The following is a 56,725-nucleotide window of genomic DNA, read 5'->3' on the forward strand; positions in this document are numbered from 1 at the left end:
TCTTTAGCGCGCGTCATTGCTCAGCGCAATTGCACTGATTTCCACCTCTGCACCGTAGTGGAGATGTCCACACGGCACGACCGTTCGCGCGGGCGCAGGGTCACCGATGAATTCCCGGTAAAGCTCGTTCACGCGCGGCCAGACTTCAATGTCGGAAATGAACACCTGTACGCTCAGCAGCTGGCTGAGGTCGCTTCCCGCCGCCACCAGCACTTCTCGCACGTTTGAAAGTGCCTGAAGAACCTGCGCGTCGAGACCTTCGACGAGCGTGGAGTTGGCGCCGGCTGTCAGTGGCAGTTGGCCCGAAACGAATATCAACCCGTTTACTTTGGTCGCTTGTGCGTAGTGCCCGCGCGGCAACGGTGCTTTGTCAGTCAGGATGTGTTCTATCAAAACGCTCACCATCAAGTAGAGATACCGGTTAATCGCGAATCACGCTGTCAGCAAGAGTGGAGTTACGTGGCATTTGTCTGCGGCCGTCGCGCGTCTGCAGTTCTTGTCACGCTTCTCGGCCGCACGAGGCGGCCTCATAAAAAACTGATGTACCGCCCACTGCGGGTAACAGGGACCGAACTTATGATCGCCGTTGGCACTTTTTTTCGAAAACGATTTCGAGACAAAGATAGCAGCGTCATACTCAATTTGCAAGCGTCGTATAAGTATTACGAAATCGTTTTCGACCCTCCGAAGGCCGACGTGTTTGCCTCAACCCGTGCCCCGCAGGGCTTTTGAGCGGAAACGAATGGCACCACCAGACGGTGCATTTCGCGCGGCCGCCACGGGTAAACACTGATGACGAGCGATGCCTGTGGGCATGTCGTCGTGGATTGCAAGCCTGTTAATACTCACCTGCCCAGGAAGTACGAAAATCGCCTCGCAAAATTCGTAGCAGGAATCGAAATCGTTTTTTGGAGTGATTTGCCGCGGCTGGTTCTCAATGATTGACCGGAACGAGTAGAATTCAGGAATCGTTTTCGATGTGTCGACGATGCCCACTTGAGGAGAACAACCGGGATGAACATCCAAGAATTTGCGGCCATGCTCAAGCTGTCCACCAGCACGGTTTCGAAGGCACTGAACGGCCGCGACGACGTGAGCCCGGCAACTCGCAAGCGCGTACTCGCAGCTGCCGAACTGCACGGGTTTTCTCCGGATCCGTCCGCACGTCGCTTGCGCCGGCAAACGGCTGACACCATCGCGTTCGTTCTGTCGCCCCCGCAAACGTCGTTCGCTCACCCGTTCTTTCTCGACATGCTGATGGGGGTGAACGATGCGATGGACAATACCGGCTATCAGGTGATCGTCGCGTCCGCGCGAAGCGTGGATACCGAACTGGATGTGTTCAAGCGTCTGATAGAACGCCAGCGCGTCGACGCACTGCTCTTCGGGCGCACGCGCCGGCAAGACGAGCGCATTGCCTACCTTCTCGAGCAGGAGATTCCGTTCGTCGCGTTTGGCAGAAGCGAAACGTCCAACGATTTTCCTTACGTCGATATCGATCATCATGTCGTGGGGCGGGCCGGATGTGCGCGATTCATTTCGCTGGGGCATCGGCGGATTGCCCTCGTCCATGCACCGGAGTACCTGATGTTCAGCCACCTCGAGCGTGGCGGATATGTCGAAGCGCTGCGGGCCGCCGGAATCAAATACGACAAGACACTTTGCATCGAAACGGCGATATCGGAAGAAGGCGGTGCGGACGCAGCACGCCAGTTGCTGGCACTTCCAGAGCCGCCGACGGCCATCGTCTGTGGGCATGACCTGGTAGCCCTGGGGGTGCTGCGCGGGATCTCGGAAACCGGCAAAGTCCCAGGGCGTGATATCGGCGTGATCGGCGGAGACAATCATCCAATCGGACGCTATGTGCAGCCAGCGCTGACGACTTTTTCCGCGGAGACGCATCGTGCTGGAAAGCGGATGGCGGAAATGCTGCTTGAGCGGCTTGCCGGCAGGTCGCCGCATGAGCTACAGGAGGTGTGGACTCCGGAATTGATAATTCGCGCGTCAGACGGTCCCCACCGCATGTTTGAATCCGCCCAAGTTAGCCAAACCTCTACGCGCATCCGGGGCGGCCGTCGAGCACAAGATCAACAATCTGTTACTTGAGGCAGGTTCCAGATTGGGAAGATCCTTGATCGGATTGCGCGTCCATCCTTCGTGCATGGCGTCCGTCCAGCGTTCGCGAAACAGGTCGTAAGTGCGAGGGGCATCAACAAGTTGCGCAACGCTGCCGGATATAGAACACAGGTATCGTAGATAGCAGCGAAACTCGATTCAGTGAAACGTTTCTCGATCGCTTAGCCGGGAGATCCAGGACTCGCCGTTTCGGTCGCGACAGATTGCCAGCTAGCCAGTGTCGCCCACCGGCCCGAGTTTGCCGTAGACCGCCGCAGCGCGTTCAGCCGGCGGGACTGGCCTGGTGGGGGCTGAAACAGGAAAAACATTCATGTCCTGAACGCCGCAATCGGCCACAAACGGTCGGTCGACTTGCCGCCTGAGATCGTTGCCAATTCGCACTGGCGCGACGCGGTGTTTGCTTCGCCGTGCCATGCCATGCCGACAATAAGCCCACGAAGCCAACTAAAAATGCATTCTCCAACAAAGCCCAGCCTTGATGAGGTCCGCTCTTTCTTGGCAAGACATCAAGCGCTCGTCGTTCACTGCTCTGGTACCCCCAAAGGCGTTGGTCCAGGACAGGAAGCTTACCCAGAAGACCTCAAGAATGTCTGGTTGGGGCACGCAAGGGGCGGCATTTCCTGCTCAGTCGTAAAGCCCGGCGATCAGTTCCATGGGAGCGGTCGCCACAGCACAGGCAGCGTGGGTCTAGTGATAGCGTCGACCGGGTCGAACTCGCTCGTCGCCGTGGCGGCACACGACGCTGGCTCATTTGTAGTGAACGGAGAGCGGGTGGTCGCCGAAGAGGTTGACATAGGGATCGCCGATCTGGAACACAGCCTGTCCGCGCGCGGTGACCGCTACAACGAGTGGGTCGTCCGCGATTTCAAGGTGATTGGCGTGTTCGTTGCCGAGCCTGCAACGACATGGCAGGAAGTGCAAATGTCGATGCCTCCCGAACTAGGCGATATACCTCCCCAATTCGTCGGGCAAGAAGTCAGTATTCCACTGTCTCAGATCGCAGCGGACTTCAAGGGATTGCCAATTTATACCTTCTCTGAAGGAGGAATTCTTCAATGGAGCGCGAATGGCTGGAGCCCTGTAGCATACTTCAACATCTACGACACTATTCACGAAGAGAACTACAAGCCCGTCATTAAACAGCATGTACTCCCAGCAGCGTCAATTCAGCGATTCTTCAGCGCTGGAAATTCATGCGTCGAGGTGTTTCTCCGTGCAAAGGAGACGAGCTTCCAAAAAGGAACTTCGTGGAATGAATTCGTTGAGATCCGCAAGTGGGACGAGCAAATCGAGAAGGCCGCAATCGCCCATGAGACTGCTTTTCAAAAGCTGGCTGATCTGATCGTCGCCGGGCAAGATGCACTGACTTCGGAGGAGAGTCTCGTCGTTGAGCGGTATTGGGCCGTAATCTCGGAAAGAAGTCGCGCGCGACACGTACCGTTTGCACCTGAACCCATCTTCGAATCGAAGTCGGCCAGTTCGCTATCGGGTACTCATCTTGACTTTCTCGAACGGCAAGGGATTTTTATGGGTGGTACCACTGAGCAGATCGACCGAGCCGTCTACGGGTTAGCTCAAAGGCTGGCGATCTTAAGGACCGCGCGCATTTCATCGTCGTGGGGAGTGGTGCGTGCCAGAAACAGAGAAGGGCAATTTCTTGTTTCGGACAATTACCACCATGCCAAACTTGTGCCAGTCAATCCGACAACGTATTTGGCTCCAGGTGAAGGGGCAGTAAGGCAGCTGGATCGAGCGGCCATCGAAAAATTCAATAAGTTTTTACTGGAGGTTTCTGAGCGATACGTATTTGCTCAAAGCCTCTCCGACTGTGGAGTCGGTATCAAACCGTCCCGGTAGACGATCAAGCCTCCACCGGAAGGTACGGTGTTATGTACAGTCTTCAGGAAGGAGGCGGATCCGTCGAGGAGATCGAACGCCCCTTCCGGGTCGGTTCCCGCCGACCGCGCCAATTCCGGCCGTTCGCACGCAAGATCGCACGCATTAATTCACCGGTTTCCGATGATGCTCCTTACCGTTGCGCACCAATGTGTGCGGGATCTCGCGGTGTGTGGCCCAAGCCACTAATGGAACATCGACGACGTCTTACGCTGGAAGCCTTCTTTCAGTGCATCAGCCAAGGAGAATGACCATGCGCATGCTTTTGAACATACGAATTCCCCACGAGCCATTCAATACTTTTGTGCGCAACGGCACCATCGAGGAAGTGATGGCGAAAATACTCGAGGAAGCGAAACCGGAGGCGGCCTATTTTACCGAGCAAAACGGAGGCCGAGGCGCGCTCCTCGTCATCAATCTTGATGAGCCGTCGCAGATTCCCGCAATCGCGGAGCCGTGGTTTCTCACGTTCAATGCTGACGTTGAGTTTCGCGTCGTGATGGTACCGGAAGACCTGCAAAAAGCCGGCTTGGGGACGATCGGATCAAAATGGAAATAGTGCGTACAAAAGGTCCTGTTTTCATATTTTTATGTGCTCAGAACACCGGACATTGGACGCTGCAGCTGCCGCGCTTGCACTGGCTCACAGGGCTTACGATCCGGAGGACCAGGTCGTCGTACTCACGCGCCGCTGAGTGAATTCATGGATGCGCGGCGCCGCGCGTAGGTGACATGTGTCTTCTTCACACGCTCTGGGTCGGATGTGGCCCGCCACGACGAGCAGCCCCAACGGATGCGGGGCAGCAGGTGCAATCACTTGACCATGGTCGGCGATACCCGGGGTTGCCCGCGCCGAATACGCTGAGCGCGGCGCGAGATGCGTACGCGGGCGTTTTCTGCATTTTTCTGCACCAGAATCGGTTATGCCGTCGTAGACAGTACCGGGCTAGCACGAGGTGCGGAATTCTCGTTGGAGGAATGCCATGCCGACTTACCAGTACAAATGCGAGAAGTGCGGTGAGATGTTCGAACATGCTGAGCATCTTGCTGAACACGAAACCGCTCATCCGCCTTGTCCGAAGTGCGGAAGCGAGAAGGTCCAGCACATACCCACACCATTTGTGGCGAAAACATCCAGAAAGAGCTGAAATCTGTCTGACCGAGCGAAGGCATCATCCGGCCAACTTGAGTCGTCCACCAGACGGCCCACTCTGACATTCGAATGTCAGTGGCAGCCCACAGCGGCCACCCAATCGACATCTCAAGTTGCAGTCTCTGGCTGCGCTTGGGAACGGCACCGCAGTAAGGTATCGTGTCAGTCGCATTGCACGTCATCAGCCCTTCGTCAGAGTGACTGACGGCATCGACCTGCGGGGTCAACCCCGCGCGAATCGCATGCTGATGACGATCGGCGACAGGCCCATCGAGGCCACCACGACAACATATTGAGGGTGGGCCGGCCCACGGTCGGCGGGGTTGCGAGCATTGAGTGGGTCGGAATGATCATGATATGGCACTAAAATCTGTGCTTTCTTGCCAAAAACGAGCAAACATTGTATAAAGATTGAACAAAGATTGCTCTGTTTTGGGGGTGTCATGAATATCAACTTCGCGCCAGTCGACGAAAGCTTCATCAAGCGAAGCGTGGAAGGCGGGCTGTATAGCAACGCAAATGAGCTGGTTCGCGACGCCGTCCGCCGCTTGCGCGAAAGCGAGGAGCGCCATGTCGAACTGTTGGCCGCCCTCCAGCTGGGTGAAGACGACATTGCGCAGGGCCGCACCAAAACCTATTCGAAGGGCCTAATGCAAGCGGTTCGAGAGCGGGCCGCAGGCCGCGCAGCCTCGGGTGAGAAGCCGAAGTCTGATGCCACTCCCTGAGTATCGGCTAGAGCTCGCCGCCCAGGCCGAGCACGACATCGAGGACATCCTTGTCTATACGCTCCTGACCTGGGGCGAGCGGCAGATGCGCGATTACAGCGATCTGTTGGACAACTGCCTTGCGACCATTCAGGCCAATCCCAACATCGGACACACCCATGATCTCGACTCCTACAAATGCCTCCAGGCGGGGAGCCATTTGATCTTCTACAGGATCGAAAAAAACACGGTTTTCGTCGTGCGTGTCCTGCATTGCCGGATGGATGTGCCGCGTCATCTGGAATGACCCGCGGTTTTCCCGGGAAACGGCTTGAAGGGTGGGTGCCATTCAAGAAAGCTCCCGGGCGCCTGCGGCAGCTGTGCGTCATAGTTCAGCGGGTGAAACCATCTACGTCCATTCGTCAGCGTGCGAGTGGCGACGTTCGGGCGTCGCTTACGTTCAAAACACAGCCGTTCAAACGCCCGCCGTTGCGTTGCGTCTGTCGTTCCGCAATTTACGGATGCATTTCTAGCGGGTTATTGACCACTTCGATGAGATGGCCTGTCGGTGTCGGCTTCATCAACAGGACGTCCCACAAGCGTTCGCCTGAGTGAGGCGGCTGCGCGGCTGAAAGCATGACAACAGGAATGGCCGCCGTCGCTTTCTTCCAGAAGTATGCGGAGTGGGCGTAGGGTCTTCCGGTCATCGTCAACTAGAAGAATCGTGTTCACGATGGCGGGGCTTGTTGAGGGAGCGGAATGAACCGTAGAGCAAATGTCATTTCTGGCCATCAGATTCATTTGCCCTGGTATGCTGACAAAGTGCGGCCCACGGAAAACGGCCCCGACGGTTCGGCCGGCTCAATTCGATGGATAGCAAAGGCACAGCACTAACGCTGAGCGATTACAGCGTACTACTTGAAACCTTGCGACTGGGTGTGACAGACCATCGCGACGACGAAAGCGCGAGTATTCGCCGTGACTTTTCGAATCACCGAAAACTGAAAATCCTCCCCAGTGACTTGGCAGACGAAGCACGTTGCACTCGTAAATGCTCGAGTGTTCGAGCTGCCGGTCGACGGCGGCCAGCGTGATGGGCAGGTCAGTAGAGCCCTCGCTCCATTCGCCGAAGCGCCGATTCCTGTGATAATCAGGATGCCGCGCCCTGCCTTGAAAGGGTTATCGCCTTGCCGTCATCACCGTTGACCACGGCACCGGGTTCATCGCGGGTCCATGAATGGTTACCTGAAATTCCTGTGTTATTTAATTCGTTATCCTATTTATTCAATACCCGTTCATGGAGAACCGGTACTTCAAGGAGCCCGCCGCCCTCACCCGGGCGTACATTTACGCGTCATGGTGCGAAAAACGCATCAAATACCAGCATCGCCGCGTCTATAATCAAACCATTCCAACGATCGCATGGAGCCCTACGTTATGAATCAAGCCCGCGGGCGATATGCGGGATTCCGCGACAGCGGCCAACGCTTGGCTCGCCACGAAAAGAAGTCTCAGCCCAACCGGCCGAGACAACCGTATGTGAAGGCGCCTGCCCAGGACTCCGCCCAGACCGCCTCCATTTTCAAGACACGATCGTTCCAGTTTCTCGTCGACGCAGTGGGCGCGGAAAATATCGCCATTGCGCTTGAATCCAGCATGACGCGCGTGGCCGAACTGCTGAAGGGCGAAAGGTTCACACCCGAGACTGCCTTTCACATCGAAACCACGCTCGGGTTGCCACAAGGTTTTTTTGACCAGCCCAATCCTGGGCTCGCAGCCGAGACCATCGCCCGGCTGAAGGCACCGCTCGACTTCATTCAACCCGACGACGAACCAGACGGAGAGTCCGAAGCACTCGAGCCGGCTTCTGCCCTGACCGTCGACCCGCAACACTCTCTTGAAGACAGTTTGTCCGAGGAAGCACAAATGCCCAGGAAAGCAACTGGCCGGACGCCCAAAGCCGTCAAGACCCGTCCGGGCGAAGCGGCCGGACAGCCCGAAGCCCATACGCCTCAAAAAGCTTCGCGTTCGAACCGCGGGACGTCGCCTGAAACGGCCCAACAGCAGTCACTGGCACTCAACGATGGCGCCGACGTAGAAAACATCCGGCGCGCGAACCTCCACGTTCTCACGAGTCGAAACGGATCGAAAGCAAGACTGGGTGTGGTTATGGAGTTGAGTGGCTCCAACATGGCCCACCGGCTGCATGGCAAGAAGCGCATGGACGCTGTCGAAGCCAACCGGTTCACGGAGCGACTGGGATTGCCATCCGGCTGGCTGGACACCCCGCGCTCCGAAGCCGATATTCCAGCGTCGGTGTCGCATATGCTTGCGCCTGCTGCGCGTGGACGCGCATCCGCTCAACAGCTCGAATCGCTTGCGCCCGCAACAAACGATGACATGACAGCGAAGACCGCCGGTACGAAGGCGCGTGCACGGCGCACGCGGGCCGCCGATCCAGCAAACCCCTCACCGGTTTCGGCGAAAGTCGCAGGACAGCAAGCGGCGATCGTTGCCAGCGCGCAAGATCATGTAAATGGCTTTCCCGACGACCTGGCCGGTCGCCTGCCTGAAGAAGGTGGTGACGGGGCCCCGGCAGCTACACCGGCAACCCCGGAGTCGTTCGCGGCGTCCGCCGTACCGCAGCGAACCCCGGCAGCGCTCGCGCGCGCTTCCGTGACGAGCCTGGACAATCTGCACGGTATTGAGCCGATAGCGGAAGCCTTGATCAAGACGCTGGCCGGCAAGGCACGCACGGGTCGCCTGGACGAACTGAAAGCGCTGGAACTGCTGCAGCGGGCGATCCTGCTATAAGCCGGTAGTCGCGTGCCAGGCCCCTCGCGTCATGACGCATCAAGCGCATCGAGGTGACCGGGTCCCGGTACGTAAAGAAATGCGCCATGTCAGGTCGACTTGCCACCGACCTGCATCGCCGGGCTGACCGGAGAGGTCAATCATCTGACGCTGCCGGAGACCGCGGAAACTGGATTTTCTCCCGGATTTTCCTGGGCATACTAAACAGCGTGTGCCACGCTATTCGCGGCGCGGAGTTCGCCTGCCGTTCAATGGAGTCTGGACGTGTGACGACGGCGGGCCGTTGCCAGAAGCGGATTCTCGTCGGCTTCGGCGTCGCCCTTTGGCGCACCGCCATCCGCAATGACGACGTGGACGTCCTGCTCGAAGGCATCTTGCAGACAGCTACGCGCGCGTGCAACGCATTCATCTGCCGGCGCATCGCCCGCACTCGCGGCAGCGTGGGCGATCGCTTTCGCGGCCAGGCCAAATGCGGCGGCGATCTCTTCCCACGTCAGTCCGGTCGTCATCGCTTCCTGCACGAGCTTGCCCGCGACAGCACCAATCTTCGCTCTTAGTTGATCGTTCATCTGTTTTTGCTTCCACAATCCTTGCGCCGCGGACCTGCGGCATCACGCGCCCTGTTTCCGCTGGTCTGGCGGATGCGTCACAGGCGACTACGGCTACCAGGACGGCTATTCTAGCGCCTGCTCAACGCTCACAACTCACCGGGTCCGTTGTTCCCATGCCGGCTGAACAGCGGAATCGCTCCCGCGTAGCATTACTGGAAGGACATCGCGGGCGATACGGTCCGCGACGCCATCTGACGGGCCGAAGCGCGTTTCAAGGTGAACCAGCCCATCTTTCCCGCGTGTCTTCAAGGACCTCAACCGAGCCGGTATTGCGCCTCCCATCGTGAACGTCAGTTCGCTGACAGACTCCGGCTCCTTCTGCTCAATCAGCGCGAGGAAGGCACGGTGGTTTTCTTCCTGACCCGTGCCAGGGCAACAATGCCCCTCTGCCTGCTCCGACTTTGCAGCCGTTCGTGGGGACTGTCGTCAACACAGGAAAGCGGAGGCCGCCGTCAGGCGCTTGCTGGCGTCGCGGCGTGCGGACAGTTAGTCGCGTTTATAGGCGGTTTCGCAACAAGGCAGCATCGCGGCATCGAAAGGCAACCACACAGAAAACGCAACGACCCGCGATACAGGGACAAATTTTGACGGGTGCTCTTGCCCTGCGGTGAAGCGTCCCAATATGCGAACCCGAAATCCATTCGCCCGCTGTCGAACATGCCAAACAAGAACTACCGTTCCCCGCGTCGTCCGTCTGCCAGTGCGCCTGCAAAATCGCTCTTTCTGCCCATGCCCTGCAAGAAATCCTCGGATCTTGCGCTGCGTGCACGGATTGCGCTCGAGCGTCTGCGCAATGGAGAAGCGGACCGCTCGCTGGTCAATCTCCTCTCGCAGATCATCATCATCACGAGCTTCATCACCCGGGCCGGACACGGGCAGCTCGATATCTCGGACATCGAACGCGCTGAGCGTGGCCTCGGAGAGGTGCTCAATCAGGCAGACCACACTGGCGTCTGGAATGTGCCTGAATCGTTGACTGACGGTCTCACCGCCGTTGTCAATGAATACGACCGCGCGCTCAGCGTGACCCGAATGGAGATCGTAGTGAGGGCGAGTGATTACCTCGGAAAGCTGGTGGGTAGGGTCGCGCATGACACCCGCACCAACGACAGTCATCTCCAGGTTGCACAATAACGTCGTCAATGCGCCCCGTCGCGCATTCGCACATCAGTCTGCTCATGCGCATTAAAGGCTGTCGGTGAACAAGGACGGGCGGACGTGAGAGAGGCTCACGCGAACGTCATACGGTTATTCTGGCACCTGATGGTAACCGGCTCCCATGGACGGGCACCAAAACGCCGGGCTTGCATCACAGGGAAAGCGAGTCGCCGGCGGTACAGCCTGCGATGGTCGGCAAAAGCGCGCAAGCGCTCACAACAGAACAACGACAGGTGTATCGCGCGCTACACTGAGTCCATAACCCTGCATAGCCCTGTGCACATTGCATGCGCTCCCGGCAACCACATCTCCGAAAGATAAAAGCATGGACATCCGCGTTGCGTACGAACATAGTCTCGCCACGGCGCCGGAGGACTTCATCGTTCAGGTGCCTTCGCAGCTCGTGACCGATATCCCCGCGAACGTGCCGCGCGCGCTGCTGCCGGAGTTCATCGCGAACCTGATCGTCGAACGCTCACCGGCAATCGGAAAGATTCGCAATCTCAGAATTCTCTAGCGGGCTTTTTTCAGCGGTGATGCCTGGGTGTCGACAGGCGTTGTGCCCAGCCCCCTGAAAACTCAGAAGAGGCTCTGTTGCCGGATATCGCGTGCTGGAGGCAATGACGGTTTCTGGCGTCGCGCGCCCGTGCGCCGGCGAACAACACGGCGTACATGGGCGATCAGCTCGAAGCTTCCGTTCGCAAAACTGAGCGTGAGCCTGAATTGCGTCAGCCCATCCGGTCCGATACCGGGCTGCGCCCGCAGCGATGCACGCATGTCGAGCCGACGGCAACGGTCCACGAGCTGCGCGCGGCTCATCCCCGGCCATGCGAGCGAGATCAGCCGACCAACCGCCGGAGGAACCGACTCGGGTGGACAGTCAACTGGCAACGCGAGAGATACGAGCGCGAAACGATAAGCCATTCGGTTGACGGCGCGCGGCGCTGTGTCCGCACTTCCTCACGCAGAAAAATGGCGCCGCTCTCAGCAAGGCGACGCGCGAAGGGACCTGAGTAATCAGTCGTAGCGGGCCGCGAATGCGGCGTGGCCAGCATGTCACTCCGCCAGCGACGACTGGATTGCCCGTTAGCCGTTACGCTGCTGCGACTTCAGGCGTGGCAGCAGCCTCAACTGCGGCCGGTGCCTTTCTGGCTGCGACCTTGCGCGGCGCCGAAGCCTTTTTCGCGGGTGCTGCGACCTTGCGCCCACGCACACCCTTTGCCGGAGCCGCTGCTGCACGGCCAGCCTTTTTAGTGGCGACTGCCGTCTTCGCCGCCTTTTTAGCCACGACACGCTTTGCGCCAGCCTTCTTCGCAGGCGCTGCCTTTGCGTCGGCAGTCCTGGCCGTTGCCGCAGCTTCAATCAGGAATTTCGAACGATCCTTGACGTCGCGAATCCAGAGCGGCGCCAGACCACGGCCCGACCACGTCGCACCCGTTTTCGGATCCGCGTATTTCGGCGCAACGTGATGTACGGCCGCACCTGGGGCTTTTGCTGCCGCCTTTGCCAGCGTCGTCCCAGGTTTGCGACCGCGTCGTTTTGCAACAAATCCTTCGATATCAGCGACAGTCAGTCCGTGCTTTTGCATCAGGTCACGGATTTTCGTCAGGCCCACCGACGACTGCTTTTCAGCAATCGTGGCCGCCTGTTTTTGCAGCTTTGCAATTTTCAAGTTGATTGCGTCCAAAGTAGCCATATTCCAATCCTCCCTGTGAGTTTTTCGACCAGGCGATCCTGAAACTTACCTGGCTTGTTTGCCAGGCACTTCGAAGTTCGGTCTGCCCGTCAGAATTGACGCGATCGTCGCGGTCGTGATTATGACTTTATCAGTACGCCCGTGCAAATTGAAAGCGCAGCGCGCAATGGTTCGAATGTCACGGGAGTTCGGGAATAGAGCACTCCCGATGTTGCCTGTGCGTCCTGCAACGCTGTCTTTTTCGTTTGAATGCTAATTCCGCCACAAGAAAACCAACTCTCTATTATCCAGACATGTACCCGGCATCGTTGGTCGGGGAGGTATGGGTTCCGCGTCAGCGATGCGCCCGTTCGTACCGCACGATGAACCGCGAGCGCAACAAAAGAAGACTCAATGTGTGCAAGCAAACCTGGTGTCGCACATGGGTTGATTTATACTGCTCTCATACCGGTCGCCAGTCGCGGCGCCTCACCTGCGCCGCTCCCAGCAAAATATGGTTTAAACATGCTCCACCCTCTTCGCTGCCCCGGCATGGGGAGCGCTGGGTCGCGTGGCATCCTGGCGGCACGCGATTTGCAATCACCTGCCCAACGACAGACTGTCGCGCTGAGAATACACCAGATGGATGAGAGAAAACGCGAAAGCATCGTGGCCTATCTGAGGCGACGAATGGCTGAATTTGAAATTCAACCGGAAGACATTGCGTCGTCAATTGCGGCCGATCAGGAGCGTTTGCGGGCAGTGCGTTTCCGCGACGCTTCCGGCAACACATGGGATGGCAAAGGTGCTCCGCCACAATGGGTAGTCCAGGCGATCAGCGCTGGACAGTCTCTTGAGCATTTCGCAATTGACGGCGCGTCGAATCGCGACGCGGGCGGACGCACCGGCGCCGACTGGCGCAATGACCCGTTTGCCGGCACCAGACTGGCAACTGTCAAGACGGAGAGCGTTGGGGCGGCCTGAGAGCGCAATGAAAGCAGCAACCAGCCCCCGTCGAACACAGGGTTTCAGGTCGTCAAGCGACGCCTGGCGTCCAGTCGCCGCAACAGACCCTGACGGCCGCCCCGCCACTCAGACAGGATCTCCAGATTGTAGTGAGCATCCGCGCACGATCGGCCTCGCACCACGCAACGTTTGTCGCTTTGTTCGGCGTCGCTAATCCGGCCAGATCTCTACGGGCACCGGCCTGCTCCCAAGGTTTGAAATCGCCCGAAGAAGTCAGGCAGGTCACGAATTTGCCACTGCTAGAATGGCTGCCTTTTTCAGGAGAGGCAAATGTCCTGGTTCATCTACGAAGTGCCCGAATACAACGAAGACGGGGCGCGCATCGAACCCTTCAACGACCTGCGTAGCCGTGTCCTGAAAGTAAGTGGGCAGGCTATGGCTGACGAACTGGAAAGCGTCCGCGAGAACGCCGCAACGACGGCGGATACGCCCACGCGCCCGCTGCGTGCCGCAGAGAATCCTCACGTATTCCCGATTCCCTATTCCGACTCCATGATCCTGATCGGGTTTATCTTCGAACTGGAACGCGAGTCCAGACAACTGGTGGTGTCACCCGTGGAAATGCCCTGGCTCAAGGACGCGTAGAAGGCGAGACGATCGAATCCGTTCCAAAGCTGAGAAGCAGACGACCCTCCAGGCAGCGACCTCCTGCTAAAGCGCGTCTTCGATGAAGGCCGGCATCTGCCGATGTGTCCGGTTCAATTCTCTGCGCAGTGCGGAGACATTTGCTTCACCCCTGAAAACTTCGACGACATGCACGCAGTAACGCAACTGCCGGACGAAGGAGCCGCACAGAGCGTTTGTGCCGTCCCTCCGGTTACGATGCGTCCTGCGCCAGGATAGCCGGGACGAGGTTCACTCGCGTCAGATGATCGAGATTACCTGTCGCCCAGGATTGCCCGGATCCTCGGATCGTATGGCACTTTCAGCGCCTCCGCGATCGCCGCTGAGGCAGCGCCGGGATGAAGAGGATTGAAAAGATAGTTGTACGAACGAGGAAGTATTGCACTCGGAACCTTGAGGAGCAGCTCCTGCCCTCCCGCCAGCCATTCGCTGCCGGCGGCCTGTGTCCAGTCCGCGTTCTCGCGCCAGTCATCAGGGATGACGTTCGCCGTGAGTTCCGCAATCGCAACATCCCCGGCAATTTCCACGCACAGCAGTTGATAGTTATCTGGCAACGCCTGCGGCGACCCGAATTCGTGGTGCACCATCGTCTCAAGCAGCGCGAGCGCGGGGTTTTCCGCGAGATAGACGACCGGCTGCCCCCGGTGATGCCACCGGCCAGGCGCCCGCAATCCGCCGATTCCCCGAAGGTCCGCGTAGTTACTGATCCTCCAGAACTCCATCAGGCGAAGTATCCCTCATCGATCTGAACCATGGCATCCTCAACAAGCCGTGCACCATGCTCGGTTGCCGCCATCTCAAGCGGCGTTTTCCCGGCAAATCGCTTCTTTCTGCCGCGGAGCCAGCTCATGGCCTTTTCCGGGTTTCCGAACACCGTCTCGGCCTGTGCAACGATCCTGGCGAGGCGGATGGCCTTGTCCGACTCGTCGGTCGAGAGCCGCTCGCCATTCTGACGACGATGCGAGAGCGTCCGACGGGGAATGATGAAGAGCAGCTCGTCGGCCTTGAGCCCATGCTCGCCTAGACGGTCGATCACGTCCACGCCGACGCGCTCGGTCGCCAGCGCGGCAAGATCGTTCCCGGACCGGATGTGGGCCTGGAGCAGATCGCCCAGCAGCGAGAATTCGGTATGGCGCGGGTTGACGCGCCCAGTGGGTCGGTATTCAACAGTGGCCATGGCCCCTCCGCGCAAAATGCCCAAACACTGAAGGCATTTTGCCATAAATCGGGATGTCCTGCTGAGCCGCGGCTACACGCGGGTCTCGCAGACTCTGCCGGGGGACTGATCGTGCCCCAACGAACAGCCCCGGTCGCCATCTGTAGCATCCAATCCGCCGATCGGCGCAGAAACGTAAAATCGGACGCCATCAACGCCAGGATAGGCGCAAGACACGGGAGCGCGCGCAAAGTACACCAATGGCCATCAAGCTATGCGACGGTGGTGAGCCCCTGGCGCGCGGCTGCCCAAAGTGGAATGGTTGAATGGTCATGGTCGCTCGCGGCGACCACGATCAGCCCCGTACTTCAGATGCGCAGCGCAGAGCGCATGAATGCGCTGGACGACCGGCGAACGGCAATCGAGGAACCAGCCGGTCTTCAGATTGAACAGCTTGTGGAGATCCGGATCGTCCCGCGGAAACGGACGGCCACTTTCCTGCCGGACCGATCAGGTGATCGGTGCGCAGCCACGTGCCCTCACGCGCGAAGGCAAAGAGCTGACCGACCACGAGAAAGCACAGCAGCTCGACACGGGCTTCATCGTCAAGGGATCCCGACATGCGTGCACTCCATCGTGTGACTCACCGGCTGGCATGTTCTGGCGTGCGATCAGCCCGCTAGCCGCGCTGCCGGCTGCAGACACGCCTCATGGCCCGGCAACGTGAATCTTCGGGACCGGGTCTTCCGATGCCTCACGCGCTGACGAGCTCCGGCCGCCACTCCCGCACAATGGCTTCGAACTGTGGGCCGTAGCCCAGTGTATCCGGGTATTGATACACACGCGACGCCAGGCGGAACACCGCGATGACTTCATCGACGATGTCGTCGTCGAGGCCCCAGGCCGTTGTCAGGTCGTAGGCACCACACGCGAATGGCTTCCACCAGGCTAGCAAAAATCAGCAATACTCCGGCTGACTCTCAGGCGGCAAGCAACAAACGGCGTTGGTCGCCGACCGTAGGCGTGGCCTGCATCCGGGCGCTGTCCATCCAGCGGGACATCACTGCGGAGCGATGCGCAATGGTATTGGAAACGGCGCGCTCGCAGGCATTGACGCGCGCTCCGTAATCCCAGGCTATCGATTCCACTGAGACGAGCCAGTCGAACGCCCTGAGCTCTCCAGAAAATGGGCTGTGGCCGATCGAGCATCAGAGGGTCGGCTTACCGTCGTCGGAGGGCTTCGGCCAATCCGGTGCCGGTCGATCGGGTTGCGGCTGTGGCAGTGGATCGGCGGGTGGGCGGGCACCGGGTGTGCCGAGCACGTCCTGCACCTGCTGGTCGACGCGCGCGTGGCGATACTGGTCCATCGCCCGGTTCAGTCGCTCGTCGCTGAACTGCACGCTCAGCCCGGCGTCCACGGCCACCCTCGCGGCCGCCAACTGGTGCGCGTCGTCGCCAGTCAGTTCGAGCGTGCGGCCGAACTTGCCCTGCGCGAGCCGCAGCCCGGTTTCGATGACGGACCGCTCCGCCTGCAGCACCTGAACACTGGTGCCACGATCACGAACAATGTCGCGGCCATCATACCGATAGGTGACGTGGCCACGTTCGTTGACCGACCAGGACAGACCAGGCGAGCGGAAAATGATCGCGTTGTATTCGTCCTGTGCGTGACGCTGCGGCGTGTTCGGCCGGATCACATTGAAGGCTTCGCCGCCGGGGTCGGCATTGACCTCGACCGCACCCGATACACGCTCCGGGCCCGCAGTGCGTTGCAACTCCTCGAGCGCGCGCTCATCGCCCTGCTCCGCCCGCGTGCGCAGCCAGCCGGAAAAGCTCGGGCCGCCTGCGGCTCCGAATTTTTCCTTGAGTGCCGCCCGCTCGCGTGCGATCGACTCCCGCAGCGCGTCGTCGCGGCCCAGCTGCTCCGCGCGTGCAAGTGACGTCGCCGCGCGTCGGCCAGCCGGTGTGAGTCGCACATCCTGCCGGATTTCCGCGCGCCTGGCGTCGAACGCTGCGCGGATCTCAGCGCGGCGCCACTGTTCATTTGCGCGCTGTGTGAGCCACGCATCGCTACGGGCCACGACATGCGCTTCGCGCGCGACCGAGTATTCACGCCAAAGTGCCGCGCGCGGCAGCTCGCGCGGAGCCGGAGCCGGCTCACCGGCCTGCTGTCGCTCATACACTGCGCGGAGCAATGGTGCGGCTTCACGCCACGACAGATTCAGTTCTTTAGTCAGGAAGTCCGACACGTTGAGATTGCGCGAGCCCGCGCGGATGCGATCGGCGCCGTCGCGGCCCGTCGTGACCGCATATTTCGCGGGCCGCACGCCGTGCGTGTGCGACAGTTCGGCAAGCAGGCGACGGGCGTCAAGACCCTGGCGAATCTCACGAAACTCGGTGTGCTGACTACCTGACTCATCACGCTGCCGAAGCTCGCGCGCGAGTTGCGAGACCACACTGTCCGAGACGCGGCCAGTGTGCCGCGGTGTGGCATACGTGGCGTCGTCGGTGCGAGAGCGGCGCGACCGGTACGGTGGAGCATCAACCGCGAATGCGTGCGGCGTCCGCAGGATTGGCCCGCTTGCCTCGAACCCGAACGACGCGTCGATCGAGTCGAACCGGCCTGGAAACGCGTCTCGCCGGTTGCCGGAAAACCAGCCTGGCGGCGACATGCCGGATGGTGTCCGTGCCGGATGCGGCTGCATCATTGGCAGGCTGTCGAACGGATCGCCGAACGCATAGTGCCTCTCAAGCGCACGGTTGTACGCGTCCAGCCCGCTGACTGAGGGGGCTGCGTGCCCTACTCGTTGCGCGGCAGGCTCTCCATCGCGATCTGCAGCCCGTCGCAGGCCGTGCGCGGATACGGCGCCGTCTGGCTCCAGCTGGTGAAACGCATGATGCGGCAATAGCACTGCAGATCGATGTCCGATGCCGTCCACAGGGCGGCCGGGCACGTTTCGCACAGCGTCGAAGGGTTCGGGCGCCGCGTGCGCCCCACCTGGGATAAGGTCAAACTCGGCATCGAGGCCGCCGTATCCATCATCGAAGGGTTCGGGCGCGTCGAGTTCTGATTCGCGCGCGCCTGTCCCGTCGACTGCGTCGGGCGACTGGGCGCCGAATTCAAATGCGCGTCCGCTTCTGTGAAGGTGTCCGTCGAGGCCTGGGAGGGAGTCGTCTGCTCGTTCATGATGTGCCTTCAGATGTTGTGCGTAAAAGCCGCGTTCAAGATCCACAAGCATCAGCTCGCGGTCGTGGGGAGAGGATTCCTGATAACGCTGGTACTGACGGCTACCGCTGTTGAGATACTTCACTTCGCGCGCGCGGGTCGCGTACCACTCATCCAGCACGGCCGCTATGTGCGCTGGTGTGCGTCTGGGCGCAACACCCGCCTCATAACGGTCGGCCGCATCTGCCGACAGCGCATGCAGCTTTTCGGCGGTCGGCAGTACGATGAATTCAGGCGTGAAGACGTATTCCTTGAGGTTCACGCCCTTGTCGGCGCCGGCCGGCTTCACATTCGGATAAGCGCTGTCGAGACCGGTATTGCGCATGCGCACGGCACCGTGCTCGTGCAGCAGCGCCATGAAATCCGCATGGGTCTCGATCTGGCGATCCAGCACCGCGTCGAGAATCTGCTCCTTCAGCTCGCGACTGTTCGCACGGAACAGGTCGCCACGGTAGCGGCTGATCATTTCTGATGCGTCGGTCAGCTGCGTGCGCCGGTTGTCTTTCGGACTCGCAAGGCCATACTGCGCGTTGACATGCTCCTGGAACGCGTCGATGAAGCTCAGGTTGGAGCGCACGTAGCCAAGCGGTTCCAGGTGCCTTTCAGCCAGCAGGTTCCAGCGCGGAATGACGATGTGGATGTGCGCCTTGCGCTCAACCAGTTCGCCAGTCCGCTGGTCCACATAGCTCTTGATCCGGGGCAGGTGTGCCTCGGCATAGAAGCTGTATTCGTCCGGGCGGTAAGCGTGCAGCGCGAACGCCTCGAACTCCCGGACGATCTGAAACAGCGTTTCCCGGGCGACGTGATCCTCCTTGAAGGAGAGCGTGATAGACAAGTAACGTTCGACACCGGGTGCGGCGTTGATCGACTGGATCACTGCGTCGGTCAGGTCGAGATCACCGGCGAGCACCACGCGCTCATCAAGGTCATCACGATCCAGGTCGCGACCAACCTTGCGGCCTTCCTCGAGGTACTGCTTCACGCCGTCGTGACGGCCGTCCACTCTAATCAACACGATGAAGATGGGCCTTCAGCAGTTGCGTGATCAACTCCAGTTCGTCGACCAGGGCGACGAACGTGGATTCGGATAGCTGGCCAGCCACGCGCGCCGTATTCGCCACGTGGACCAGCTGGTTGAGGTTGTTGCCGGTCTTGTTGATCACGTACATGATCCGTTGTCGCTCAACGGACGCGGGTGGGCGCGCGACGATCTGCGTGCGGTTCGTCAGGATGCATTCGCGCAAAAAAACAGACGGACTCATGCCGGAACGTTCGACCTTTTCGTTGAAGACCTGCCATTGCTCGTCGGTGAGCCGCGTGCTGACGGGTCTGCCGAGCGCTTTCTGCGCTTTTTTACGACCGCGGCGTGCGGGTTCAGTCAGTGCGTGAGGTTCGTTTGTGCTCATGGCGAAACTGATCCGTAGCGGTGGATTGATGCCGGTGGTGCGCGGCGCTCAGGGTCCGTTTTGGACCGCACCGTACTTCGAATTGACCGGGCCCTTCACGTCGCTCCCGACCGACTGGCACTGGTTCGTGAAATCCGTACGTGCGTTGGCCGTGCCGCTCAGGTCAAAGTGCCCGTTGTGAAAGCGCACGATGGAAAAGTAGTTTGCCTCGTATTCGGCGCAGCTCTTGCCGCCGGAGCCTCCCAGGATCAGGCCGGCAAGGCAGAGCACCGCCCCGCACGCATTTTCGTTATCCTCGGCAAGCGCCGTTTGCGGTGCGATCGCACCGGCGAGGGCCGCGCTGCACAGCGCAGCCGCTATCGATCGTCGTTTCATTGCGTGACTCCTCGTTACCTTCCGGCCAATGAACGGGTGTTCCATCGCTTTCCTCCTCAATACGGCGCCTGCGAGCCAGCCTCCCATCAGGGCGACTGCGACTCACGGTGTGTGTCGCTGCCCTCGAAGAGACGCGGTGGTTTTCAGCTAGGTGAGCGTGTGTGCCAGACGGGCAACGACCCAGATGAGCGCGGCGCCCGCGCAGAACGCAATTCCCATGCAGGCGACGAGCGAACCGGTTGCTGCGACTGCCGGATTCGTGGGTACGACGCGACCCCGCGATTCAACGGCAGCCCGCAGCCGCGCCAGTTCGTCCACGACATCCGCGGTTGCCGCACGTCGCGCCTGATCAGCCGCCTTCGCGGCCACCTCGCCGATGAACGCCTGGCGTGATTGCGTGAGCAACTTCGTCAGTTGCGTGTTCTCCTCGCGCAGCGCCTGTACCGTCGCGGTCAGTTTCTGGTCGGTGGACTCCATCAGCGCGACAACATGGCGTTGTGCATCCACGACCTTCATCTGCTCGATCAGGATCTCCGCGAGCACGGCCAGCTCGTTCGACGCCGGCATCGTGGCGATCACCTGGCCCAGGCGCTCAGACGCACGCCCGGCGTGATCCGGCTGCGGCGTCGGCTCGTTCATGCATCTACCCCTGCCATCAGTGCAGTAAACGCCTGATCCAGCAACGGCTTGATCGACAGCGCCTTGCGCTTGAGGCCAACCAGCCTCACGAGACGGTCCTTCTCCGGGGCGCTCGCAGCGTCGATAAGCTGCGCCTTGTAGTCCACCCCGTCTGTCGCAATATCGTGGATCGTACGACCGGCGGCCGCCGCAAGCGTAAACACGTCGTTCCGTGGAATCAGCGCTGCCTGATCAAGTTCGAATGTCCGCTTGCGCTCATGCAGTTCGAAGAGTTGCCCGAAGTGCCGGCGCAGCGTTACTTCGCGGGCCTCACTCCTGACCAGATCGACCTTGTTCAGCAGCACACGGATGCGCCCAGGCTCGACGCCGAGATCCGCGAGCATGTTGATCGTCTTCATGGAGTCCTTCATCTGCTTGCTCTCCGGTTCGACCGGCACAATGAAGCACGCGTAATCCTCCTGTGCCCCTTTGGCACCATTGAGGCGGTTGAGATACTCCTCGACGTTCGAGGCACCGATATCGACCAGCAGATCACGGCCGCGCATCAGCTCGTCATGCAGTTCATCAAAGCGCGCGGCAATCATCACCTCGACCTTCGGGCCGGCCGAGTCATCCGTATTGATTGACTCAATCTGGCGTACCGACATGGACGGCAGCCTTGGCGCGAGCAGTTCGCGCGTCACGGTAGTCTTGCCGACGTTACCTGAGCAGTTCACGATAGCCATACTCATTTTGCAATCCTCATCAATATTTGGAGTCCCGCCACTTACATCATCTTCGGCGCCGAGCCGCCTGTCCGCGCTTGCGCGGGCAGCGGGCTGTTCGACGGACCCGATGCAGGTGCGGCCTTTGGTGCCGTCCACGCCGCATGCAACTCGGCCGCACGCCTGTCGATCTCGACCGGGCCGGCGTCACGACCCAGTTCGCCGCGTGCAATCCGGGCCTCGATCTCCGTGCCCGCCTGCACGCGGGCATCGAACCGGTGAATCACCTCGGCACGCATGCGCGCCGGTACCCGCTCAAGCGACTTTTCCAGGACTTCGCGCAGCTGCGCGACGGTTTTGAGTGCTTCAGGCGTGGGCGATGCCGGCATGTCCGCTGCAGGCGAGAAACGCGCAGCGCGCTGTGACGGCGGAACATCCCAAACAGGACCCAGCAGAGGTGCCGCCGCAGCCGGCGCAGCGCTGGCCGCTGCTTCCGGTCTTGGCTTTGACGGCGCGGCCGCTGGATTCTCCTTCGCAGGGTTCGCCTTCTGCGCGACATCCGGCGCGGGCGACGTTCCGGCCTTGATCGTTAGCGCTGCACGTTCACGCTTCGCGGCCTCGAGCAATGCCTCGTCGCTTTCGGCCGGCTTGAAGCCCTTTACATCCACACCCGCGAGGGACGCTTCGATCCACGCGTTGCGGCGGAACGTTTCGCTGCCGCGCACGACGATTGAATCCCAGTTCTTGGCCTTCGCCACCGCCACCATGTCGGCAATCGTTGCGCGATCGTTCTGCCGGGAGTTCAGGCGAGCCCCCACGTCCTCGAAGTGCGGTTGCGTGGCCGCGGTCGGATCCGGGTGCGCGCCCGACGACGTACCCAACCCGGCCTCCACGCCGTCGAGCTTCCAGAATCGGCCATCCTTCACCATGTAGCGCGAGGCGACGTGGGCGGGAACGTCGTAGCCGTCTATCGTCACAACCGGCTTGCGTGAGGCAGGATCGACGCCGATCTGGTTGTCTCTGCTGTCGACGATACGCGCAACGCCATCCTCGTGTGAGCCTGCCGCTACACCGGCGGCGCCAGCGGGCAGCCCTGATATTGGTCTGCCCTGCTCGCGCAACAATCGCCCGGCGGCCGCCCGCTCGCCGTCGCGCACCGTGCGCACGCGCTCCAGATCCTGCGTTGACACGGAGTCGAACACCGGGCGCTCCGGGTCGTTTGCCGGATTTCTTGCGTCCGGTTCATTCTGCGCGGGCGTCTGCGTGCGTCCGATGTGCGTGTCGATCATGCCCGACACCGCCGGCGTCATCGACGTATCATTCGCAGCGCGGCCGGGCTGAACAACGGGTTCGTCCTCCACCGCCGCGTTGACCGTCGGGCGAGCGCCGTCCTGGTTGCCCGGCACGGCATTTTCCGGGATGCCACGGCGCATTGCGTCGTCGATTGCCGTTGCATCGGCGACATCGGCAAAAGTCACGGCATCGCCGTCCGTCTTGACCCCCGGTTGCACCTGCGGCGCCGGGGATCGCACCGTTGATGCATCGACAGGCCGCTCGAGTGCTTCACGCACGTGGGTCACGAACGGCTCGCGGGCGGCCGGCGACAGAAACGCAAGCTCCTGATCGAGCGCGGCAGCGACTTCAGGTGCGGTCCTGCCTCTCGCGAACTCCTCGCTGATACGCCCCGTCAGCCCCCGGAAGTCGGCCACATCCTTGACTATCATCGGCCAGTCTGTGCCGCCCTCCTGTGCACGAGCGGATCCAGGCATCGCCTCCACGGCGCCAAACGCTTCCGCGATGTCCGCGAAGGTGGCAACGCCGTCGCCTCTCTCTGGCTCGCGATGGCGATGCCGGTGTTGCGGCGCGACGCTTGACCCTTCAACTGGAGGCGCATCGTCCACCGGGTCTGAATCCGTCACGTCGTGTGCAGGCGTTCGCGCGTCGATCCCCATCGGACTCAAGCCCGCTTCATCACGAAGTTTGCCTAGCGCTTCAGCCGCCCGTGGCGGCAGGGTCTCCGCCGCAAAGCCGGTGCGGTTGCGGATCTGCCCGCCGATCGCGCGCTCGCCATCAACAGCGTTGCCGGACTTGCGCCACGCTTCACGATGGATCGACTCCAGCCGCTGCTCGAGTGCCAGCATCTGGTTGACCTCGTTGCCGTGCAGCGTGACCGCCGTGGTAATCGACTGGATCATTTCGCGAAAGCGACGCCCGAGCGCCGCGTCGTCGAGCTTCGGCTTTGCAGCGTGCTGGCCAGCACGCGCGCCCGGTACATAAAGATGCTGCCGGTCGGCGAAATACTGGTGCCGCGCCCGGACACCGGCTTCCCGCACTCCGTCAATCATCTCGAACGCGGAGGCACCCTGCGCGCGCAACCGGTCCCGTGCCTCCAGCCCCGCCTTTTCCGCGGCGGCCTGGAGGGAGTCCAGCACGAACGCGCGGGACTCATCGAGCGGTTGACCCATCAGCTCACTCAGCCGAACGGCTTCCCGTTCGATGTCGGCTTCACTGCCGAACAGCGCCTGTGGCCGCCCGCGCACTACTCCGGGTGCCTGCCCGGCGTCCTGCGCTGCCTGCTGCTCATGCGCTGGCATCCACCGCGCAAAGGGCGCCACCTCAGTGCCGCGCGGCACATACCACCTTTTCGAGCGCCGGTCGAACCTTGCGCCCAGCGCGGACGCCACGTCCTTCTCCCTGAACGGGACGTCCAGATACGTCCGTTTGCCTTTCGGCCTTTTCGGGTCAGCCATTTGATACCTCCTTTGCTTCGTTGTCCGCCGGCGCGACAGACGCGAGCGCCGGTTCAATGCGGTCCCGGACAGCGTCATCCCCGCCTGCCAAGTTGAAATCGATGCGGAGGCCCGCGAGCATTTCGTGCACGTCCTCGCGCATCACGACGCCGAGCTCCGCGAGGTCAGCTTCGAAGCCCGCGAGTGCCATGCCGGTCGCGAGCGGCCCGGGTGTGCGCTGGTCGAGCGCGAGAAGCTCGGCCGCGGTCAACGGCTTCGCACCGGCCTGACGTGCAAGACGGATCTCTCCAGCGGCTCTCGCGGACAGCGCCGCGTGATACGTCCCCGGGTTGTGCGTCGGGATGCCGTTCGCGCGCAGCTCACCGGCACGCCAGGCCGCCTTGATTTCGTCTTCGGTGGGCAGGCGCTTCCTGATTGCGGCGAGCATCGGACTGACCGAACGCATGCGGTCGATGAACAGGTCATCCTCGTAATAGGTCGCCTTCTCGCACAGGATCGGACGCTGGAAACCCAGCACGATTTCCTGGTCCTGCTCCATGCGCTTCAGTTCCTGATCGAGCATCAACGCGCGGCCCTGATCCGACGTGTTCGTGCCGGTTGACGTATTGCGGCCGTGATTCCGGCTTTTCGAGGTTGCCTTCTCGGTGAACGTGCCCAGCGTCTCGGACAGTTCCCTCGCATCCTGCTGGTTGCCAGGCGCATACGCCACCAGCACTGCGTGGTTGGTGATCAGCGTGCGCGCCCCGGCCGGCCCGTACAGATCGTTCGGCTCCAGCTGCGCCTTCGACTGCAGGATCGTGAGCAGGCGAATCCAGTAGCCCGCGATAAACGCGTTGCCCTTGTCGAGTACCTCGATGCGACCGAGCGCGGTAAATTCGTCCCCCACGCCAAGACACTGATATTTGATGGTCGGATCTTCGCCCGGCAGCATGTCGAGGTTGTCCTCGATCCACTGCGTGTAGAACAGGTTGCCGAGCAGGCTCGCGACGGCAAGTTCACGCACCGGCAGCACAACATAGATCGACACCAGCTCGCGCCGTACGCGGTCCAGTTCAAAGTCGCATGCGCTCGTCGCCTGGTCGACGATCGGGTTACTGAACAGGCGCAGACCGGCGTTAAACGTCGCAGCAATGTTCAGCATCGTCTCGTCGGGCGAGGCCAGCACGCGCGAGAGCGCGCCCAGGCAGTCGCCCGACAGCGGGACCCCCTTCTGCGGCTCGTCCTGCATCAGGTCCGACAGGTGCTCACGCACCTTCTTGTCGGGCGTGGTCGCGAGCCGCAACACCTGTCCGAACGTACAGTCACCCGTCATCTCCATCAGGTAGAGCGCAAGGCCCATGAACAGGTCGCTCGCCTGCTCATAGAAGAACTTGTTGCGACCGTCGGTCGTGTGATACAGGCGCGCTGCGATTGCCTGCAGGCGCCCGACCCGCACGAAGGGTGCACTCTTCGCAATCCTGAAAAGCGGATTCCAGCGGTGCGTGTAGCCAGTCTGATCAAATGGCGCCCAGCGAAACACCTGCTGGCCGCAGGCCTGCCGGTAACGCGACGTCAGGTCGTAGTTCTCTCCCTTCACATCGAGTACGACCACCGAATCCGGAAAGGTGAGCAGATTCGGGATCACAATGGCTGCACCTTTGCGTGAACGCGTTCGCGCAGCAACCATCACGAACTCCGTTCCGCGGAAAGTCAGGTACTTGCCCTTGTACCGCCCGACGATGATCGACGGGTCGCGGTGATCGCCCTTGCGGCCGCCCCTGTTTCGCCCGCGCCCGTTGGCCTCATCGAGCAGGCCATATCGCCGAACCTCGTAGCTGTAGGCGAAGCGGGCATCGCCGTGCAGTTCGCGCTTCGGCTTCATGACCAGCGCCGCGACGATCGCCGCTACCGGCACAAGCGGCACGATGACCGATGCCGCTGTCGCCATCTGCAGCGAGCGTTTCACCGCCTTCACATCGCCAAAGGCGCGCCAGTAGTCGTGCAGCGTCCACAGCCCGATTGCGGAGTCCGGCAGCTTTTCCAGCTTCGCAAACAGCATCGCGCCAACGTACTGGCCGGTGGCCGCGAGACCGATCAGAACCACCAGCGCAAGCAGACCGGCCGCGATGATCCGGTCGGCAAGCGTCGCGGTTTTTATCAGCACGGCGCTCGCACACACGCCCCACAACGCGCACGTCACGACGACGAGAGCAATCACGGCCCCCATTTCGACAGGATCGCTGATCGCGTCGAGATGAAGCAGACGGCCGGCGGCGAACACGACTGCGCCGGACACAATGCCAAGCAAGCCACCAGCAAGGAGACGGGCTTTCATGCTGACGCTCCCACTGATTCCGGATGACCATACGCATCCCGCTCCCGTGGCAGATCCCACCCATTCAGGCGTACAACGCCCGCATGGGCGACCGCAGGATCACCGTTATGGATGGCGGCCTCGAGTAGCACGAGCGCTTGATGTTCACCATCGGGCTCGCCGTCGGAGATCGCGGGCGCGCCCGCGTCCGGATCGGCCGTCTCCTCCGGCGGCGGCACGAGACACGTCAGCTGCTGCAGGAACGGGTTGGTACTCGCGGCGAGGATCGCGACATGCAGTTCGCGGCGCGCGACCAGTTGGGTGACCGCCTCGCGCAGCAGGGCACGGCTTACCCCAAGTTCCTGGGCCAGCATCATCTGGGCCGGCAGCGCGCCGCGCGCATCACACAGGGCCGGAATCTGGCTCGCCAGCCGGTCGGCCGCCGCGTGTGTCTGCCGCTCCAGCGATTCCCCGCCCGTGTGCACGCCACTGTCACCAATGCCGGAATCGTTCGGTCGCGCTCTCACGCATCACCTCGCAGCAGCTTGCTTTTAGTGACCGGATCGAACCAGATCTCCGTCAGGTCCCGGTTCTCCATAAACAGCACCACATCGACCGTCGTGCGGATCTCGCGCATCAGGTAATCGAATGGCAGCGTCTGGCCGACCGGGCTTTGCTTGACCAGCGTGGCGATGCGCGTGAGCGTCGCGATCGAGTCGTTCGCGTGCACCGTCGTCAACCCGCCCTGGTGCCCGGTGTTGAGCAGCGTCAGGTAGTCCCATGTTTCGTCGCCGCGCAACTCCGCAAGCAGCACGCGATCGAACTTCATGCGCAACGTCGCCTTCACCAGGCGTCGCGCCGGAATCGCCTCGCTGTAGAAGAGGTGAACGTGATTTCGATGCAGCGGCAACGGCAACTCGTGGGTATCCTCGATCGTCGCCAGACGCGCCTCGCGCGGAATGATCGGGATCAGGTCGGCCAGCGCCTTCATCAGCGTGGTCTTGCCGGAGCCCGTGCCGCCCACGAGCACGATGTTCAGCCGGTTCAGTATGGCCAGCTTCAGAAACCGCACGACATCGCGCTGTGCGAGCGAGTCGAGCATCTCATGCTGGAAGCGCGCGAGGCCATACGCGCCCAGCGCCCGGGACGGATTGAACACCGCAGTGGCACGACTGACGTCCATACCCTCTGAGCCCGCCCGTGCCGCCGACGCGTCGATCTCGCCCTGCGTCATTGCGCCCCTACCGCCCAGGGTGTCCCGGACCACATCCCGGAACCTGGCGAACCGCCCGGCGTCCGACCACTGCTGTACCGAAAGTCGCGTTGAATTCGGCACGCGGATCGTCAGCGACACCGTGCCCGGCTCGCACGCCGGTGGAATCACGATCTGGCCACGCTCGCCGTCGGGCAGGCGCACGGGCTTTTCCGGCTCGGCCGCCGATAGCGGCGGCTTCGCCTTGTTGTAGATGGCCAGCGCCGGTGCGAACTGGTTCAGCATTTCCAGCGACGCATTCGGAAGATCATGACGCTGCCAACCGTCGCGCGTTTCGGTCCAGCCTTCATAAGGCCGGTTAATCGCAAACTCGGTGACGCCGGGAATCGCCAGCATTGCGGCGATGCCGAGTGTCTTGAGGTGACTGCGTACGGTAAGACTGTCGTCGTATTGCATGCTCATATGCATTCCGAATTAAATGAATCAAGGCGTCGCCAGTTCGTACACGTCCGAGAAGTCCACATCGCGCGCAACGAAGATTGTCGTCATCGACCCGTACTGCGAATACGCGGTCGGCGGCACGTTGATGGTGTGGCGCAGCGCTTCGGCCGCTACCTCACCGCCGGCATTCGTGGTGTTGTTAAACTGGATCCCGCTACTGCCCGCGTTCGCGGCCAGTGTCGACAGCGCCTGACCGGCATCGCTGATCAGGCTGACCATCATGGCGCCGCCAAACCGCGTCCAGAAGTGGTTGTCGACGTAGGCCGGCAGGCCACTGCCGCCGAGCGCATCGGCCGCCGGCGAATCGAGTTGCACCTTTACGCCGTGAGGCGTCGTCAGCCGCGTCCAGATCACGAAGATCCGCGCCTGACCCTGCATCAGCGCCTGCCGCTGCTCGCCCACGACCTCGGAGCCGCGCTCGACCAGCAGCACCTTGCCGTTCGCCGAGTACACGTCTTTCGCCACGTGGCAGGTGGTCATGCCCGGGTAGTCGGTCACGATCTCCGCACCCTGCACGCACGGGATCGTGGTGCCCGCGATCAGCAGGTAGTTACGCGACGGCATCAGTTCCGCCTTCACCGTTTCCAGCTTCGATGGCTGCAGCTTGCTGTCCAGTCCATCCTTGGCAAATCCGGCATGCGAACTGGTCAACCCGGTCGTGCCACCAGGGGCTGCCGCGTCGGGCGTCTTCTCATCCTTGACGGTGAGCAGCACGTCGCCATCGAGCTTGCGTTGCGCCGGCGTCTCGACCGCGCTGGCCGCCGTCGCCGTAGTGGTCCCGGCGGCAGCGCCGTTTCCATTCGCCGCACTGGCTGCGTTCGCATGCGCAGGTGTAGCAAGCACCGCGCTGGCCGCAGCCGCTTCCGACGCCATCGCCGCTTCCTCTGCCCGCTGCTTTTCGATCTTTGCCTTGTCGCGCGCAAAGTCGTGCCGGTCATCTGATGGCTTGTCCTTTGCCGCTTCCGCCCTTGCCGCCTGGGACTCGGCGTGATGCTGCGCCGACCACCGTTTGATCGCGACGCCCACTGCGATCGCGCCGAACAACAGGACCAGCACCATCCCAATGACGATCGGCAGCATCCGGAACGGGCTCTTGCGCTTCGTGCGGCCAATGCCCGGCACCCCGCGCTCGCCTATGCCGGCGGGCTCGACCGGCGTCGGGTTCGCCGGGTTCGGACCGTTCAGATTGATCTCGTCACTCACCGCCCGCCTCCTTCTGCTTCACGAGCCGCACCGTGCCCGGAATCGTCGTGCCTGTCGGGTTCAGCTGGCCGTCTGGCCGGTATGCGTTGTTGCGGATGCCGAGCACGGCGTGCCCCACGCGCAGGTTGAAGCGCTCCGCTGTGTCGTGCACCACCAGCACGGGGCCGCGCACGTCATCAGGATTGACGAGCGCTTCCTTGCCGTCCCCGTACACGCGATAGATCTGCGGCAGGTCGCGGCTCGTACTGAACTCGAAGTAGGTAAAGCGGCCGTCATCCCACAGCGCCGTTGGCGCGAGTGTCGTGTCACCATGCATGTCGTAGTTGAAGTTGCCCACGCCAGGCGTCCTGACGGTCTGCGCCAGCAGTGCCCGCGCTTCGGCCGAGCGCACCGCGGCCGCCGCCGACGCCTTTGCACGCGTGTCCGGATAATCGAAGGTCAGCGACCAGACTGCCTCCTCATGCCTCCTGACCGGGACCAGCTTGAGCACATAGCGACGTCTGTTCGTGAGCAGAATCAGGTTGGTGGCCGCCTGCGGTGCCTTCGGCTTGAAGAAGAAGCCGTTGCCGGCTGGGCCAGCCGTCCATGCCTTACCGTCGCCCATGCCGCCGCCGTCGATTTTTTCGCCTCTCTCGAAGACGAGGACAGTCGCCTCGCCCGGGCGATAGGCGATCCGGTACGTCTCATTCGGGTCATACACGGCGCACGCAATGTGCCGATCCCTGCCGCACGCACCGGGCACGACTTCGGCGACAGCCGGTAGCGACAGGCCGAATAGCGCGGCAGCGATCGACGGTGCAGTAAGCGCTTTCGGGAACCGGATGGTCATGGGTTGGCCCCTCGGGGCGGTGCGCTCAAGGACACATTCGACGGTGCCGACTGGGACGATGTGGCCGCGGACGGCATCGGTGTCACACCGTCTGTGGCGCTGCGCGTCCAGTCGCGGTCGACCGAGTAGCTGGTGACACGAAAGCCCGTTGGGTTGAGCTCCTGTTCGTCGCTGCGGGTCGGCAGATCGCCTATCTCGTAGGTGATGGTCGCGACCCAGTATTCGGTTTTAGGCGGTGCCAGCGTCGCGCCGCCCTGCGACGATAAAGAAACCATCGTCTTCGAGAAGAACACCTGCGCTGTCGATCCAACGAACGTAATCGCACCTGGGCGCACGATCACGCGATATTTGTCGGTGAGCACGTTTTGCGGCGAGTTCTTGCGGTTGTAGAGCGCCGCGTACAACTCCTGCTCGCGTGGCGAGTTCATCAGCGTCACGGTGTCGTACGCATCCTGGATCGTGTACCAGTCGTACTGCTCACGCAGCTTGACATACGCGCGCAGTGCTGCCCGCACCTCGAGTTCACCGAATGTCACGGATCCGCTGTGCGCGACATCAATCACCTGCACGTCGCCGGTCGCGGTGTTGTCCTTGATGATCACCGGTGGCGATGGTCTCTTTAGTTGTACTAAGGCTGACGAGCCAAGAAAAGAAATAAGTGCGACGAACATGGCCCCGCCCGCAACGCGCCATGCAATCTTCGTCATGTTTTCCTGCAGCTGCTGCCGGGACTTCTCGAACGACAGCGCTTCCCTGAAATACATCCGCGCCATCTCGCGCGGATCGGCGTCGGCGAGTTTCGCCGCAATGTGCTGAAGCGCGGTCGCGCAATTGCCGTCGGCTGCAACCGCGACTGGCTCAGCCTGCGCCTGCGCCCGCTTCCATGACATCCATTTCATGGTGCACTCCCCTGTGTCGCATGGTTGACGGGCATCCACGGCCCCTCAGGTTGCGTCGGCTTTGGCGCCGACGAGCACGCAGCAAGCAGCGCGGCGCCGAAAAGCACGACGATGAATTTCATGTCGACCTCCAATTGGGGGGTACTGCCCGCCGTCGCTGGCTGCTCGGACGGACGGCCCATCATTTATTTCGAGCGTTCAAACTCGGCGCCGGGAACAACAAGATGTCCAGTTGCCTTGTCGATCGTGATGACGTACGGAACCCCACCACTTACAACCATCTTTCCGTCCTGCGCTACTGCTGGTTCTCGCACGATTTTCCATTTATCCGCTTCGCCGTCGGCACCGAGATTGGGAACCTTGTGTGAAACGTAGAAGTCGTCTCCATCACCATTTCGGGCAATGTTCACTTCGAACCAGCCGTTCTGGCTGACGCGTTTCCATGTACCCACGAATTCGTTGCCGTCATGCTTACCGCAACCGAATTGTGTCAATGACACAATGACCACAACTGCCGCGGTCATAAATCGGATGGCCCTCATCGATTCCTCCTGGTAGTAGTCAAGATCAAGCACGGCCGATCGAGTTAGTGGACGCTGACGATGCGCCACCTCTGGAACCACCCATCATCTTCATCGCCCTCATGGCTCCGCTGACCGCGTTACCGAGCTTACCAACCATCGAGGAGATGCCCACGCCACCTGCCAGTTGCGATGCAAGTGACGGCATATTCAGCGACACCACGATGAACACCAGCCCTGCAGCGATAATCTTTCCTTCAATTGTGTAGGTCAACATGACATCGCTGACACTGAAGCTCTTCGGCAGCACAGAGGTCATAAAGCTCACCTCGATTGCACCCACCGCACCGAACAGCGCAACGAGCAGACCATAGTTCAGGCATTGCCCAACCCAGTTTTGGAAAAATTGCCGTGTGGGGGGAAACAGCGCCGCAACGATGAACGCGGGCCCGAGCGCAAGCAGCAATCCAAGTGCGAACTTCGCAAGGATGATGTAGGCCGCCGCAATGGCAAGAAATGGTACGCCGACCAGCAGGATGCAGAGTGCGAGCACTGAAACCTCGACGAACAGACCAACATCAGTAACGCCTAATCCGTTGTACATGCTCTTGATAGCGGATATGTAGAGATTCAACAGCGTATCGAGTCCACTACTCAGGCTGTTGCCACCCATCAAGGCACTACTCAGATCGTCCCCGAGGCCATTGAAGAATGGCACCACGTACTCGCTGTAGTAGCTGATATTCATCCCGAGTGTGAGCACAGCCGCCCACCCTGCCATCTTTAGCAGGAAGTCGGATATCGGGCTGTCGTTGTGGCCACGCCAGTACGACACGAGTACGAGCAGGACGTAGAGACTAAAGCAGGCAGCGACCAGCGGACTGATCAGCGAGATCATCCGGGCCGATCCGGTATTAATCGTGTTCAGCACGTTCTGGTCGAACGAGTTGAACATTTCGGTAAAGATCTGCAGTTGCATGGTCGCACTCCGCGTTATTGATCGGCGTTGTCGTCGCCGTTCAGCCGTTGCTGCATGTCGTTATGGGCGGCCTGTTGCGCGAAATCCTTCTCGGCATCCTGAAGTCGCGCCGCGAGATCGAGGCGCATCTTTTCCGCGTTGATCGACGAGTTCTCTGCCGCCCACCGGTTTTGCAAATCGGCCTTCGCCGCCGGATCCTGCGTGAAGTTCGACTGCTGCATCAGCTGCTGGATGTTCGTCAGCCGGTCGATCGACGCCTGATACGAGCGCATCGCCATAGCCTTGTTGGCGGCCAGGGTATCGTTCAGACGTTGCTGGCCGGGCGTGTACGCAGTCATCCCCTCCTGGCTCTCGATACTGTTGGCGAGGCCGCTGATTCCGTTCAACTGCCCGCTCTTCACTTCGTCATAGACCGACTGCCACTGATCCGGCAGGTAGTTGCGCAGCGACGGGTCATTGAAGAGGTTTCCGAGGCCGCGATTGCCGATCGTCGACTGGTACTGGTCCGAGAGCAGGCTGTATTGCTGCTCCAGCTGCTTGACGGTCGAGATCGCCTGCGCGATCGCCTGCAGGTCGATCACCGGGACACCCTGCGCGTGCGCTGCCTGCATCGAGAACGTGGCCGCGATCAATGTGGCGCCCGTCAAATTGCGAATGATTTTCATCGTCGTGCTCCCAAGCTGGACTACTACTGTCGGCAAGCCATCGCCAGCACGTCGAGGTTGTGCGGCACAATCGGCCGGTACCAGCGCCGGTCGGGCTCGTCCGCCCGCTCCTTGAGCTGTTCGCGCGTCGCTGGCTCGATCGCCGCTGAAGGGTGAAGACCGAGTGTCGTCTTCATTCGGTTTCCTCAACAGGTTCGACCTCGTGCTTGCGATCGCGCTTGCCCTTGCGGCGTGCCTGGAACAGCTGCATTCGCAGGTCCGTGTCGCCATGTGCGTCGCGCGTGCATTCTTCCCAGATCGCAACGTTGTCCAGAGTGCTGGAAAGCACCGCGATCTCGTCGTTCATGCCGCCCAGGTCCAGTGTTGCAAACGCCGACTGGTTGCTCTGCTTGATCAGGAACGTGCGAGACTCCTTCGACAGCCTCTTGAGCGTGTCGAATTCGCGATCGGTCAGGTTCAGGAGCTTGTAACCGTCGCGCGTCGCGTCCGGATTCGGCAGATAGATCTTTGTCGCCGTCAGGTCGCGGATCTCAGCGAACACCGGGCACTGGATTGCGTCCTCCGGCGACTGCGAATCCAGGATCAGGAATTCGTCTGCCTTGCGGCCCGTCTTGAGCGACTTGCGGATCAGCTCCTGCGTCGTGGGGTAGCTGGCCGGCAGCCAGAATTCGGCAATCACCGTCGCGAGCAGGCCGCCCCTCTTCTGCATCTGGTCCTTGAGGTACAGCAGGTGTGCAAGCACCGGCTCTGTGGCGGCATAGTCTTTCTTCAGGAAGTCAGTGACATCGAAACCGATTCGGCGCACGTCAGTCATGTTCGTCAGCGCATCCGGTACGTTGTCCAGCGCCCACGCGAATCGACCGTTAGTTGCACCACACCACTGGCTCAGACGTACCCACAGACCGTTCTCGTCGCCCGTATCCGGGATCGACTCCAGCAGGCGGCTGAAAGTCCTGTGCTCGATGTTCTCCAGCTTCATGACCGTGTCGACCGCGTGCTTGATCTGCCGCTGGTCGTCAGCACTGAGCTTGCCGTTCTCGTCGCGGCAGCAGGCACCCACCAGGTCGTAAAGGTGCGCCAGGTTGCGCTTCGTCTCGGGCAGGCCGAACGGTGCAAGACCGGTCGGCTCGCCTTCGCGCAACGTGTAGTAGACAGCGCCCATCTCCTCGAGGAAGATCCGCAGACCCTGATCGAGATCGAGCGCGAAGATCTTCGGGTCGAACCGCTCGAGGAAGGCGAGCAGCATCGTCTCGAGGGTGGTCTTGCCCGTGCCGGTCGAGCCGAGAATCAGCGTGTGGCCGGCAACCTTCTCACCCACGCTATCCTCATCCAGGCGCGAAGCGTGACAGTTCAGGCTGAACAGGCTTTTCGCGACGGTCTGCACCGGCATCAGGGCCGTGCCGTCGCCGAGCGGATTGCCGCGGGCCTTGCCCGCTGAATAGGTATGCATCGAGAACGTCGACGCAAGACTGCGGGTCGACTTCGGCATCGGACGCGGCTTCGTCCTGAATCCCGGCACCTGACTCATGTACGTGAACGGTGCCGATGCCGTCGCCTTCACGAACTTGAAGCCGCAATCGTTCAGCGCACGGCTCGTTACGTATGCGCCGTTACTGATTGCCTTCTCCGGCGTGTCGCCGTATACGACGAGTGCACCGTGATAGTCGCCGAATGCGAGATCCCGACCGGCGATCAGCGCCACCGCATCTTCCAGTTCCTTGATCTGGTGCTTCGCCTTGTCTTCGACCGACCGCAAGTGATTGATCTGGTCTTCGATCGCCTTCGTCGCTTCCGCTGTGCTCAGACAGCCCAGGCTCTGTGTGAGGGTGAATTCGACGGGCAGCGATAGCAGCGGATTCGTCTGCCCCCAGCCGGCCTTCGGGAAATCCTTCAGGTCGTAACAGACCGCGAACCGGGTTGAGCGATCGGTGCGAATTTCAACCGTGTCGTAGTGGAAGTGCAGGTGCGACGTCGGGATCAGGTCGCGTCCGGTTGCGTGCGTGACCGGCACACGCTCATCGACGCCATTCACGAGCTCGCCAATGAACTGATACGCCTCCGAGAACAGGATGCCGTTGTGCCCATATGCTTCGAGCAGTTGAGGATCGTAGGCAACGAGAGCCTTCATCAGCCCCTCGCCCAGCTCCTCGAGCTCGCGTACCGTCTCGTCCAGGTCGTCGCCCTGCAGGATCGCGGTGATGTAGAAACTGTTCTCGAAGTGATCGTGCCTGCGGAAACGCTGCAGGTATTTGTCGACGGCCTGCTGGATGAACGGATTGCAGAAACGGTACTCGTCGCCGAACGAGATGTTGCGCCGGCGAAACGTGCTCCACAGCGACAGGCGATTGCCTCTCTCCAGCGTCATCGCTGCCAGCTGACGGTTCCAGCTGTCGTAGCGTGCTTCGATCTCGCCGCGGCTCACCGATTCGAATGGGACGCCGCTCACGCGCATCACGAGGAAAGCGCCGCCGTTGTCGATGCTCGTCGCCGTTTCCGACACCGGACGGCCGATGCGCGGCAGCTTGTCCTCCGCGGACGCAACGAGCCGGTTCAGTTCGTTGCTCACGCGCATGCTTCGTCTCCCGCGGCCGGCGCGTCGTCCGCGCCGCGAATGCGACGGCGCTGCTCCGCGATCAGGCCAAACACGTCATACATAGTTTTGCCCGAACCCGGAGCACCAATCATCATGGTGTGGCCCACAATGGGCGGGCACGCACTGGCAGCGCCATCTGACGACGGCACAGGATTGAGGTCATTCATCTTCGTCCTCCTCTGCCTGCGCAAGCAGGCGCTGACGCAGCGCCTCAAAGCGCTCAAGGTCCCGGCCGCGCGAAAACGAGCAGGTGTACACGTTCAGGTCGCGGCCATACCGCATCGGTGCGAGCGTGTATGTCCTGCCGAATACCGACACACGACGGCGGTCCAGCCAGCAGCGAAATTCCAGCCACGTCAGGCGCAGTGCCTGGTCATCTGTCTCGCAGACATGCCGGAAAAACAGGAAGACGGGCACACCAGCCGAGCCGATCAACAGACCGCCGGGACCGAGCACGAACCCACCGACCATACTGGTGATCAGCGATGTGCAGCCGATGATCAGCGCCGGGAACATCGGGACGCCGCCGATCATCGCGGTACGGTTCAGACCCGCGTAGGAGGGGTACAGCGTGCGTTCGTCTTCCATGGTGATTCAGGCGAAGAGTCCGAACGCCCAGCCGGCGAGCACGAGTGCCGAACCCACGCCGGCCACCTTCGCGATGCCGCCGCCGAAGTCATGGATCCAGTCGGCCTTGTTGGACCAGCACTGGACCCCAACCCACAGCAGATACGAACCGGCCATCACGCCACAGAATCCGTAAAACCATAGCGTGAAGGTGTTGGCCGCCGACGTGCCCGCTGCGAGTCCACCGCCCGCCCGGGCTCCGCGGGCGGCCATTGACATGACCACGACGCCGATGCGCCCGGCATTCCTGCCACGCAAACGCACCAAAGCCTCGGCGCGGCCGGTCACGGGTTCGAGAAGGATCTTCTTCATGTGGCTGCTCCGTTAAAAATCGCCCAGGGCGTCCCAGGCGGGATGGTGATTGACCTGTTGGGCGTGGTCGGCCCCGGTGTCGGTGCTCACTGAGTCATCGGCCCGCCACACACGGGCCGGGTGCACTGCTGCGCGCGATGCCGTGTGCACAACGGGTGCCTTGCCCTCTGGTACGACGGCGATCGGGGGCACGACAGCAGCGCTGGCTTCGCTATCGGGGACGTTCGCAGCCACGCGCTGCACATAACTCGTCCCACCCACATCCGGTTTGAAGCCGCGCGTGAAATTGCCGCTGTAGTAGCAGCTAAGCGCCGCACGCACGGCATCCTGGGGCACGCGGCCGCCGGCGGCCGCGCGGGTGTAGCAGTCGGCGAGGATGGCGCCGCCCGTGCGCAGGTTCGCGCACGGATCGAACGCGGTTTCAGGGGTAAGGCCATAGACCCGCAGGTTCGCGCGATTGACCTGGGCCAGGCCCACGCTGTAGTTCCAGCCAGCCGCCTCAAGCGCGCGCACGGTCGCCACCGCCTCGTCGCGGTTGCGCGGTTGGCGCACCAGGTGGCCGGCGACCACGCCGATGGCGAAGGGATTGAAGCCGGATTCGGTCTTGACGAGCGCCTGCAGGGTGGTCGGATAGACGGCCGGGGCACATTGCTGCGCGAGCAGCGCGAAGTCGACTGGCATCATGACCGCTCCGTTGCGGGCCCAAACGCGAGGTGGCTTTTCATGTGGCGTCTCGGTCGCGCCTGAGCCGATACGCGACGCCTTCGGCGACGGCAACTGCGACCGCAGGCAACTTGGGCGCCACCCGCATTGCAGCCGTACCGCCCACGCCCAGGTCGAGAGCGGCCGGCACAATGGCCGATAGCGACAGCCACTGCATCCGCTGGACGACCCAGCGTACGTAGTGTTCGAGAAGCCAGCCCGGACCGCCGCAGCCCCAATCGGCGAGCACGCCCAGCTGCAACAGGCCAATTGCGGCCCGCTTTGCAAGACGAAATCCAAAGAGGTTTTGCATGGCTCACGCCCCCCGCTTCTCGCGCGGCCAACCGCGCCCGTAGGCCACGCAGCCGATCGCGGCCCAACCCAAACCCACGATCGCCACCGCAAACAGCTCGCGCGGCGATGAATGCCGCTCAACCAACCAGTACGCGAAGCCAAGGAGCGACGTCACCGCCACGAACAACAGCAGTCCGCACACGCCCTTTTGAATCAACCCAAAAACTGTGCCCATTTCCGTGCCCTCCGATGTGGTCAGTTCCCACTGGCACGCCATCGGCCCGGGGAGCCCTTCCTGCTATCTCTCCTGCCCAGCGCCACGCGCACGAACGAAGCCGCGACAGGCCAACTAGTGCATTGGCTGATCGAAGAAGCGGCGAGTTGCGATTTCGACGGGTGATACGCATACAAATGGGCTGCGCACAGCGTTTCGATTGGCGCATCAATCTCAATCAGGTATCCATATCATATAAGTAGGATTGCTTTATATATAAAACGACTAAAGATTCGCACTGCACTCTCCTTCGATAGAGATCACTCAATGCCAACAGCGAAGGCCGTGCGCGTTTGCCGCGATGCGCGGACCGTAGTTCGTGCCGTCAGCTTCAGCAACGAAGCCCGCTTGAAGTCGCCGCTTTAGTCGCTCACCGTCGCCTACCCCTTCCTTTTCGGTGGTACTGCGTCAGATACGGGCGGCCGCACAATGAGCATGTCCTCACTTGCCTTTGTGCGTTCCTGCAACACCCCGCTTACGATAGATTGGGCGGCGTCTGCGTTGATTCCCTCAGCTTGATACAGGGACACCGCATCGATCGATTTCATCCCGAACCGCTTCCAGGGTTTTGAGTGCCATTCAAGCGCCTCTATACTGAGCAAGTTTGATCACATTTGCAGAATATAGGCACGTTTGTGCCATTTGTCAATTTTAAGAACATTTATGCCAGAAACCTTTGGCTCGCGACTTATTGCCGAACGCGAACGGCTCGGACTCTCCCAAGGCGAGATGCATGCAATTTCCGGTGCCAGTCGTCGTGCGCAATTCAACTACGAACAGGGCGTGCGTCTGCCCGATGTCGGGTATCTGGCGGCTCTCGCTCAGCGCGGCTTCGACATCCTGTACCTAGTGACGGGGACCCGTGTAATGCGCCACGGTGCTGTCGATGAACATATGCTGTGCCGCGTCCTCGTCTCGGTCGATACCGCGCTTGAAAAGCGTCCCATCGACGCAGAGAAAAAATCCAAACTGGTCGCCCTCATTTACCAAAGTGCGGCCGACTCCGGTCAGGTCGATCAGTTGCTCGTCAAGAAAGCAATCGATCTCGCCTTCTAGGCGGCCTCGCTTTTCAAGCGTGCTCCGAAACGTGCCGCGCAGCGTCCGGCGCCCTGACAGCAATACCGGCGTCGCGTAAGGCATCTCCGATCTGGTTCGCAAACGCCACAGCATGGGCACCGTCGCCGTGAAGGCACAGTGTCCCTGGCTGAATTTTGATGCAACGGCCATCGATTGCCTTGATCCGGCCATCACGCACCATGCCCAGCGCCTGCTGACACACCGCTACATCGCTTTCCAACACGGCATTCGCCTGCGATCTCGGTACAAGCCTGCCTTCCGGCGTGTATGCGCGATCGGCAAAGCCTTCGTCAACTGCAAGCAATCCCGCTTCACGGGCCAGGCGGACGAGCAGACCACCAGCGAGTCCGTAGATAAGCAGCCCCGGGTCGTAGTCTTTTATCGCCCGCACGATGGCGAAGGCGAGCTCGTCATTTACCTCAGCCATGTTGTACAGTGCCCCATGGGGCTTCACGTGCACCAGGCGGCCGTTGAGGCCCGCCACGACAGCCGCCAACGCACCCACTTGATACTGCACGCCGGCATAAACTTCGTCAGCCGGGAGGTACATCGGTGCGCGACCGAAGTTCTCGCGATCAGGAAAACTCGGGTGCGCTCCAATTGCGGCGCCTTGTCGAATCGCCTCTGTCGTGACCCGTCGCATCATCAGAGGGTCGCCAGCGTGCCAGCCACAGGCGATGTTGACCGAACTCGCGAGCTTGATCAGCTCGAAGTCATGCTCAAATCCTTCGCCGAGATCGACGTTCAGATCGATTGACCTTTCATTCATTTCGCCCCCCACATCAACAGGCGCAGTAACTTCGAAATGCGTATCAATTGAAATCGCATCATCACCAACCACCCCATTCCTCGAGCAGCACACTTCGTTTCACTTCAGATGACGCCCTCGAAGATGTAGGAGCCCCACCGATCCTTGAAAACGTCGAATGCGCTCCGGCGTTGCGTACCGCTCCGATTATGACGGCCAGTGCATATGTCTCCGCTGCGGCGACAACGAAAACAATCCTGGCTCGTTTAATCATCCCAGGCCGCCGCGTCGAGGGATTCCACCACTTCCGATCGGCACCCAGTGCCGGCCGGAGCAGTCTGACGATTAATGTAGGCATCAAGAACAGCCTGACCATCCGGCCCCACTCTACCCAGCCACTCACGCGCCCTAGCACGGCCTTCGTTCTGCAGCGTCGCGCGCAGCTCTGGCGAAATCGGATCCTCGATGACCACGCCGTTATTCCTCATGTGCGCATAGTTGGTCGCCATCCGTTCAGGAAGTGCTTGCCATTCCGCACTCTGCACACCACGAGCAGCAGCTGTGATTTGCCGCTGCCGCTGGGCCGACAGCTCTATGAAGCGGCTCTCGCTCATCACAAGAAACGAAACCGGGAAGGCGTATCGAACTGCAGCGAAATTCGGAAGTATGCCGGCGAGGGTGCCACCGACCGATCCATCCCCGGAAGACAGCACTGCATTGATACCACCCTCGCCGACTAACGACTTGACCTGCTCCATAGGTAAACTGGCCGCCTGTGCACCCACATTGCCCAGCACGGTCGCGGACGTTTCGTCATAGGTACGAACTTTCAGATGCGTGATATCGCTCGCGCTCTTGAGAGGCGTGAGCGACCAGAGACCCGTGGGCGGCCAGGGCGACACCACCAGCAAATGCAAGCCGGCTTTCGCAAGCGCGCGACGATAGGCCGGCTCCGCAATGCACGCCAATGCTTTCGCGTCCGCCTCGCTACGCGCCAGAAATGGCAACGTTGACAGTTCGAACAGCGGATCGAGCGTGGCCAGATTGCCACCGAAGATGTCCGCTGCGTCGACACCGCCCGCTCGTACGTCGTCGACCAGCTGTGCCGCGCGTCTGCTCGTCCGATACTGGATGCGCGGCGCTATGTAACCTTCCGTTTCCGTTGTGACGTGTTCGGCGAACGAGCGAAGACCGTGGCCTGATACGGTGTCCTCAGGGTATGACGTGACCATCGACCAGTACACGTGCTTACCTCCCAGAGCTGCGCGTGACTCACCAGCGACCAGCAGGCACGCTACCGTGAAGCAAACCGATCGAGCGAGAATCGTAGTTTTCATCGTCTGGAATAGAAGGACCGGCTCGCAAACTTGAAGTCAATTTAGCCGACAAGCCTGCGTAAATTCCACTTTCTATTTTCTATTCCCAACGTCTGAAAAATATGATAACCCTATATGCGCGACCAATTGTTTAGTTAATCAATCCGCATTTAAAGGCAAGTGTTACTGCCTCCTTGATGTGAGAGACACCCATTTTTCGGGTAATTCTTGGATATACGACCTGCCTGACGTGGCGCGCACGCATATCCAGTGCGGTAGCGATCGTCTCTGCAGAGCTGTCCTTCCAATGCAATAGGGCGCGCAACACGGTCAACTCATCACCAACGAGCTGAAACTGTGCTGCAAACTCGCGCAGCTGATTTAGCCGCCAGTCCGACAGGGCGCCAGCGGCGCTACGCCACCTGTTCTGATTGCGCGAAAGGATCCCATCGCCATCCGCGCAGTTCGCCCCGACAGCTGCCTGCAGAATTGTTAATGTCGATCTCGCGGGCTCGTGCACTGGACACGTGAGCATGCTGTACAAACCATGGCCCTGCGCTTCCTGAATTAACCAGTGTTCGGTCGCTCCGTTTTGAAGATCAGATGTCGTTACCGGAGATGCGTTTCGCTTTGCATATTCGAGCAATGGGTCATTCATGTAGCCCGATCGATAGACGTACTTCTGCATCCAAGCAGGATCGCATCCGACGAGATACCGATGCTCCGCCCTGTCGCCACGACTATCGAAATCGATCCAGGTGATGCAGTATTGTTCCGCACCAAGCGAACTGGAAAGGTCATCCAGCAGCGCTGCCAGATCGTATTCATTGGTGCAGGCAGGCATGCTTTCCAGCACTTCGTCGACGCTCAAGGATCGAATGCGCCGTGTCGGACGCTTCCTCCCATTGAGCGCCTGTAGGCACGTACTCTTGATCGCATCGTAGGCCGGCGCGAGAATGTCGCCCCACGGATCAGCGCCTGAAAATTCCTGTAGCGCCCGCTCGCCGCGCAGCGGTAGAAGGAGCGTAAGACTCACGTCATCCGGACGGGAGATCACCCGCTCGAGGATCAAGCGTCCCTCGCCATAGTCCCGCAGGCGCAAAATGACGCTATCCGCCCCGCCCCTCTCACGTCGTTGGTACACGACGTTCGCGCGAGCATTGGGTAACTCTTCGACCACCGAGCCGAACATTACTGACCTACCTTAAGTTCAGTGATCGGCGCCGGACGACCACAAAGGTATCCTTGAAGTGACACGTCCTTGAAGCGCGATAACCATGCCGCCTGCTCCCGGGTCTCGACACCTTCAACCACCAGTGATAGCCCGACGTCCCGTGCAAGCCGAACAAGATTTTCAACTAGGGCTGCGGCCATCTTCTGACCAGGCGCTGCCTCGGTGAATTGCCGGTCGACCTTGATACCGTCGACAGTTTGCGAGGTCAAATGCGAAAGCGATGATTGACCGGTGCCAAAATCATCCAGCACAACCTTCACGCCCAGTCGGCGAATATCCTGAAGCCGTGATCGCAGTTCGCGGCTTCCGGAAAGCACCGCCGTTTCGGTTATCTCGAGTTGCAGTAGATCGGGATCCATCAGATTTTCGTTAAGGCATTCCTTGATAGTGTGCGCCAACCCTCCCCTGGCGAGTTGCACTGGCGACACATTGACTGACAGAAAGAGCCGGTTGTCACTCGCTTCCTGCCAGGCCTGGAACTCGCGGCACGCCTGCCGTAAGACGTATTCACCAAGCTGCACTATCAGACTGGAGGACTCCGCGAGCGGGATGAACTGGTCAGGCTTCAATACGCCCTTCTGCGGATGCCTCCATCGGACAAGCGCCTCGACGCCGCGTAGCGTACCTTCGACGCTAACGATCGGTTGATAGAGCACAAAAAATTCACGATTGATGATTGCATATTGCAACGCCTGCTGTCGCTCGATCAGCGATAGCGCGCGATCAGAAAGGTCACGGGTATAGATATGAAACCGGCTTTCCGCGCCCTGGCGACCACGCTCTTTGGCCGCATACATCGCCAGGTCTGCTTTCGACAGTAGTCCAAACTCGCTGTCATCCGAATCGCTATGCAACGCAATACCGATGCTGACGTTGACGGTGTAGTCGTGCCCACGCATGACGAATACACGTTTGAACGCCTGAATGATATCGACAGCTATGCGTTCGGCGTGCGCGAGTGCGTGCTCGCCTCGCAAGACGTACGCGAACTCGTCGCCACCTATCCGCGCCAGCAAATCTTCCGAGGCCGCACACTCTTGAAGACGAAAGGCAACGTTACGCAACAGGTCGTCCCCAACCTTATGTCCCAAAGTATCGTTGATGGCCTTGAAGTTATCCAGGTCGATGTAGAGGAGCCCTACCATGCCTGGTTCTTCATTGCGCATCCATCGGCGCGCCGTTTGCAGCATGAGGTGCCGATTCGGCAGCCCAGTTAGTGAATCCGTCTCGGCCAGTTTCCGAAATCGACGGGTCACTACCACCTGCCAAGCAGCAGCAGCCAAAAGCGACAGGCTCAAAAAGGAGGCGATCGCACAGTAGAGCAACTTGGCTCGGCGATACGGAGTCAGTGCGTCTTCGGCCGAAACGCCCGCGACTACGGAGACGGGATACGCAGGCAGATGGCGATATGAAACTACTCGCTGAACGCCATCCACGGGATCCTTCACGATCTTTCCCTTCGCTCCGGTCATTGCCGAATAGGCCGAGGCCGGTGGCCCATTGGGCGACGCGGGCTCCCCACCCGCCAGTCGGGACATCAAATAGCCGTTGTAGGACAGCACAGACAGCATCCCGTGGAGCCCAAGGTCATCGAGGTTGTAGAACCCGTCAGTCAGAAAATTAGGATCTTCTGAGACAACGACCACCCCTGCGAATGAACCGTCAAGATGATTGAGTCGGCGGGTGAACTGAAGGGTCCAGTGTGACGAAACGCGTCCGAGCACTGGCTGGCTGATATAGAGCCCAATGTTCCGTTTCTCATGAACCCGGAAGTGCAGCCGATCTGATAGGTTCACGGAGCGCGCGTCCGGCGTCGTTGTTTGCACAACCTGTCCGGCCGCGTCGACGATCGTTACCTGTAACGCTGTATCGGCCGACACAAGCCCTCGCTCCTTGTAGTCGGAGAGCGAAAATGTCGCCGGCGAGCGCTCGTACTCATACTTGACCCACTGCACGACTACATCGGCGTCGTGAACAGTTTTTGCGATGTGCGCCGCGAAGGCGCTGGCCAGCTGTGAACTCGTGACGGCCGCGGCAGTACGGGCCTGCTCACCTTCGTCGTGAATACGTTGAACCGTAGCTGCCCAGATCGTCGCAATTAACACCAGCGCGACAAGCGGGAACGTGAAAGTGCGATCCGCGTAGGCGCTCAATACTTCGGCCAGACGACCAGGAGCCAAGGCAGCTCTCTGCGATTTCGACAAGGCCATCGCTGGTTCCCCCAAGACTTCAACGACACGAATAGTCTGAGGAAGAACCTGTTCAAATCGTGGAACGGTTACAAACTGTTTCTCATTATGTGAAATGGATATCAAGTGCTCCCGCGCTCTTCCAGTCCGCCGGCAAGGCGGCGGCGGCTGGTAACGTTGAAGACGGCGCGCGCCGACCAATGTTCCTCTGCCGGAGCTGGTCATGTGATGGCCGCGGCAAGTTCGCCCGTCCCATCGGCAGTTTCCGCAGACCGGTAGCCAGCGATCATGCACCACACACATGGACGCGCGGAAACGATACAGATTACGTTCTTTTTGATACAGCGTGCGGGCGAATGGGGACAAAAGCACTGTCGCTCATCGGTCAAGGGCGAAATGGCGATCGGGCCACGCGCCGACACCCTGTTTTCGTGAAACATTCCGCGGAGATCACTGTGCAAGCCTTGCCAGGCAAGGATTTTCGCCGAGGCGGCATGGGCCCTGGAATGTTTCACGGGAACGGCAGATTGGGCCGATTTTCGCCTGAAGCTTCCCTAGCCTTCTTGGGCCCTCATCGCGATCAGGTTTCGCAAAGTGCCGCCTAGGGCGGAGCTCAACAACCGGTCTTTGTGGTTCATCGCGGATTACCGGCGAACGCAGCCCATGTCAGAAGGAGTCCTGAATGATGCTTGATGCGAACAGGACGGTCCTGACGGGGGTGAAACAACCGGATATCTAAGGAGGCCCCTCTATGCGAACCACCGTCGATATGGATGGCCACGTGCTCGCCCACGCCCGCGCGCGCCGACTGCGCGCACATGTCCATCGGCGCGTCATCTCGCAGCTCGCCCGTTCGGCGCTGCAGCGCCTCTCAGTCGCAAGCACCACACGCAACGGCCTGCCGGTATTGCCAAATGCGCACACGGCCGGTACCGTCATGCCCGAATTCCGTCAACCAGATGCGCGACGAGGCGCCCTGATGACGTATCTGCCTGACATCAATGTTCTGATTGCTCTGCTCGACGCCGGTCACGTACAGCACGAGGCTGCGCACGAATCGTTCGGCAAGTTCGGCTACGCGGCCTGGGCAACCCGCCCGTTGACCGAAAACGGCGTGGTGGTGCGCATCATCTGCAATCCACGCTACCCGAACACACTGGAGACGCCGACCACGGTCGCGCCACTCGTCGCAAAGCTGCGCGCGCATGCTGGCCACATCTTTTGGCCTGACGATCTGAACCTGCTCGATCAAAAGCACGTCGACGCGAACCGCATGCTCGCGACCGACCAGAGGACCGACACGTACCTGCTCGCGCTCGCGCGCCTGCATGAGGGCGCCTTGGCCACCTTCGACCGCCGACTGGTGGTCGATGCGGTGCCGGACGGTGCACGTCACCTCGAGGTCATTAGTTGATGCTGGTGTGGTGGCTTGATGAAAGATATGTCCTGCTTCACGCAAGACGATCACTTCCGGGCCGACACCACGATTCGCACCCGCATTCCGCGTGCAAGACAGTACCGAGGCATCTCGGCCGCCCGGCCCGATCCGCCCCCGCGCAAATCAGGTTGCTAAACGACGGGCAGATCGTCTTGCACGGCTCACGGTAAATGCTGGCATCTCCTTCTCCGGTCAATTTCAACGACAGCATTGCCAAGTTGCCGGCGCGCTGAACCGGCGGATCACTGATACGCCAAGCCAAACGCTCCACGGGCCCGCATGGCGTCGCGGACACCGTACCGGCGAGGGCCAAGGCGGCGCATTGTAGTAGTCTTCGGCGGACAGCAATGTACTAGGCGGGCAGGCCTCCGGCGCGCCCAGCGGTCGACCTCAAGTGCGGCATCAAGTCAGGACGACGGGATTGCCGGAGGCCATGGATACTGGCGTTTGAGTTGCTTCGCGTCTTCTTCAGTCACATGGTCCATTCGACGGAATGTCTCCCAAACAGTCAGGCCGTGTTTCAGCCTGCTCTCTTTCAGGCGGCACCCCACCTGCAGGCGTCGTGAACATGGGCCGAAGTGTCGGTACTACTGACACATCACGACGTCGCCCGTGCCGTGGCGCTAGTCTGGGGGTTCAGCGCGTCAGTAATACTGACACCTCGACGTCCGCTCGAGGCACAACGTGCAATGCGGGTCAGGCCGCAACGAAGGGCGGCAGTGTCGGTACTACTGACACAGCACGATGTCGCCCGTGCTGTGGCGCTGTCTGGAGGTTCAGCGCGTCAGTAATACTGACACCTCGTCCGCTCGAGGCATAAGGTGCAATGCGGGTCAGGCCGCAACGAAGGGCGGCAGTGTCGGTACTACTGACACAGCACGATGTCGCCCGTGCCGTGGCGCTGTCTGGAGGTTCAGCGCGTCAGTAATAGTGACACCTCGACGTCCGCTCGAGGCACAACGTGCAATGCGGGTCAGGCCGCAACGAAGGGCGGCAGTGTCGGTACTACTGACACAGCACGACGTCGTCCGTGCCGTGGCGCTGTCTGGAGGTCGAGCGCATCGACGCCTCGCGGGCACGCACTCTCCGAACCTGCCTGTAACTTCCCGTATTGCCGATCTAGTGTTACGGGCGCCCCGCTTTGGGGACAAAAAAAACCCGCATAGTTGCGGGCTTCTGTCCAATAGGTTCGATTACTGCTGCGCGCTTGGTTCTTCCCTATACAGCTCGCTGATAAGTTGCCGGATTCGAGTCTCTTGAGCCTCGCTAAGCGACCCGGTTTTGATCTTTACGGTGAACGAGTTCACGTCCTTCGTAATGCTACCGGCCTGTTCCTTGCCCGAAAAGAACTTCGCGATGCTCCGCTCACGGGCCTCCGCTTTCGAACCCTGACGGGTGGCCTGCGCTACGATCGCGGCCGCATATCGCCCCTGGAGAATTTCGCCTTTGACAACGTCCGACCACAGGTCCTTTGCCGCAGCCAGACCCGCAGCGCCATGCTTTTTGATAGCCGACACAATTTCTTCTGCAGCATTGCACCCAAGCAGCGCGGGCTGCAAGTCCAATTGTTCCTTAATGAAATCAGGCAGCTTATCGAACGCCAAAAATTGATAAAGTCCCGTGCGAGACATACCGAGGGACTCAGCGAGCCGCTTTCGATTCGGAAACTCTGCTTCCGCACGACGCAGCGAAATCGCAATTTCATAGTCGGCGAGGTTGGACCGCCCGATGTTCTCTACCAACGCAAGAACAACCATGTCCTCATCGGAGCACTCGACTATGACCGCCTTGATTTGCTCCATGCCCAACATCTTGTGCGCACGCAATCGCCGCTCGCCAGCAACCAGCTGGTAGCCGGAATCAACGCGCCGCACCGCCACCGGCTGAACCAACCCCTTTTCGCGAATAGACTCGGCAAGATCCGAAAGCTCGGCCTCGACAAAAATCCGCCGCGGTTGCCATGGATTAGGCACAACCTCCGCAACGGGAATCGTGGCCTGGCCACCACTCGCTTCTAACTCTTGAATTTTGAGTTGTGCGGCTGCCAAGGCTCCTGCCATCCCAGGCCCTGTCTTCGGCTTCTCAACCACGGGCTTAGTCGCGTCCATCTCATCATCAGAGATTGAGGACGTCTTTCGGAGGTTGGCGGTTTGTAGAGCCATACGGTCACGAATACTGCTCATTGCGCAAGACTCCATTCGTCGACGTACATGTTGTCAATCCACCTGCAGTATTCAACCAGCGGTTGGCGCACACGCTGCACCGTCTTTGAGACCCCGTCGGATTTGCTGAGGTCAAACACTGTCGAGAGCGCAAGCGCGCCGTTGCTCATCACCGAACTCGCCGGAATCTCGGTCGTGGTCAGCCAGTCTTCGTAGGCGCGTTGCGTCCACGAGCGAACGATGGGTGCTGACGACGTCGGGCTTGTATCGACCTTCGACAAAATGACGGAGATGAAATCGTAGACCTTGTCTGACTCCTTCTCCATGAAGTTCGCGGCAATATCTGAAAACAGTCCCCAGAACGATACCGAGCTGATGAAGTCCAGGCTCTCCGGCACCAAAGGCATCACCATCGAATCAGCCGCCATCAACGCGTTCAATGTGAGATAGGAGAGGGAGGGAGCTGTGTCCAGAATGATGTAGTCGTACTTCTTGCGCAGCGGCTCCAGGCCTTTCCGCAGGATTGCCCAAAACTGATAGCTCGGGCGAGTCTTAAGCATCGAGGGGATGAAGAACTCAGCACTGAACAGCGATGGATGCGCGGGAATTACATCCAAGCCGTCCCAATAAGTTTCCTTGATGGCAGATTCCAGTCCGCCCTCCATCTCCTCGTTATAGATAAAAGGCAGAACAGTCGAATCCTCGTCGACCTCGTTCTCGGCATAGAGTCCACAGAGTTCGGACAGGGAAGCCTGCGGGTCCAAGTCAACCACGAGCACTTTCCGTCCGCGCAACGACAACCCTTGCGAGATGCACATCGTCGTCGTGGTCTTCGTCGACCCACCTTTGAAGTTGGCAACCAGAAGAATCTTGCCGTCGGCATCGCGACCAGTCACGAGCGGCGACTGATAGATTTCCGACAACTGTTGTACGTAGGTACGCGCCTCGGCCAAGGTGAACAGGCGGCTACGGCCCGTGCCGTGCGCAACGCCCGGCGGCAACGCGCTTCCTTCCCGCGTCGCTTGGTAGTGAAGCTTGGTTCGGTCCAGGCCGCACAGGTCTGCCACTTCGGCAGTCGTAAAGTTTGGCGGCGCCTTTCGGGGCCTCGGCGTGAGAATCTGCTCGCGCAGCTCAGCCGTCAGCCCGTCCAGTTTTTTCGCAAATTTGGCGATCTTCGCGAGGGGAACCTTGCGTGTGATAGCGGGAAATTCGGCTTTAGACATGGTTTTTACACTTTCACCGGAAATCTGGACGAAGCGTAGAATACTCGAAAACTTTAGAAAAATCGCTCTCAGATAAGCCAGTTTCTTAAATTTTCCACCTAACCCCTTGGAAAACAACACCAAAAGATCGAACGACACAACGGGAATGCCAGAACTGGCGGCTCGTCTGAAAGCATTTCGAAATCTCATGGTGAGAGAAATTGTTGAAATGCACTGAAGGAGGCGATGGAGGAGGCGGTGAGGGTGAGTGAGAAGAATTGTTGAAATCTGCCAATTGATGCACCCTGCCTCGTACTTTCAACAATTTCTCTCACCATCCACTTGCAGGCACATCGCCTTGGCGCACAACGCGAGGCACCTTTGCCCCGGGGAGTTCCTGCGCAGCCTGGTCGCAAGTCTCCCGGCGGCCCATAACGTAAGCGTTGCACCGGCTTTGACCGCGGGGACGACTGCAACTTGCCTACAAAAATGCTCACCATCATCAACCGGCCATCGACTTATCCACAGATGCCCTGACCGCAACCTGTCGTGCGGCGAGCCTTGTTACTGTTCATGCCGGTAAACCGAGCAACCCAGTTGCGCCGTGCCACAAAAGTACTCACCATGCTTCAACAAAACGACTCACCCAATTCGAGCGATTTCCGTCGCAGGACCCGCCAGGTAAGGCTTTTCGCAATCGGGTGCAATATTCAACAAAAATGCTCACCGTCAATCCGCGGCCACAGAATCACTCACCTAGCGCTGGTAAACTTCTCACGCTCGCAATGGATTTCTTCTCACCTTCGGCCCACAAAAATCCTCACCTCAAGCACAAAATTGCTCACCTACATGGGAATAACCCATTGTTTTTACGAATCTTTGCTTTTCCCTGTTGTTAGTTCGTTGGTTTTTTGCTTTTTAAAAGATTTTGAAAAACATACAACTGTCTCCCCGGACCCTCCACCTTTCGAAAACAGGAAGGTGAGCAGATTTGTTGAACTGACATGTGCCTAGAGGAAGGTGATCAGAATTGTTGAAACGATCCCCGTCATGGTGAGTCTTTTTGTTTTGACATCTCACCTACGCGTGCTACAGTCTGCGCGACCGGCAACTAGGGACAGGGACCTCAATGGCAAACAACATCATGACGCGCGCAACCTCGCGCCAACTGTCGTTTGAGCTGTTCGAGGAGATGCTCGCCACCGATACGCCAATCAATGAATCAACGAAGGAGATTGGCTATCAGCGCAATAACGTTTTTATCGACATTACCGATGTGGGCATTACGGCCAGGCGACTCCTGGATGCAGCGCACTTCATCGTGGCGCAGGAGCCGACTACCCCGAAGGTCTATGACGTCGAACTGAGCTACTTCCGATGGCTCATGCGTTATGACAGCTACAACTACAAGCACCTGCGAACTGTGGTGTCCGAGGCTCAAAAAGCCTTGATTCAGGTTTCAGCCTCGCCCCCTGGCAGCACGTCCGCGGAGGACGAGAAGTGGGTGTCCGTACAGCTCATCGGTATCGTCGGTATCGACAAAGGGCGCATCACTTTTGCGGTTCCTGAGCCGCTCATTCCGCACATCAAGGACCCAGTGAAGTCGCACTGGTTGAGCCTGAGAATCACCTCTGCCTTCACGCTTACCTATGCTCGAGCCATTTACGACCACGTCATCGGCTATGTGGCAGAAGGCATAACCGAGTGGATCGAAGTCGATGTGGTACGTGGTTGGCCTGGGAAGGCTGCGTCGACTGCAACCGAATTCAAGTATTTCAAACGCGACAACCTCGACAAGGCGGTTAAGCAGATAAACGCAGTCTCCGACATCGACCTGAGCTACGAGACTCGCACCGTGAGCCCGAAGTCGAAAAAGATTGACCGGATTCGTTTCAGGCTGACGCGAAAGGAAACCGCTGGAGCCATTCGAGCGAGCCTGCTTGGCGCGCAAGAGATATACACGACGCTGAAGAACGAATTCGGTTTCACAGAAAAGCTGTTCAACACCATCTCGCAAAACCGAGCCGTGTGGTCGGATGAGCGTATTCTCCAGGCGATCGAATACACCCGCGCCAAGGTTGACTCCGGCCAAGTCAAGAAGAGTCCGGGCGCATACCTGCTAAAGGCTATCACTGATGGCTACAAGCTATCGGACGCTGACCGCAAAATGCTAACGGTACAACAACAGCAACAGGAACAGGAGAGGGCGGAGTCCAGCGCGAAGCAACTGGCGACTGCGGCCGTCGCCGCAAGTACCGAGGCGGCAGAGGAGCGCAGCAAAACACAGACCGTCGAGAATGCTGACCTCGGTCGTGAGGCGTATCACAAGGCAGACGGTAAGGCGCAAAAGGACTTCATGCGCGCCTTTATCGCCTCCGCGGCCGGTAAACTGGCCATCAAGCGGGTGAAGCTCAACCCGGCGACGATTCATGAGTCGGAAGTGCTGGCGCATAAGGATCTATCCTTTGCGCTCTACTCGTTCGTGTTTCTGCGCACCAAAGCAAAAGCCGCCTCCAAGGCTTAACAGTACGCGAGCACTCGGCTTCACACCTTGTAGACCTGCTCTAGCATCTCCCTCTCGCTCGCATTCATGGTCGTTGCGCTAACCCACACCGTTTCACCGCCATGCTTCTCATGCGGCCGCTGAACGTGGCCGCGTCGCGGATGCACCTCAGCGCTTTGCCTTTTGATTTGGAGAGCGGCCGGCTGATAGGTAGCGAGCATATCAATCTGCCGCTCGATGTCGCTTAATGACGGGCGTTCACATTGCACAACAATTCGTCCGTATTGCCGAGTTATAGCTCGGGTTGCGTGAGAGACCTGATTGAATGGCATTGAAAATAGAATGGTGATTTTGCTTGGCTGAGATTTCGCATCGCGGGCAAGCGAAATACCGCGTCAGTATAGTTGGCATCACCACGGATCGATTCGACGACTGTTAGAACGCGCCGTGTTGCGTTCGCCGCTATGCGTTAGCGAACCCTCGCGTCGTGCAGCAGGAGGCACAACTCGCCCAGGCAGGCAGGAATGCTGTCGACCTGCTTGTTTCCAGCGCGGTGGATCACATGCCCCAAATCTTGTGGATCGTCACCCGCAGGTGAGTGATTTCCGTCTCGCAACCCGCCGACGCGCTGCGGGTGTTGACGAGCTCGAGCATCACATGCCGTTTTCCGGTTCCCGATTGCCAACTGCATTTATTAAGTACCCCCTCGAGTCGGTGCTTGCGAAAGGTTATGGGAGTGAAACCGGCCCGCCTCGGTCTGCTGCTGGGCGCCAGATACACCCGAGCCCGGCGCGGTCGCATAACAAGGCCCAAGCCGAGTATGGGATTGCGGCGTCTTCGCTGATCCAGCGGCGCACCTGCCGACCGCCGTATTCGGACATGCCGAGATAACGCGCAACCGCGCGTCCCGGCAAGCCGGTGCGACGGATAACCTCCTGAATCTCGGCTCCGCTCGGCTGTTCCCAGCCGTCTTCGGCCGATCGCAGGCAGGCGGCCCGGATTTCAATTTGATAACTCATCCTTACCTCGAACCGTTTATTTTTCCCTGTACTTCGTGACGCTCCAGCCCCCACGGCTTTCGCCGCGGGGGATACACGCGCCCAGAGGGCGCTTGACGACCCCGGCGGCGGTCGGCCTGGGCTATACCGGATCGTCCCGCCTCTTACGTTGCGCGCCGGCGCTCTCCCGATGTCCGACGATGCGGTCATGGGGACCCCGTGCGCCTCGATCCGGGCGCGCGGCGCGCGCGATACTCCCGTAATTATCCAGCCCCCGCGGCTTACGCCGCAGGGGATATACGCGCCCTGCGGGCGCTTGACGACCCCGGGCTGGTGGCCGGCCTGGGCCGTACCGGATCGTCCCGCCGCTTACGCGGCGCGCCGACGCTCTCCCCATGTCCGACGACGCGGCCATGGGGGACCCCGTGCGCCTCGATCCGGGCACGCGGCGCGCGCGATACTCCCGTAATTATCCAGCCCCCGCGGCTTACGCCGCAGGGGATACACGCGCCCTGCGGGCGCTTGACGACCCCGGCTGGTGGCCGGCCTGGGCCGTACCGGATCGTCCCGCCGCTTACGCGGCGCGCCGGCGCTCTCCCCATGTCCGACGATGCGGCCATGGGGGACCCCGTGCGCCTCGATCCGGGCGCGCGGCGCGCGCGATACTCCCGTAATTACCCAACCTCCTGGCATGCAGGGGGAGGGACGCCAGCGCGCGGCAGTCTGGTTAGCTTCGCGACGGATCGCGAGGCTAACGCGGGGGCGGCTGCTGGTTTCCAAGCGCCGTGTGGACGGCGTCGACCTGTTAGGGCGTGAGCCGTGACACCGCTACAGACGTGGCGCGCTCGTAGATCATCAGGCCGTACACGTCAGCCTGGCGCGCTTTAGCACACAGCGCCCCGCCCTAGCCATGCGATTCCTGGGCGCAGCAGTAGTTGATTGCCTGTTTGATTTCAGCAATGGTTAAGACCGCAGTAATGGTTGCCTCACTGGCCCGCGCGATTTCTACGCGGGCGTTGAATATTATTCAGGATGCCAAAATTTAATGCAGATTCCCTTCGTGCTCCATGAGCATGGCAACAGATGCGCAGGGCGGCACGCGCTCGAAACCAGCCAGGGCGACGCGGGCGATGGCGCGCAACTCCTCGCGACGCATCTCTACCGGATTGCCGTTGTGATCGAGCATGCTGGCAATGCGCCGGAGCGCATCGGCGGATTGTGCCGCCGCGTCAGCCGACAGGGCCATGCGATACAGTTCGCCGCGAACGATCCCACGGTCTCCGTACTGCCAGACAGCGAGGAGTGGCAGCAGGGCTGCCAGCCACGTAGGACGGGTATTGAGCAGATCCATGTGAAATCCCCTTTCTGGGTGCGCCCCGACCGCAAAGCCGGGGCGATCCGGTTAGGCGCGCAGGCGGCGCAGTTCGTCAGCCAGCACCCACAGGGCGCGATTCATACGGATGTTCTGATCGATGCCCGCGACGGCTCGGGTCGTGGTCGCCTTGCCCTTCGCGTTACGTCCGCTCAGCCCGCCGCGCATCAAATTTTCCTGCACGCGGTTGAAGGTTGTGAAGATGTCGGAGCCCTGATCCTCGACGCGGCGCGGCGCGAGAATCTGCCTTTCCGTCACTGGCGCAGGCGCGCCCTCGTCGTAACGCAACGCGAGCGCCGCGCGGGCGAAGGCGACCTGTTCGCCCTCATCGAGTACCGTTGCCACCATCCCATCGCGTTGCTCTGCCGTCTCATCAAAGCTTTTCACCACCTTGAATGCGCCTTCGATGACCTCGCCAATCACATCACCCGTGTGCGGGATGCGGATATCGTTCGTCACGTTGCCGCATACGATGCCGTTCTGACAGGCCCAGCGAATCATTCCAGCTAGAAGCTGGAATGAGCACTGGCCCGCGTGCGAGTTGACGAGAATGACCTCATTGGCTTCGCTGGCCGTGATCTGGTCGGCGTGCTGTCTCATGCGGATCATGTGCTTGGTGAAATCGCGCATGTCCTCATTGCGCACACGGGTCTGGCAGACCATGAAAGGCTGAAACCCTTCCTTGCGCAGGGCGTTGAGTACATCGACTGTCGGAATGTAGCTGTAACGCGCCGAGCGGCTTTCGTGCGCGGAGTGGGCAAGGATTGAAGGCGCAACCTCTGCAATCTGGTCATTCGTCAACGGACGATCCGAGCGCAGGGCGACGGCATTCCCACTAAAACGGGTTGCAAGCTTGTTCATTTGATTCCCCAATGAAGGAGCCAACCCGGCCCGGGGGGCCGGGGCCGGTCGGTTAGTCGATGGCGCGCAGGATGTTGGCCGCTTCCACGTGCTGCGTGGCGAACTCACGCAACTGGTGGTAACGCTCGATGATCGTGTCATCAAGGGTCTTTTCCGCGAGGTGACAGAGGGCGAAGAGGGTGACGGTAATGCCGAAGGCATCCGCGCCCATCATGTCGCTGTAGCCGTTCATATGCCAGCGCACATGCACGCGGCCCATATTGGCCGGAGCCATGTAAAAGCCGTCATTGGAGAGGGTGAAGAAATGCCAGAAACCTCCCTCGTATCTGCTGCTCAGACGCGCGGCCCAGTCATACACCATGGATTCCCCGGTGAGGTAGTGACGACCGAGGTAGCGCGGTAGCACGTTCAGGCGCAGCTCGTCGGGAACGACGGAGGAAGTAACGCGGTTTTGAACTTCAGTGGTCATCGGAATTCTCCGGTTCGGCCATCGCTGCATTGCGAGGCACACATTTAGTTTAGGACTAAAAGCCCTAAAATTCAAATCACAGAGTACGGCTTTCGATTGAATTAGTATACTTAAATACGTAATCAATCAGATTTTTAAATCACCATAATAGGGGGCTAAAAGCCCTATATAATAGAGTTGTGCCGCGCAATGACGCGATGGCCGAACCGGAGAAATCTGATGACCGAACCCACCTCGAACCCAGCCGGCGGAATTCAGTACGTTCCATACAACCGCCTTTGCCTGTCATCCTTGAACGTTCGCAAGAAAGCGCCGACCGGCATCGACGCCCTGTCGCCACCTTCGCCGAAAAGGGCTTGATTCACAATCTCGCTGTGCATGAAATCAAGGGCCGTGCGAAGCTGCCGAGGCTGGGCGTCTGTGATGGCCAGCGTCGCCTGGCTGCTCTCGACCTTCTGGTTGAGCAGGGCAGGTTACTTAGGACTATGAAGTACCTGTCCGGATCGTCAGCGAGGGCGAAGCTGTCGCCGCGTCGCTGATCGAAAACCGCGAACGTGACGCGCGCTGGATACTTCGCGCATGTTGCGAAAGGCCGAATTGCTGCGATTGTGAGCGAGAGTGTTTCGGCGCAGGCGGCAGGGAAAATGCGCGGCATGAAGAAGGACGCCGCAGCGGATGCGGCAGAGCTTCGCATGACCGAATCGGGCTGGCTCCCGGAGGTGCTGCGCAACCGGGAGGTTCCAGAGCGCGTCACGTACGGCTACCACGAGGACGACGAGGGGGCAGATGACGAAAACGGCGACGCCGCCGCCGAAGCGGACGAATTGTCCGAAGCGCAGGCCTCGCCTGGCGAGGAGGAGGACGAGCAGTACTGAGCGCGCATCGCGCGCGTTCAGGTAGTCCACACGAAGCCGTCCGGATGGAAGTCCGGGCGGCTTTTCATTGCACGCGCGAATGCAGGGACAAATTACCGGCGCTCATGCCGGTTTGTTTTTTTCGGGGGGCACCGGGTCGAACGGGTTGGGCCAGTACTGTTTGACCAGGGCGTCAGCGCGCGCTACGCGCTGTTCGTGCGTCAACAGGTGTTTCTGCTCAAGCGTCAGATCTGCGGTGAGCCAGTCGTCGGGCAGCCTTGCACCGACAGGCGCAATCGGGCGACGCTCACGCACGGCGGGGCGCGCAGCCGCCGCAGCCTGGG

The 56,725-nt window shown here is 60.5% G+C and carries 58 protein-coding genes (1 of these 58 running past the window's edge); 16 read left to right on the plus strand and 42 right to left on the minus strand.

The window, feature by feature from the left end; all coding sequences use genetic code 11:
* Positions 1-3 precede the first annotated feature (3 nt).
* Together PWP93_RS35235 and PWP93_RS35240 are read right to left on the minus strand one after the other, a co-directional pair.
* The gene (locus PWP93_RS35235) at positions 4-405 is read right to left on the minus strand and encodes a RidA family protein (RefSeq protein ID WP_421048290.1); all 402 of its coding nucleotides are present in this window, start codon (positions 403-405) and stop codon (positions 4-6) included.
* Between the two features lie 300 nt (positions 406-705).
* The gene (locus tag PWP93_RS35240) at positions 706-1,026 is read right to left on the minus strand and encodes a hypothetical protein (protein ID WP_421048144.1); all 321 of its coding nucleotides are present in this window, start codon (positions 1,024-1,026) and stop codon (positions 706-708) included.
* Here PWP93_RS35240 and PWP93_RS35245 point away from each other — a divergent pair.
* The 7 genes from PWP93_RS35245 (at position 1,015) to PWP93_RS35275 (ending at position 8,703) form a co-directional block, all read left to right on the plus strand.
* Entirely contained in the window at positions 1,015-2,106 is a 1,092-nt protein-coding gene (locus tag PWP93_RS35245) for a LacI family DNA-binding transcriptional regulator (protein WP_421048145.1), read from the plus strand. The genes PWP93_RS35240 and PWP93_RS35245 overlap by 12 nt on opposite strands.
* 801 nt (positions 2,107-2,907) lie before the next feature.
* Entirely contained in the window at positions 2,908-3,993 is a 1,086-nt protein-coding gene (locus PWP93_RS35250; protein WP_421048146.1) for a hypothetical protein, read from the plus strand.
* Positions 3,994-4,285: 292 nt separating this feature from the next.
* On the plus strand, positions 4,286-4,591 hold the full coding sequence (locus PWP93_RS35255; RefSeq protein ID WP_421048147.1) for a panthothenate synthetase: 306 nt from the start codon (positions 4,286-4,288) through the stop codon (positions 4,589-4,591).
* A gap of 424 nt (positions 4,592-5,015) precedes the next feature.
* Complete coding sequence (locus PWP93_RS35260) at positions 5,016-5,180, plus strand: FmdB family zinc ribbon protein (RefSeq protein WP_175198492.1); 165 nt, start codon at positions 5,016-5,018, stop codon at positions 5,178-5,180.
* Between the two features lie 448 nt (positions 5,181-5,628).
* The gene (locus PWP93_RS35265; protein WP_421048148.1) at positions 5,629-5,910 is read left to right on the plus strand and encodes a type II toxin-antitoxin system ParD family antitoxin; all 282 of its coding nucleotides are present in this window, start codon (positions 5,629-5,631) and stop codon (positions 5,908-5,910) included.
* Positions 5,897-6,196 (plus strand): type II toxin-antitoxin system RelE/ParE family toxin, encoded by a 300-nt coding sequence (locus PWP93_RS35270; protein ID WP_421048149.1) that lies wholly within the window; start codon positions 5,897-5,899, stop codon positions 6,194-6,196. The genes PWP93_RS35265 and PWP93_RS35270 overlap by 14 nt, the downstream gene beginning before the upstream one ends.
* Positions 6,197-7,326: 1,130 nt before the next feature.
* Positions 7,327-8,703: a hypothetical protein gene (locus PWP93_RS35275; protein WP_421048150.1), complete on the plus strand. Its 1,377-nt coding sequence runs from the start codon at positions 7,327-7,329 to the stop codon at positions 8,701-8,703.
* Between the two features lie 248 nt (positions 8,704-8,951).
* On the opposite strand, the gene PWP93_RS35280 is transcribed toward PWP93_RS35275, so the two are convergent.
* Positions 8,952-9,272 (minus strand): hypothetical protein, encoded by a 321-nt coding sequence (locus PWP93_RS35280; protein WP_421048151.1) that lies wholly within the window; start codon positions 9,270-9,272, stop codon positions 8,952-8,954.
* 699 nt (positions 9,273-9,971) lie between these two features.
* On the opposite strand from PWP93_RS35280, the gene PWP93_RS35285 reads away from it, so the two are divergent.
* Together PWP93_RS35285 and PWP93_RS35290 are read left to right on the plus strand one after the other, a co-directional pair.
* Positions 9,972-10,448: a hypothetical protein gene (locus PWP93_RS35285; protein WP_421048152.1), complete on the plus strand. Its 477-nt coding sequence runs from the start codon at positions 9,972-9,974 to the stop codon at positions 10,446-10,448.
* A 349-nt stretch (positions 10,449-10,797) separates the two neighbouring features.
* A complete protein-coding gene (locus PWP93_RS35290; protein WP_213309070.1) occupies positions 10,798-10,989 on the plus strand; it encodes a hypothetical protein in 192 nt (63 codons plus the stop codon).
* 62 nt (positions 10,990-11,051) lie between these two features.
* Here PWP93_RS35290 and PWP93_RS35295 read toward each other — a convergent pair whose 3' ends face one another.
* Both PWP93_RS35295 and PWP93_RS35300 read right to left on the minus strand, forming a co-directional pair.
* Complete coding sequence (locus PWP93_RS35295) at positions 11,052-11,291, minus strand: hypothetical protein (RefSeq protein ID WP_421045103.1); 240 nt, start codon at positions 11,289-11,291, stop codon at positions 11,052-11,054.
* A 274-nt stretch (positions 11,292-11,565) separates the two neighbouring features.
* The gene (locus PWP93_RS35300; protein WP_421045104.1) at positions 11,566-12,168 is read right to left on the minus strand and encodes an H-NS histone family protein; all 603 of its coding nucleotides are present in this window, start codon (positions 12,166-12,168) and stop codon (positions 11,566-11,568) included.
* Positions 12,169-12,789: 621 nt separating this feature from the next.
* On the opposite strand from PWP93_RS35300, the gene PWP93_RS35305 reads away from it, so the two are divergent.
* Both PWP93_RS35305 and PWP93_RS35310 read left to right on the plus strand, forming a co-directional pair.
* Positions 12,790-13,131 carry an H-NS family nucleoid-associated regulatory protein gene (locus PWP93_RS35305; RefSeq protein ID WP_421048153.1) on the plus strand — a complete coding sequence of 114 codons (342 nt, stop codon included), beginning with the start codon at positions 12,790-12,792 and terminating at the stop codon, positions 13,129-13,131.
* Positions 13,132-13,443: 312 nt separating this feature from the next.
* Entirely contained in the window at positions 13,444-13,758 is a 315-nt protein-coding gene (locus tag PWP93_RS35310; RefSeq protein WP_421048154.1) for a helicase, read from the plus strand.
* 293 nt (positions 13,759-14,051) lie between these two features.
* Here the strand turns inward: PWP93_RS35310 and PWP93_RS35315 are convergent, their stop codons facing one another.
* The 27 genes from PWP93_RS35315 to PWP93_RS35445 all read right to left on the minus strand — a co-directional run bounded on the left by PWP93_RS35315 (position 14,052) and on the right by PWP93_RS35445 (position 37,919).
* Positions 14,052-14,522 carry an RES family NAD+ phosphorylase gene (locus PWP93_RS35315; protein WP_213309318.1) on the minus strand — a complete coding sequence of 157 codons (471 nt, stop codon included), beginning with the start codon at positions 14,520-14,522 and terminating at the stop codon, positions 14,052-14,054.
* On the minus strand, positions 14,519-14,974 hold the full coding sequence (parS, locus tag PWP93_RS35320) for a type II toxin-antitoxin system Xre/ParS family antitoxin (RefSeq protein WP_213309073.1): 456 nt from the start codon (positions 14,972-14,974) through the stop codon (positions 14,519-14,521). The genes PWP93_RS35315 and parS overlap by 4 nt, the downstream gene beginning before the upstream one ends.
* 334 nt (positions 14,975-15,308) lie before the next feature.
* A complete protein-coding gene (locus tag PWP93_RS35325) occupies positions 15,309-15,575 on the minus strand; it encodes a hypothetical protein (RefSeq protein ID WP_421048155.1) in 267 nt (88 codons plus the stop codon).
* A gap of 132 nt (positions 15,576-15,707) precedes the next feature.
* Complete coding sequence (locus PWP93_RS35330) at positions 15,708-15,908, minus strand: DUF7673 family protein (RefSeq protein ID WP_213309075.1); 201 nt, start codon at positions 15,906-15,908, stop codon at positions 15,708-15,710.
* Positions 15,909-16,161: 253 nt separating this feature from the next.
* Positions 16,162-19,182 (minus strand): LPD7 domain-containing protein, encoded by a 3,021-nt coding sequence (locus tag PWP93_RS35335; protein ID WP_421048156.1) that lies wholly within the window; start codon positions 19,180-19,182, stop codon positions 16,162-16,164.
* 1 nt (position 19,183) lies between these two features.
* Entirely contained in the window at positions 19,184-19,585 is a 402-nt protein-coding gene (locus PWP93_RS35340) for a plasmid mobilization protein (protein WP_421048157.1), read from the minus strand.
* 48 nt (positions 19,586-19,633) lie between these two features.
* On the minus strand, positions 19,634-19,960 hold the full coding sequence (locus PWP93_RS35345) for a killer protein (RefSeq protein WP_421048158.1): 327 nt from the start codon (positions 19,958-19,960) through the stop codon (positions 19,634-19,636).
* Positions 19,961-20,107: 147 nt separating this feature from the next.
* Positions 20,108-20,599 carry a hypothetical protein gene (locus PWP93_RS35350; protein WP_213309079.1) on the minus strand — a complete coding sequence of 164 codons (492 nt, stop codon included), beginning with the start codon at positions 20,597-20,599 and terminating at the stop codon, positions 20,108-20,110.
* Positions 20,596-21,330, minus strand: a complete 735-nt coding sequence (stbB, locus tag PWP93_RS35355) for a StbB family protein (RefSeq protein ID WP_213309080.1) — start codon at positions 21,328-21,330, stop codon at positions 20,596-20,598. Before stbB ends, PWP93_RS35350 begins: the two co-directional genes overlap by 4 nt.
* Before the next feature lie 35 nt (positions 21,331-21,365).
* Entirely contained in the window at positions 21,366-24,053 is a 2,688-nt protein-coding gene (locus PWP93_RS35360) for a DUF5710 domain-containing protein (RefSeq protein WP_421048291.1), read from the minus strand.
* Positions 24,046-26,367 carry a type IV secretory system conjugative DNA transfer family protein gene (locus PWP93_RS35365; protein ID WP_421048159.1) on the minus strand — a complete coding sequence of 774 codons (2,322 nt, stop codon included), beginning with the start codon at positions 26,365-26,367 and terminating at the stop codon, positions 24,046-24,048. The genes PWP93_RS35360 and PWP93_RS35365 overlap by 8 nt, the downstream gene beginning before the upstream one ends.
* Positions 26,364-26,873 (minus strand): hypothetical protein, encoded by a 510-nt coding sequence (locus tag PWP93_RS35370; protein ID WP_421048160.1) that lies wholly within the window; start codon positions 26,871-26,873, stop codon positions 26,364-26,366. Before PWP93_RS35370 ends, PWP93_RS35365 begins: the two co-directional genes overlap by 4 nt.
* The gene (locus PWP93_RS35375; protein WP_421048161.1) at positions 26,870-28,021 is read right to left on the minus strand and encodes an ATPase, T2SS/T4P/T4SS family; all 1,152 of its coding nucleotides are present in this window, start codon (positions 28,019-28,021) and stop codon (positions 26,870-26,872) included. The genes PWP93_RS35370 and PWP93_RS35375 overlap by 4 nt, the downstream gene beginning before the upstream one ends.
* 21 nt (positions 28,022-28,042) lie before the next feature.
* Positions 28,043-29,263, minus strand: a complete 1,221-nt coding sequence (gene virB10 / locus PWP93_RS35380) for a type IV secretion system protein VirB10 (RefSeq protein WP_421048162.1) — start codon at positions 29,261-29,263, stop codon at positions 28,043-28,045.
* On the minus strand, positions 29,256-30,092 hold the full coding sequence (locus tag PWP93_RS35385; RefSeq protein ID WP_421048163.1) for a TrbG/VirB9 family P-type conjugative transfer protein: 837 nt from the start codon (positions 30,090-30,092) through the stop codon (positions 29,256-29,258). Before PWP93_RS35385 ends, virB10 begins: the two co-directional genes overlap by 8 nt.
* Positions 30,089-30,991 (minus strand): virB8 family protein, encoded by a 903-nt coding sequence (locus PWP93_RS35390; RefSeq protein ID WP_421048164.1) that lies wholly within the window; start codon positions 30,989-30,991, stop codon positions 30,089-30,091. Before PWP93_RS35390 ends, PWP93_RS35385 begins: the two co-directional genes overlap by 4 nt.
* The gene (locus PWP93_RS35395; RefSeq protein WP_280530706.1) at positions 30,988-31,113 is read right to left on the minus strand and encodes a hypothetical protein; all 126 of its coding nucleotides are present in this window, start codon (positions 31,111-31,113) and stop codon (positions 30,988-30,990) included. The genes PWP93_RS35390 and PWP93_RS35395 overlap by 4 nt, the downstream gene beginning before the upstream one ends.
* A gap of 63 nt (positions 31,114-31,176) precedes the next feature.
* Positions 31,177-31,566, minus strand: coding sequence for a hypothetical protein (locus PWP93_RS35400; RefSeq protein WP_236597023.1), 390 nt, complete (start codon positions 31,564-31,566; stop codon positions 31,177-31,179).
* The gene (locus PWP93_RS35405) at positions 31,559-32,491 is read right to left on the minus strand and encodes a type IV secretion system protein (RefSeq protein WP_421048165.1); all 933 of its coding nucleotides are present in this window, start codon (positions 32,489-32,491) and stop codon (positions 31,559-31,561) included. Before PWP93_RS35405 ends, PWP93_RS35400 begins: the two co-directional genes overlap by 8 nt.
* Positions 32,492-32,505: 14 nt before the next feature.
* Positions 32,506-33,156, minus strand: a complete 651-nt coding sequence (locus PWP93_RS35410; RefSeq protein ID WP_421048166.1) for a type IV secretion system protein — start codon at positions 33,154-33,156, stop codon at positions 32,506-32,508.
* A gap of 23 nt (positions 33,157-33,179) precedes the next feature.
* Positions 33,180-33,332 (minus strand): hypothetical protein, encoded by a 153-nt coding sequence (locus tag PWP93_RS35415; RefSeq protein ID WP_421048167.1) that lies wholly within the window; start codon positions 33,330-33,332, stop codon positions 33,180-33,182.
* A complete protein-coding gene (locus tag PWP93_RS35420) occupies positions 33,329-35,728 on the minus strand; it encodes a transporter (RefSeq protein ID WP_421048168.1) in 2,400 nt (799 codons plus the stop codon). Before PWP93_RS35420 ends, PWP93_RS35415 begins: the two co-directional genes overlap by 4 nt.
* Positions 35,729-35,908: 180 nt before the next feature.
* Positions 35,909-36,337, minus strand: coding sequence for a VirB3 family type IV secretion system protein (locus tag PWP93_RS35425; protein ID WP_213309089.1), 429 nt, complete (start codon positions 36,335-36,337; stop codon positions 35,909-35,911).
* Between the two features lie 6 nt (positions 36,338-36,343).
* Positions 36,344-36,688: a hypothetical protein gene (locus PWP93_RS35430; protein ID WP_421048169.1), complete on the minus strand. Its 345-nt coding sequence runs from the start codon at positions 36,686-36,688 to the stop codon at positions 36,344-36,346.
* A 12-nt stretch (positions 36,689-36,700) separates the two neighbouring features.
* On the minus strand, positions 36,701-37,372 hold the full coding sequence (locus PWP93_RS35435; RefSeq protein ID WP_421048170.1) for a lytic transglycosylase domain-containing protein: 672 nt from the start codon (positions 37,370-37,372) through the stop codon (positions 36,701-36,703).
* Between the two features lie 37 nt (positions 37,373-37,409).
* Complete coding sequence (locus PWP93_RS35440; RefSeq protein WP_213309091.1) at positions 37,410-37,703, minus strand: hypothetical protein; 294 nt, start codon at positions 37,701-37,703, stop codon at positions 37,410-37,412.
* A gap of 3 nt (positions 37,704-37,706) precedes the next feature.
* Positions 37,707-37,919: a hypothetical protein gene (locus PWP93_RS35445; RefSeq protein ID WP_213309092.1), complete on the minus strand. Its 213-nt coding sequence runs from the start codon at positions 37,917-37,919 to the stop codon at positions 37,707-37,709.
* A gap of 702 nt (positions 37,920-38,621) precedes the next feature.
* Between PWP93_RS35445 and PWP93_RS35450 the strand changes: the two genes are divergently transcribed.
* Positions 38,622-39,014, plus strand: a complete 393-nt coding sequence (locus PWP93_RS35450) for a helix-turn-helix domain-containing protein (protein ID WP_213309093.1) — start codon at positions 38,622-38,624, stop codon at positions 39,012-39,014.
* A gap of 13 nt (positions 39,015-39,027) precedes the next feature.
* On the opposite strand, the gene pxpA is transcribed toward PWP93_RS35450, so the two are convergent.
* The 4 genes from pxpA to PWP93_RS35470 form a co-directional block, all read right to left on the minus strand.
* Positions 39,028-39,804, minus strand: coding sequence for a 5-oxoprolinase subunit PxpA (gene pxpA, locus PWP93_RS35455; protein WP_421048292.1), 777 nt, complete (start codon positions 39,802-39,804; stop codon positions 39,028-39,030).
* Positions 39,805-40,049: 245 nt separating this feature from the next.
* Positions 40,050-41,027 (minus strand): TRAP transporter substrate-binding protein DctP, encoded by a 978-nt coding sequence (gene dctP / locus PWP93_RS35460; RefSeq protein WP_421048171.1) that lies wholly within the window; start codon positions 41,025-41,027, stop codon positions 40,050-40,052.
* 223 nt (positions 41,028-41,250) lie between these two features.
* On the minus strand, positions 41,251-42,291 hold the full coding sequence (locus tag PWP93_RS35465) for an autoinducer binding domain-containing protein (RefSeq protein WP_213309095.1): 1,041 nt from the start codon (positions 42,289-42,291) through the stop codon (positions 41,251-41,253).
* Positions 42,291-44,543 (minus strand): bifunctional diguanylate cyclase/phosphodiesterase, encoded by a 2,253-nt coding sequence (locus tag PWP93_RS35470; protein WP_421048172.1) that lies wholly within the window; start codon positions 44,541-44,543, stop codon positions 42,291-42,293. Before PWP93_RS35470 ends, PWP93_RS35465 begins: the two co-directional genes overlap by 1 nt.
* Before the next feature lie 760 nt (positions 44,544-45,303).
* Between PWP93_RS35470 and PWP93_RS35475 the strand changes: the two genes are divergently transcribed.
* Positions 45,304-45,936 carry a TA system VapC family ribonuclease toxin gene (locus PWP93_RS35475; protein WP_421048173.1) on the plus strand — a complete coding sequence of 211 codons (633 nt, stop codon included), beginning with the start codon at positions 45,304-45,306 and terminating at the stop codon, positions 45,934-45,936.
* Positions 45,937-47,153: 1,217 nt separating this feature from the next.
* On the opposite strand, the gene PWP93_RS35480 is transcribed toward PWP93_RS35475, so the two are convergent.
* Positions 47,154-48,143 (minus strand): ParB/RepB/Spo0J family partition protein, encoded by a 990-nt coding sequence (locus PWP93_RS35480; protein ID WP_213309098.1) that lies wholly within the window; start codon positions 48,141-48,143, stop codon positions 47,154-47,156.
* On the minus strand, positions 48,140-49,345 hold the full coding sequence (locus tag PWP93_RS35485) for a ParA family protein (RefSeq protein ID WP_213309323.1): 1,206 nt from the start codon (positions 49,343-49,345) through the stop codon (positions 48,140-48,142). The genes PWP93_RS35480 and PWP93_RS35485 overlap by 4 nt, the downstream gene beginning before the upstream one ends.
* A 1,108-nt stretch (positions 49,346-50,453) precedes the next feature.
* Between PWP93_RS35485 and PWP93_RS35490 the strand changes: the two genes are divergently transcribed.
* Positions 50,454-51,848: a replication initiation protein gene (locus PWP93_RS35490; RefSeq protein WP_213309099.1), complete on the plus strand. Its 1,395-nt coding sequence runs from the start codon at positions 50,454-50,456 to the stop codon at positions 51,846-51,848.
* A 2,019-nt stretch (positions 51,849-53,867) separates the two neighbouring features.
* Here PWP93_RS35490 and PWP93_RS35495 read toward each other — a convergent pair.
* From PWP93_RS35495 to PWP93_RS35505, 3 genes are read right to left on the minus strand one after another with little or no spacing between them, the layout of a single operon-like run.
* Entirely contained in the window at positions 53,868-54,176 is a 309-nt protein-coding gene (locus PWP93_RS35495) for a hypothetical protein (RefSeq protein WP_421042867.1), read from the minus strand.
* Between the two features lie 51 nt (positions 54,177-54,227).
* Positions 54,228-55,058: a DUF932 domain-containing protein gene (locus PWP93_RS35500; protein WP_421048174.1), complete on the minus strand. Its 831-nt coding sequence runs from the start codon at positions 55,056-55,058 to the stop codon at positions 54,228-54,230.
* A 52-nt stretch (positions 55,059-55,110) separates the two neighbouring features.
* Entirely contained in the window at positions 55,111-55,527 is a 417-nt protein-coding gene (locus PWP93_RS35505; protein ID WP_421048175.1) for an antirestriction protein, read from the minus strand.
* 219 nt (positions 55,528-55,746) lie between these two features.
* Between PWP93_RS35505 and PWP93_RS35510 the strand changes: the two genes are divergently transcribed.
* Both PWP93_RS35510 and PWP93_RS35515 read left to right on the plus strand, forming a co-directional pair.
* On the plus strand, positions 55,747-55,887 hold the full coding sequence (locus PWP93_RS35510) for a hypothetical protein (RefSeq protein ID WP_421048176.1): 141 nt from the start codon (positions 55,747-55,749) through the stop codon (positions 55,885-55,887).
* 293 nt (positions 55,888-56,180) lie between these two features.
* Positions 56,181-56,402 (plus strand): hypothetical protein, encoded by a 222-nt coding sequence (locus PWP93_RS35515; protein WP_421048177.1) that lies wholly within the window; start codon positions 56,181-56,183, stop codon positions 56,400-56,402.
* Positions 56,403-56,504: 102 nt separating this feature from the next.
* On the opposite strand, the gene PWP93_RS35520 is transcribed toward PWP93_RS35515, so the two are convergent.
* Positions 56,505-56,725, minus strand: the end of a protein-coding gene (locus PWP93_RS35520; RefSeq protein ID WP_421048178.1) for a hypothetical protein. Its footprint extends 367 nt past the window's final position; the window shows 221 of its 588 coding nt (coding positions 368-588); the start codon falls outside the window, past its right edge; its stop codon occupies positions 56,505-56,507.

It is taken from the genome of Paraburkholderia sp. A1RI-2L (genome assembly GCF_048957375.1).
In the GTDB taxonomy this organism is placed as follows: domain Bacteria; phylum Pseudomonadota; class Gammaproteobacteria; order Burkholderiales; family Burkholderiaceae; genus Paraburkholderia.

Bases quoted from the DNA above. Each gene is read 5' to 3' on its own strand.
- PWP93_RS35235 (WP_421048290.1), bottom strand. From the start codon at position 405: ATGGTGAGCGTTTTGATAGAACACATCCTGACTGACAAAGCACCGTTG.
- PWP93_RS35245 (WP_421048145.1), top strand. From the start codon at position 1,015: ATGAACATCCAAGAATTTGCGGCCATGCTCAAGCTGTCCACCAGCACG.
- PWP93_RS35255 (WP_421048147.1), top strand. From the start codon at position 4,286: ATGCGCATGCTTTTGAACATACGAATTCCCCACGAGCCATTCAATACT.
- PWP93_RS35260 (WP_175198492.1), top strand. From the start codon at position 5,016: ATGCCGACTTACCAGTACAAATGCGAGAAGTGCGGTGAGATGTTCGAA.
- PWP93_RS35265 (WP_421048148.1), top strand. From the start codon at position 5,629: ATGAATATCAACTTCGCGCCAGTCGACGAAAGCTTCATCAAGCGAAGC.
- PWP93_RS35270 (WP_421048149.1), top strand. From the start codon at position 5,897: ATGCCACTCCCTGAGTATCGGCTAGAGCTCGCCGCCCAGGCCGAGCAC.
- PWP93_RS35275 (WP_421048150.1), top strand. From the start codon at position 7,327: ATGAATCAAGCCCGCGGGCGATATGCGGGATTCCGCGACAGCGGCCAA.
- PWP93_RS35280 (WP_421048151.1), bottom strand. From the start codon at position 9,272: ATGAACGATCAACTAAGAGCGAAGATTGGTGCTGTCGCGGGCAAGCTC.
- PWP93_RS35285 (WP_421048152.1), top strand. From the start codon at position 9,972: ATGCCAAACAAGAACTACCGTTCCCCGCGTCGTCCGTCTGCCAGTGCG.
- PWP93_RS35290 (WP_213309070.1), top strand. From the start codon at position 10,798: ATGGACATCCGCGTTGCGTACGAACATAGTCTCGCCACGGCGCCGGAG.
- PWP93_RS35295 (WP_421045103.1), bottom strand. From the start codon at position 11,291: ATGAGCCGCGCGCAGCTCGTGGACCGTTGCCGTCGGCTCGACATGCGT.
- PWP93_RS35300 (WP_421045104.1), bottom strand. From the start codon at position 12,168: ATGGCTACTTTGGACGCAATCAACTTGAAAATTGCAAAGCTGCAAAAA.
- PWP93_RS35305 (WP_421048153.1), top strand. From the start codon at position 12,790: ATGGATGAGAGAAAACGCGAAAGCATCGTGGCCTATCTGAGGCGACGA.
- PWP93_RS35310 (WP_421048154.1), top strand. From the start codon at position 13,444: ATGTCCTGGTTCATCTACGAAGTGCCCGAATACAACGAAGACGGGGCG.
- parS (WP_213309073.1), bottom strand. From the start codon at position 14,974: ATGGCCACTGTTGAATACCGACCCACTGGGCGCGTCAACCCGCGCCAT.
- PWP93_RS35325 (WP_421048155.1), bottom strand. From the start codon at position 15,575: ATGTCGGGATCCCTTGACGATGAAGCCCGTGTCGAGCTGCTGTGCTTT.
- PWP93_RS35340 (WP_421048157.1), bottom strand. From the start codon at position 19,585: ATGAGCACAAACGAACCTCACGCACTGACTGAACCCGCACGCCGCGGT.
- PWP93_RS35345 (WP_421048158.1), bottom strand. From the start codon at position 19,960: ATGAAACGACGATCGATAGCGGCTGCGCTGTGCAGCGCGGCCCTCGCC.
- PWP93_RS35350 (WP_213309079.1), bottom strand. From the start codon at position 20,599: ATGAACGAGCCGACGCCGCAGCCGGATCACGCCGGGCGTGCGTCTGAG.
- stbB (WP_213309080.1), bottom strand. From the start codon at position 21,330: ATGAGTATGGCTATCGTGAACTGCTCAGGTAACGTCGGCAAGACTACC.
- PWP93_RS35360 (WP_421048291.1), bottom strand. From the start codon at position 24,053: ATGGCTGACCCGAAAAGGCCGAAAGGCAAACGGACGTATCTGGACGTC.
- PWP93_RS35365 (WP_421048159.1), bottom strand. From the start codon at position 26,367: ATGAAAGCCCGTCTCCTTGCTGGTGGCTTGCTTGGCATTGTGTCCGGC.
- PWP93_RS35375 (WP_421048161.1), bottom strand. From the start codon at position 28,021: ATGAGCATGCAATACGACGACAGTCTTACCGTACGCAGTCACCTCAAG.
- PWP93_RS35385 (WP_421048163.1), bottom strand. From the start codon at position 30,092: ATGACCATCCGGTTCCCGAAAGCGCTTACTGCACCGTCGATCGCTGCC.
- PWP93_RS35390 (WP_421048164.1), bottom strand. From the start codon at position 30,991: ATGAAATGGATGTCATGGAAGCGGGCGCAGGCGCAGGCTGAGCCAGTC.
- PWP93_RS35395 (WP_280530706.1), bottom strand. From the start codon at position 31,113: ATGAAATTCATCGTCGTGCTTTTCGGCGCCGCGCTGCTTGCTGCGTGC.
- PWP93_RS35405 (WP_421048165.1), bottom strand. From the start codon at position 32,491: ATGCAACTGCAGATCTTTACCGAAATGTTCAACTCGTTCGACCAGAAC.
- PWP93_RS35410 (WP_421048166.1), bottom strand. From the start codon at position 33,156: ATGAAAATCATTCGCAATTTGACGGGCGCCACATTGATCGCGGCCACG.
- PWP93_RS35415 (WP_421048167.1), bottom strand. From the start codon at position 33,332: ATGAAGACGACACTCGGTCTTCACCCTTCAGCGGCGATCGAGCCAGCG.
- PWP93_RS35420 (WP_421048168.1), bottom strand. From the start codon at position 35,728: ATGCGCGTGAGCAACGAACTGAACCGGCTCGTTGCGTCCGCGGAGGAC.
- PWP93_RS35425 (WP_213309089.1), bottom strand. From the start codon at position 36,337: ATGGAAGACGAACGCACGCTGTACCCCTCCTACGCGGGTCTGAACCGT.
- PWP93_RS35430 (WP_421048169.1), bottom strand. From the start codon at position 36,688: ATGAAGAAGATCCTTCTCGAACCCGTGACCGGCCGCGCCGAGGCTTTG.
- PWP93_RS35435 (WP_421048170.1), bottom strand. From the start codon at position 37,372: ATGATGCCAGTCGACTTCGCGCTGCTCGCGCAGCAATGTGCCCCGGCC.
- PWP93_RS35440 (WP_213309091.1), bottom strand. From the start codon at position 37,703: ATGCAAAACCTCTTTGGATTTCGTCTTGCAAAGCGGGCCGCAATTGGC.
- PWP93_RS35445 (WP_213309092.1), bottom strand. From the start codon at position 37,919: ATGGGCACAGTTTTTGGGTTGATTCAAAAGGGCGTGTGCGGACTGCTG.
- PWP93_RS35450 (WP_213309093.1), top strand. From the start codon at position 38,622: ATGCCAGAAACCTTTGGCTCGCGACTTATTGCCGAACGCGAACGGCTC.
- pxpA (WP_421048292.1), bottom strand. From the start codon at position 39,804: ATGAATGAAAGGTCAATCGATCTGAACGTCGATCTCGGCGAAGGATTT.
- PWP93_RS35465 (WP_213309095.1), bottom strand. From the start codon at position 42,291: ATGTTCGGCTCGGTGGTCGAAGAGTTACCCAATGCTCGCGCGAACGTC.
- PWP93_RS35470 (WP_421048172.1), bottom strand. From the start codon at position 44,543: ATGGCCTTGTCGAAATCGCAGAGAGCTGCCTTGGCTCCTGGTCGTCTG.
- PWP93_RS35480 (WP_213309098.1), bottom strand. From the start codon at position 48,143: ATGAGCAGTATTCGTGACCGTATGGCTCTACAAACCGCCAACCTCCGA.
- PWP93_RS35485 (WP_213309323.1), bottom strand. From the start codon at position 49,345: ATGTCTAAAGCCGAATTTCCCGCTATCACACGCAAGGTTCCCCTCGCG.
- PWP93_RS35490 (WP_213309099.1), top strand. From the start codon at position 50,454: ATGGCAAACAACATCATGACGCGCGCAACCTCGCGCCAACTGTCGTTT.
- PWP93_RS35495 (WP_421042867.1), bottom strand. From the start codon at position 54,176: ATGGATCTGCTCAATACCCGTCCTACGTGGCTGGCAGCCCTGCTGCCA.
- PWP93_RS35500 (WP_421048174.1), bottom strand. From the start codon at position 55,058: ATGAACAAGCTTGCAACCCGTTTTAGTGGGAATGCCGTCGCCCTGCGC.
- PWP93_RS35505 (WP_421048175.1), bottom strand. From the start codon at position 55,527: ATGACCACTGAAGTTCAAAACCGCGTTACTTCCTCCGTCGTTCCCGAC.
- PWP93_RS35510 (WP_421048176.1), top strand. From the start codon at position 55,747: ATGACCGAACCCACCTCGAACCCAGCCGGCGGAATTCAGTACGTTCCA.
- PWP93_RS35515 (WP_421048177.1), top strand. From the start codon at position 56,181: ATGAAGAAGGACGCCGCAGCGGATGCGGCAGAGCTTCGCATGACCGAA.